The organism is Anabaena sp. UHCC 0399 (assembly GCF_034931465.1).
Lineage (GTDB): Bacteria > Cyanobacteriota > Cyanobacteriia > Cyanobacteriales > Nostocaceae > Trichormus > Trichormus minutissimus.
Window position 1 is genome coordinate 1 of the sequence record NZ_JAYGGZ010000061.1, and the last position, 40,835, is coordinate 40,835.

Sequence of the window (40,835 nt, forward strand, 5' to 3'; positions counted from 1 at the left end):
CCTAATTATTATCTAAGTAAATCCTAAATTATATTGTATATTGATTTGTGTAATTAATTTTGTTAGATTACTTATTCCGGGCATTTGGGCGGCTGGAGATGTTCAAGATCACGTTTATCGTCAAGCAATTACCGCCGCCGGTACTGGTTGTATGGCAGCTTTGGAGGCTGAGAGGTGGTTGTCACAAAGGCGATGGTCTCCGACCGACCGGAGGTCATCGCCTCCAGTGGAAACAACGCCATCACTTGTTTCTTTCACTGCCTAAAGAGTCTTTTTTGTCACAATTATCAGGATATAAATATGCAAGAAACTTTTTCTATTGAGCAAACTTTCTTCACAGGAAAAAAAGCTTTTGACTGGTTGATGCAGAAATCCGAGCAGCTAATCATTGTCCAATTTGTAGCTCCTTATTGTCCTTCCTGTGAAACACTTAAACCTGTACTACATCAAATAGCTAAGGAAAATACAGGTAAATTACATTTAGTTGAACTCGATATGAGTGAAGAACCTGAATTAGCGATTAATTTTGGTGTCAGAAGCGCACCAACAGTAGTATTTTTTAAAAAACAGCAAATCCGCGCACAAATCGCAGGTTTGAAATCTAAACAACAGTACACAGACATGATTCAATCCACGCTTTAGATTAACGCCAAAATCAAAACGAGTTGTAACTATTGTTCAGAAACTTGGGCTGCACGAGCGATTCCAGCTAGAGAAATCCGTTCTAGGAGAATCGGTCAATCACTTTTTTTGTTGGTGCAAGGACGAAATGCCATCTGCAGTTATGGCATTTGAACCGTTGTTTACCGTTATGGATGCGGCCATTCTTGACCGTTTGGCGAAGATGCACAAATGGGGCAGGTAGGTATGAGACGAGACCAGCAAGAAACTCTACTTTTCCATCATTACATCTTGAGCAACTACCCACAGGTTTATCTTTATTCCCATTCACAAAAAGGATGTTTTACTAAATAGCTGTTGTAATATTTGGGATCGCCAGAAACTTCTTCCCCAATCCAATCTGGTAATTCAATCTGTTGTGCTTCATCAGTGAGTTCAACTTCTGCTAATATCAATCCTTGATTAGCTCCGGCAAAGTCATCTACCTCCCAGACTAAACTACCTAAATTTATTTTGTATCTGGTTTTTTCTATTAAAGGACGCACACATAATGTATCGAGCATTTCTTGAGCATCTGCTAAAGGAATTGGATACTCAAATTCAGAACGAGAATAGTTGATAGTCATGCCTTTAATTGTGAGATAGCCTTGATTTCCGACAATGCGGATGCGTACAGTAGCACCTTGGCTAGAAATATATCCTTGGCGATATAAACTACCTTTAGCTAGTTGTCTCCAACTGTCGTCTTTGACTAAAAATTTGCGTTCGATTTCTTTGGCCATAAATTATAAATTTGAGGTATAAATTATCTCAATCATAAATCATTTGTGAGTGCAGAGAACCCCAGTTTATCGAAGAAACCGGGGTTTTGATGTCTGCTCATTCTACAAATAATCTGGTGGTAGAGAGACTTTGCAATTTCAAGTCTCTACTTACAATCGAAAATAGCACCACGAATGCAGGCTTGTAAATGTTCAGCTAGTACCTGAACATGAGGTGGTTGCATCATGGTTAAATGAGTACCGGGAACAATATGGATATCTACTGGTTCATCTGAAAAATTATTCCAACCCAAGGTTAAATCTTGGAGGCGATTAACGTATTCTGCGATCGCCTGTTCTTCTTCATGAACTTCACTAGCACGGAATAAAGTAATAGGAGTGTTGTTTACCAACGACGGGAAGTAATTACTAAAGGCTTGCGTATGGGTTTTGTACACTTGCACAAAGCCTCTGAGTTGAATTTTACTAGCATCAGTCGGCAAAATTTGCGCAATTTTCAACTGTTCCAGTAGGTAATCTAACTGAGTTTCTGCACTCAAGGGCTGTAAAGTTTCGTAGTCAAGTTGCAGGGTTGTATTAAACAACCGTTCCATGACTTTGGCTACTTGCATCAACCACATCGCATCATCTAATTCTATTTTCCGCGATCGCTCAGAACGAACTGGTGCGATAGTATCGAGAATTGCTAACAGTCCAATTTCGTGTCCTTGCTGTTGTAGCTGCTGCGCCATTTCAAACGCTACTAAGCCGCCAAAGGAATGACCACCTAATAAATAAGGCCCTTGGGGTTGGACGGTTTGAATAGCTTTGATGTACTCAGTTGCAATCTCTTCAATGCGGTGTAATGGTTCTGATTCCCCGTCTAAACCTTGGGCTTGCAAACCGTAGAATGGTTGTTCTGCACCCAAACAACGGGCTAAATCATAGAAATACAGCACATTTCCGCCTGCGCCGGGGATGCAGAAGAAAGGGGGATTGATGCCGTTGGTTTGAATGGGAACTAAGCTTGACCATAAAGAAGCATCTGTTGACTGACGCAGCAGATTGGCTAATTCTTCAATGGTTGGGTTTTGGAAGAGGGAGGCTAGGGGTAATTGTTTATGCAGCTTTTGTTGAATTTGCGCCATCAAACGCACTGCTAACAGGGAATGTCCGCCAATTTCAAAGAAGTTATCGCGGATTCCTACCCATTTAACGCCTAAAACCTCAGACCAAATTTGTGTAAGTTGCAATTCTAAAGAGTCGCGGGGGGCTACAGCTAACTGTGATGGATTGATTCCATTGGGTGAAGGTAGCGATCGCCTATCAACTTTACCACTAGGCGTTAAAGGTAAAGCATCCAAGGCCACAAACACTGATGGCATCATATATTCAGGTAACTGTTGCTGTAGAAAATGACGCAACTCTGAAGGTGTGGCTTGTTGTTCCGAGTTGAAGACAACATAAGCTATGAGGCGTTTTTCAGTGGAAGTTTCCCCTTGGACAACCACAATCGCCTGTTTCACGTGGGGATGATGATTCAACGCCGCTTCAACTTCACCTAATTCAATGCGGAAGCCGCGCACCTTCACTTGATTGTCAAGACGACCAAGATATTCAATATTACCATCAGGTAAAAAACGCGCTAAATCCCCTGTTTTATATAATTTAGCCTGATTATGAGTAATGAATTTCTCAGCAGTCAACTCTGGACGGTTCAAATAACCTCTAGCTACACCCACACCACCGATATATAACTCACCCCTAACTCCCATCGGTACTGGTTGTAGATATTTATCTAAAATGTAGGTTTGAGTATTAGCGATCGCCTGACCAATCGGCGGTAACATCGGCCACTCTTCCACATCATCACTTAGAGTAAACGCCGTCACCACATGAGTTTCTGAAGGGCCATACTGGTTATGTAGTGTACAATTTCCCAAACGTTGTAGAAAATTCTTTAAAGCGGGTGTCACTTGTAACTGTTCCCCGGCTGTGATGATTTCCCGTAAAGGTGGCAAAGATTCCACATTAGCTGAGACTTCCGCTAATTGCTGCAAAGCTACAAAAGGCAAGAATAACCTTTCTACACCTTCCTCTGAGAGTAAATTGAATAACGCAATAGTATCTTTGCGTGTGTCTTCTGGTAATAAAACCAATGTTCCCCCAGCACACCAAGTTGCAAAAATTTCTTGGCAGGACACATCAAAACTCACCGGCGCAAATTGTAGAGTTTTAGCGTTAGCGGCTATGGAAGTATGATTAATTTGCCACTGGAGGAGGTTAACTAAAGCACTATGGGGCATAGCTACACCCTTGGGTTTACCAGTAGAACCAGAGGTATAAATTACATAAGCTAAGTTGTCCGAAGTTAGTCCACTGACAGGGATGTGTGAGGGCAGATTATCCCAGGAGACAGCATCTAAACAAACTACCTGCGCTGTGTGTGTTGGGAATATTTCTACTAAGTTTGATGTTGTTAGTAATACAGCCGCTTGGGAATCTTGTAGCATATAAGCCAAGCGATCGCCTGGATAAGTCGAGTCGAGAGGAACATAAGCACCGCCAGCTTTGAGAATCGCCAACAAACCCACAACTAAATCTAGGGAACGTTCAATACAAATACCCACTGCGACTTCTGGCTGCACACCCAAAGTCTGTAAGTAATGCGCCAACTGATTTGCACGAGTATCTAACTCAGCGTAAGTTAGTTGTTTTTCCCCAAACACCACAGCTATATGATCAGGTGTAAGCTGTACCTGAGTTGCCAATAATTCTGGGATAGATTCCTCTATGGCGTAAGTTGTCCCATCCCCTAATAATTGTTGCTGTTCCGCCTCAGTCAGCAACGGTAACTGAGCAATTCTTTCCTCTGGATGAGCGACAATCCCCGCCAGCAGGGTTTGGAAATGGGCAATCATGCGGCTGATCGTCTCTGGCTCAAATAAGTCGCTGTTATATTCCCACCAACCCGCAAGCCCTTGTTTTGTCTCCCAAATTGACAAGGTTAAATCAAACTTGGCGGTGACATTTTCACTCGCCAATGGGACAAAACTCAAGCCAGGTAATTCTAAATTACCCATCGGCGCATTCTGTAAAATGAACATCACCTGAAACAAAGGTGCATGACTCAGTTTGCGTTCCGGCTGCAAAGCTTCTACTATTTGCTCAAAGGGTACATCCTGATGAGCATAGCCATCTAAGGCTACTTGTTTTACCTGATTCAATAATTCTGAGAACTTGGGATTATCTGCAACTTTATTTCTCAGCACCAAAGTATTGACAAAAAAGCCAATTAATGGTTCTAATTCTTTGCGGTTGCGGTTGGCGATGGGAGTACCGACGAGAATATCATCCTGACCAGTGTAGCGGTGCAGCAACGTCACAAACGCCGCTTGCAAGGTCATAAATAAGGTAGCCCCTGCTTGTTGGCTAAGGAGGTTGAGTTGTTCGCTGAAGTCTTTTCTCAATTGGAAAGCCAAGCGATCGCCTCTAAAAGTCTGCACAGCCGGCCGGGGTTTATCGGTGGGTAGTTCTAATACAGGGGGTGCATCTGCTAGTTGTTGCTGCCAATAATTCAGCTTAGTTTCTAATACTTCCCCAGTTAACCATTGTCTCTGCCACACTGCAAAGTCGGCATACTGGATGCTCAAATCTGGTAATGGGGAAAGTTTACCCGCAGCTAAGGCCGGATACATCGCCGAGAGTTCTTGAATGATTACCCCCATTGACCAACCATCAGCGACAATATGATGCAGAGTGAAAAGCAACACATGGGAATTTGCATCTAATTGTAATAGTGTCGCCCTGACTAAAGGTGCTTGGTTGAGGTCGAATGGTTTTTGGGCTTCTTCGTTGCTGAATTTTTCTACGGCTGCTTGTTGTTGGTTGTTTGATAGTTCCCGCAGGTCGATAATTTCTAAACTTAAACTAGCATCAGTGTTAATTACCTGGACAGGATTACCATCGATTAAATGAAAACTGGTTCTTAAAATTTCGTGACGCTGGACAATATCGGAGAGTGTTTGTTTGAGTGCGTTTACTTGCAATTCCCCAGTAATTTGCAAAACGTTGGGCATATTGTAAGTGGAACTCGCCCCTTCTAATTGGTAGAGAAACCACAATCGCTGCTGCGCCCATGACATTGGTAGGGGTTCGCCTGTTCTGGGTATGGGTGTTATAGCAGTTGCGGTTAATCCTGTTCCACCTTGACGCAGATTACTAATAAATTGATCCAGTTCCACAACGCTGGGTGCTTCAAATAAACACCGCAGGGGTAACTCTACGGGAAATGCTTCCTGTAGGCGAGAAATTACCTGAGTTGCTAACAGGGAATGTCCCCCCAACTCAAAGAAGTTATCATAAACGCCGATTTCTTCTAGTCCCAACACCTCAGCAATAATTGCAGCGATGATTTCTTCCTCTGCGGTACGGGGAGGAACAAAACTCACAGTCCGACTCAGTTCTAGATTGGGTACAGGTAACGCCACCCGGTCAACTTTACCATTAGGAGTTAAAGGTAAGACGGGTAATAACATGAAAGCGTTAGGTATCATGTAGCCTGGAAGTTTATCTTTCAGAAAACTCCGCAGTTGTGGGATTAACTTACGCGCTAGTTGTCCCTGTAGTAAGTTATTGCCGTAATTACTCCAAGGTTCAATTGTCTGTGAATGCTCAAAAATCGGGAGAACATTCTGATTACCTTTAACAAACACCACATCATAATTACCCTTCTCTGTCTGTGACCAACTGATGTGTACCTGTAATGATAATTCTTTTTCCCAACGCCAAAACTCTTCCGGATCAATCAACGAGTCCCCAGTCCCCAATCCCCTCTGTAGTTCGCCGACTGTTGCGTTTTCGGGAAGACTTGCTAATAAATCTAGCAGTCTCATCTCTGTTTTTAACCGCGCATTGGGGATGTTTTTCACACCTAAAATCTCTACATCTGCTTTGGTTAGCAAGTCTTGCAGCAAAGGTAATGTTAACTGATCTTGCTGCCAATCCAACCATTGCGGAACAACTTTTGGTGTGACTGCATTACCTAGATGTAAGGTGACATCATAACGAAACTGGGTCAGTTCATTATGATATTCACCGCGTTTGATTTGAATCTGCACATGACTAATTTGGGGGAAGCGTTGCTGTAGTGCAGTGAAAAAAGCGGGGTCAATTACAAGTTCTGAGTCTTGGTTAAGATTGCGTTGGATGCGTTGCTGTAAATCTCCTGTAGAGAGAGATGGGAGAGATTGCGCCAACTGCACCGAGGCGTGGAAAGCTTCTAGTAAGGGTAAACTGCGGACATCGCCTATAAAAATAAACCCTGCCGATGCGATCGCCTGCATGGCATTTTCTAGCACTTGCATCAGATAATCAATGCTAGGGAAATACTGGACTACGGAATTAAGAACAACCGCATCAAAACCCCCTTGTTCGACTCCATGAAAATTCTCGGCGGAACGTTGCGCCAATTTAACTTGTGACCAATCCCTCCCCATCTGGGTAATTTGCTGCTGTACATACCGCAAAGCCTGGGGCGAAATATCAGTCCCATAGTAACAATCACACTGGGGCGCAATCCTAAATAGCAGCATCCCTGTACCACAACCAATCTCTAACACCTGTTTTGGTTGCCAGTCAAGAATCCTATCTACTGTAGATTCCACCCATTCCCGCATTTCAGCTTTGGGGATAAGTAACCCAGTACGGCTATCGTTCCAGCCAATAATATTGAAGGTGGGATCTGAGTCGGTTGCAGATTGACTGTAACTATCGTTAAATACTTGTTGCCATTGGGAAAGTTGTTCTGATTCAAATTCATTAGCTAGACTGGAGTCAGTGCGATCGCTATCTTGGGAATTAGGCACAACATAAGCAACTAAACGCTTATCTCCAGGGATATCTTCTCTAGTAATGACAACTGTTTCCCGCACTTCGGGATGTTGATTGACAGCTGTCTCAATTTCTCCCAACTCAATCCGAAAGCCTCGTAGTTTCACCTGGTGATCTGTCCGTCCGAGGTATTCAATATTGCCATCTGGTTGATAACGCGCCAAATCTCCCGTCTTATACAGCCGTGCGCCTGGTTCATGAATAAAGGGATGCGAAATGAATTTCTCTTTTGTCAACTCAGGACGATTCAAATAGCCCCGCGCCACACCAGCCCCACCAATATATAGTTCACCTCTGACACCAATGGGGACTGGTTGCAGGTATTCATCCAAAATATAAAGTTGGGTATTAGCAATGGGACGACCAATTAAAATACCCTCTGTTAACGAAGTGTCATCTGTCACTTCATAAATACAACAACCCACAACAGTTTCTGTCGGGCCATATTCATTAATTAGTCGAGTTTGCGGGGCGTTTTCTCGCCAAAATTGCAAAGTCTTACCTAAGAGGGCTTCACCACCGATGACAAAAGCGTTGGTTTGTCCGGCGGCTTCTGCTGGGGGAATAATTTGATTGAGTAGTTCCAAATGAGCAGGCGTAAGTTTCACTAAACTAAACTGACTCTTAGACTGCAAAACGCTACACAAAGCCTCAATCTCCTGCTTTTCCGGTAACAGCACCACTTGCCTACCCACCATTAAAGGTGAAAACAAGCTAGTAATAGTTGCATCAAAAGCAAAAGAAGACTGTACAGGTGCGCCGTATCCATCGGCTACAGCATAAGCTTCAATACACCAACTGAGATAATTCACTACCCCTCGGTGAATTATCATTGTCCCCTTGGGTTTGCCAGTTGAACCGGAGGTATAAATTATATAAGCTAAGTTAGTAGATTTTACCTGGGAAACGGGATTGGCTTGACTCTGTTGGGAAATCGCTTGCCAATCTGTATCCAGACAAATCACCTGCTGATGCTCTGGTAGAATGTTTAGTAAGTGCGACTGGGTAAGTAATACAGGCACTTGAGAATCTTCCAGTAAGTATTGTAGGCGATCGCGTGGATAAGCTGGGTCAAGAGGTACAAAAGCCCCGCCAGCTTTCAAAATCCCCAACAAACCCACCACCATTTCTAAAGAACGTTCTGCACAAATCCCCACTAATACCTCAGCCTCCACTCCCAAGCTTTGCAAATAATGCGCCACCTGATTAGCACGAGCATTCAACTCACCATAAGTTAACTCTTCCCCATTCCCCAAAACTGCTACAGCATCCGGTGTTAGTTCTACCTGAGCCTCAAACATCTGATGCAAACATAACTTCGTCGGATACTCTTTTTGAGTATCGTTCCATTCGACAAGTAACTGTTGCTGTTCTGCTTGTGTCAGTATCGGTAAATAGGCAATCTGCTGATGAGGATTAGCCACCACTGCTGCTAACAAAGTCTGCAAATGTTCCGCTATCCGGATGATTGTAGACTCATCGAATAAGTCGCGGTTATATTCCCAAACACCCCCCAGTCCCTCGTCTGTCTCTACGAATGTGAGAGTTAAGTCACGCTTGGCTGTGGCAAAATTAATATCGATGGATGTCAACTCCAAATCCAATAGTTTCAGTGTGCCTTGAGGTGCATTCTGCAACACCAACATCACCTGAAACAGTGGATTATGATCTAAGTTGCGTTCTGGTTGTAGGGCTTCCACTACCTGCTCAAAGGGTACATCCTGATGTTCGTAGGCTTCTAGGGCTACTTGTTGTACTTGTTTGAGTAGTTCGCTAAATTTGGGATTACCATTAAGCTTGGTTCGCAACACCAAAGTATTGACAAAAAAGCCAATTAATGATTCTATGTCTTGACGGTTGCGATTAGCGATGGGCGTACCGACGAGGATATCATCCTGACTAGTATAACGATGTAGTAATGTGACGAATGCCGCCTGTAGAGTCATAAACAGAGTTACCCCTGACTTTTGACTTAGGCTCAAAATTTGCTGTGTTAGCTGGCTGCTGAGTGTAAATGTATAGCTACCTCCCCGAAAAGTCTCTATCGGTGGGCGTGGTCTATCTGTTGGTAATTCCAATAAAGGTGGCGCACCTGCTAACTTTTGTCGCCAATAGTTGAGTTTAGTTTCTAGCACTTCCCCACTTAACCATTGTCTTTGCCACACAGCAAAATCAGCATATTGAATAGGTAACTCTGCTAGTGGGGAAGGTTTAGCCGTGGCAAAGGCGGGATAGAGGGCGGATAGTTCTTGAATAAAGATCCCCATTGACCAACCATCAACAACAATATGATGCACAGTCAATAGCAATACATGGGAAGTTTCATCCAAGCGTAGAATTTGACCGCGAATTAAGGGCGGTTGTTGGAGGTTAAAAGGTTTGTGTGCTTCTTGGTGGACTAATTGTTGAACTTGAGAGGCTTTCTCTATATCTGATAAATCTTGCAAGTCCACCACTGGTAAATTTACCATCACAGTAGGATGAACAACTTGCCGGGGAGTATTATTAATTTCTTGAAAGGTTGTTCTTAAAACTTCGTGACGGCGAACAATTTCGATTATGGCTTGCTCTAAGGCATTAATATTTAACTTCCCAGTAATTTGTAAAGCAGTTGGTGTATTATATGTCGCACTGAGGCCAACTAGTTGGTCGAGAAACCAGAGTCTTTGTTGAGCAAATGATAAAGGAATTGCTTGGTTTCTATCTACAGGAACAAGTGGTAAGCTTTGAGATTTATTATTATCTGTTGCAGAATTCGTCTTCTGCATTTGCAGTTTTTTTAAAACTAATTCACGCTGTTCTGGTGATAAATAATCAAGCCTTTTTAATAAATCGCTCATAAATTTTAAAAATTGTTTGTAGTGAGGACTTTAGTCCTTTTCTTACTGTGAAATTAAAACGCAGACTTGAATCTAGTAGTCTATCAAGTTAGTTTTGAGGGTTCGTAGTATTCGCATAGCGTCTGTCTACGACACGCTCCGCGAACGTAGAGAGGACTAAAGTCCTTACTACGAAATTGCTTATGCCTCAATTCACATTTGATGACCTACTAGTAGTGGCTTGACCAGGCTAAAATAGTCCATTAGACGTAGCTTGGGTTAAGCGCAGCGCAACATTGTCTTAGTGTTGGGTTTCCTTACGTCAAACGCCACTCGTCCCAAGCCGGGAAACCCGTCCAAGGCGGTGGCTTCCCAACCTACTACCAATTATTCTTAACTAAACCGTATTGTACTAGCAATTGACTTTTAATTCACTAATTTATTGCACAATTCATCTATTTCTTCTGTTCTCTCTGCAATCATTTGCTTGGCTACTTGAATCAGCATCCGAATATTGTTAAACTTCGCATTATCCATTGCTTCTAAGCTTTCATCTAAGTATGCTTGTAAGCGGTAATACTGTTGTTGGGATTTATCTTCAGATTGGGGGATGAGTTCTTCTATTTGACTAGAAATAGCTTGATTTACACCGTCTAAAACAATATTTAACATTGGTCTAGCCCAGCCTAATAATCCCCAATTTTTCGCTTCTTGGTAAGGGTATGGTTTGGTGAGTGAACCTGTTCCCAAAGAAACTACTAACGTATTATCAAGAGTCCAAGGTTCTTCACCTTTCTTGATAGCTTCTTTAGCACCAATAATAGATTCTATTACGGCTAACCCAGTGGGATTATTAGCGAAAACTCCCCCATCTACTAATGTATAGAAACCATTTTCGTTATGTGATGTAGGAATGCGATATGGGGCAAAATATGTTGGAGCAGCACTAGTTGCCATTGCTGCTTCTTTCATGGTAAAGCCCTCACCTATCTTGCGCAATTTTCTAGATGTATTATTTTCTTTGTTAAGATTACTGCTAAACAAAACTGGTACTCGCTGTTCAATATCATAGCTAGGAATGAGAATTTCTGTAATAGCTTCCACTATTGTTGTAGAGCCAAAATATTGGGTGAGGATGTCGTTTCTTCCCTCGGATGTATATTTTGGTTTGAGAATTTCGTCGAATTCTCCTAATAGTTCTGCGTATAGTGGCTCATAAAATATTACATTACCATGCTCGGCAAAGATATTAACTAAGTCTTTAGCAGTGTATGAAGGTTTTTTTGTGGCATTTAATTGAGGTTTAGTTAACCCTAGGGCGATGATTCCTCCCGTTGAAGTTCCCGCAATGAGATCAAACAAACTGGCGATTGGTTTTTGAGTGCGTGTTTCAATTTCTTCGAGAATCATCGCTGGGATAATTCCCCGAATACCACCACCATCAATTGACAAAATCTTGTATGGATACTTGCTTGTTTTATTTTTTGTGCTTTCCTGTTTAGTTTTAGTGGCTTTAGGCGTTTCTGGAATGATAACTTGTGTTTGTTCTAGCATAGATGTAGGTGGTTGAGTTGTTTTTGGTATAACTTCTTGAGATTCTGATTGGGGTGGTGTTGGCTGTTGGTTTTCTCTAGAAATTTCCGTTTTCACCCCAACAGTTTTATCAATAATATTGCCGTGGTTGGCGTGATTAGTTTTATCTTGTATTATTATTGTTCCCGGTGCATCGCTTAGTGGCCAGTAGCCTACTAATCCCGGTTCATTCCCAACAAGAATATGAGTCATATCAGCTTGAATTTCTGCTTCAGAACGAGCCTTGTTCCAGATGCGAACTTCTGCAATTTTTCCTTGAAACGGATAAGATTCGTTATTATCTTGGTAAATTCCAATTACTAAGTCATTTTCGGGATTGTAATCAATGTTGCTATCAGCTGTGGCTTTAGTGGCTTTTTCTACACCATCAACGTATACTCTCATGCGTTTACCGTCATAAGTGCCGGCGATGTGATGCCAGTGATTTAGTTGGATGGAATTTTCCTTACTACTAAGATATTGAATGCCTTTGGATGGAGTTTTTAAGGCGAAGAATATCCCACTTTTACCATCTAAGAGTAGACCATATCCACTTTCAATTTGACCAGTGTCAAAAACGTTCGTGATAATTCCGGTTCTTCTTCTTTGCGCTTGACAATTAATCCAAGCTTCTAAGGTGATTTGCTGTGCAATTTTAAATTCGGCTTTTTTACCTAAATCGATATAAATATCTTTGCCATCAAACACCAAACCTGATGGAGTAAACTGGTTTGGCTGTAGTGCTACTGCTGCTTCTGACTGGTTTTGTTCGTTATCTTTAACCATTATTTCAGGTGCTAAATCCTTTTTAGCTTGCTTCTGTTGTGGGGAGACGGAAGAATTGACTGTACAACTCTTCTATGGCATCAAAATAGTTGTTAACTTATCTAGTACAGTACGGCTTAAATCAAGCTACGATTTCCAACAAGTAAAAGCCTCGATATACGAGACTTTTGACTTTCGTATAGGGGTACTAGTATGTAATATGAGCGATCGCCTTTTCTATAAGTCTCTATATATTTCCCTATTTGCCATCTGACGGTTTGACTCTCATCATTGAGTCTGCCGACACGATGCGATAGGCGATCGCATCCTTAATGAGCCTCTAGACCATTTACTCTGTTAAGGCATGAATTAATGAAAGGTTTGTAGTGAGTGTCTCTAACCTTTTTATGTGTCCGCTATGGTAACAGAGTAGGGTTAAAGCCCTCACTACGAACCATGCTTAGAATTGCATCAGAAAATTATGCAGATAGTGACTATTGAATTTCCGCAACTTGGGAACCAACAACTACTAAATCGGCTTCCGTTTTGGGTGGATTAGAAATATTATCTTTGAGTTTAATTTTCAGTTCATCGGAAATAGGCAAACTGTTAATTTCTCTCAAAATACCTCCCAGTGCTTCATTTTTGCTGCGTTCTGTGTAAACAGCACTCAGCACTTTTTCAATCCCATACCCTGCTAAGGATTCAGTTACCAGAGTCACAATTCCTAAAACTGCCAAGCCTCCCATCATCCCAAATGGGCCACCAAGGGTAGCCAGAACCATAGGAACAACAACATTACCTTCTAGACCTGTTGTTGCAATTACGATTACCAGCATTGCACCAGGTAACCCCAGCGATGCCAGCTTTTTCACCACTTCATCCATACAAATCACCTAAAGATTTAATTAAAGGACTATGTTCGCTCGATTCTGTTTTCTGACTAAACCTGCGATCGCACTTGGTTAAGTATTAAACCAGTCATTTGCAGGTTAACCCCAAGTCTACTGAGATAGATTGTAACTTCAAGAATTTTTAATGCGACGCTATTACCTAAGCTATATTAAGGTTTTACGAACTAGGTGATGATCGCAATACTAGTATACTTGGTTTGATCTCAAAACTACTGTATCATTCCTCAAGATATTTCTTCACAATCATTTACATACGTCCTATGTCACCCCCTATAGTAGAATTAAACACGTTACATTTCTATTACTTAGGGCTAAGTGCCTCAAAGCTTTAAATTTTTTGTCCCATTGAGGCCACAGGGGAGCAGGGAGCAAGGGTGAGGGTTTGCAGCTTTGATGACCATGAAAATGGTGCAATTTAAATGATGATTAGCTTATTACCATTTCTTATACAGCGTTTTGCTATCAAAGATGTTTTGAAAATGGTGTATGACTTCTTTCAAGTCCGCGTATTTCATAAATATTTTTTTAAATATTGACTTTTTACTCTTTTAATAGTATGGATCACACAATTCAAGCTGAAAGTTTTATTGATAATTTAGATAAAGTCGCCGGAGTTCGTCAAGAAATTTCTGTATGTTTAGCGCAGATGGGTGACATCCTTAGTCAAGCGGAATTAGCTGGAAAAAAGACTTCGGGCGCACTAGGTTTGAGTTCAGATATTGAAAACATCAATTTAGCCAGTCAAAATCTGCATCAAGGTATATTTCGCTTACTCGTTTTAGGCGATATGAAGCGAGGGAAAAGCACTTTTATTAATGCCTTAATTGGGGAAAATATCCTGCCGAATGCAGTTAATCCCTGTACTGCTCTTTTGACGATTTTGCGTTATGGAGAAGAGAAAAAGGTAACTGTTCATTTTAATGATCAAAAAACTCCAGAACAGCTTGAATTTAAAGAATTTAAGCAGAAGTACACGATTGATCCAAAAGAAGCTAAACAGCTAGGCAAAGGCAAAAAAATGGTATTTGCTGAAGTCAGTCATGCCATTGTAGAATACCCATTACCGCTTTTATCCAAAGGGCTAGAAATTATCGATAGCCCAGGACTAAACGACACCGAAGACAGAAATGAAACATCATTAGGATACATCAATAATTGTCATGCAATTCTGTTTTTGATGAGGGCATCTCAGCCTTACACTTTAGCCGAGCGACGCTACCTAGAAAATTATATTAAAGGTCGTGGTTTGACGGTATTTTTTATTATTAATGGTTGGGATCAAATTCAAGAAGGCATTCTAGATCCAGATGACGAAGAAGAATTGCAAACAGCAGAGATGCAATTGCGAGAATTATTTGAGGTGAATTTAGCACAATACTGTCAAATTAACGGAAAAGATATTTATTCTGAGCGCGTCTTTGAGATTTCTGCCATTAATGCCCTGAGAAGAAGAATTAAGAATCAATCAGCCTCCTTAGAAGGTACAGGATTTCCAGAATTGCTGCGATCGCTCAATACATTTTTAACCCAAGATCGAGCGATCGCTCAACTACAACCAGCGATTATCCTGGCTCACCAAACCTACACTAACATCCAAGCTGCTATTCAACGCCGCCTTTCCTTACTCAAGCAAGATGTGAGTGAAATGAAACAGCGCATTAGTTCCGTAGAACCAGAATTTGAGCAGTTAGGCATAATTCGTGATCAATTTCAGCAAGAAATTATCACCACAAGAGATATTCAAGCCAAGACTATTGCGGAATCTTTGCGGTCTTACATTCTCAATTTGGGTAATACCTTTGAAACTGATTTTTTACCCTACCAACCAGACTTAGAACTATTCGATTTTTTAAACAAAGATAAACGTGAAGCCTTTAATGAGTTGCTACAACAAGCTTTCGAGCAATACACAGCCGATAAAATTGCGACTTGGACGTTGACAGTAGAACAAGACATGAATGCAGCCTTTGCCAAACTTTCCACCAGTGCAGCAACCTATGGTGCTTCATACAGCCAAGTTACAGACCAAATCGCCAATAAATTATCGGGACAAGAACTAAAACGTAAACCCCAAAATACTACCGCAGAAGATTCACCTACTTGGACAAAATGGGCGATGGGATTATTATCTTTGTCTAGGGGTAACATTGCTGGCGTGGCGATGGCACAAGCAGGCTTTGACTGGAAAAATATTTTACTCAATTACATCGCAGCAATTGGTGTGAACAGTGTTACCAGCAGCATCACTGGTATTTTTTTAGGGCCTGTGGGGTTGGCGTTTTTAGGTATGGGTATTGGCTTTGTCCAAGCCGACCAAGCTAGGCAAAAATTAGTCCAGACGACTCAAAAAGAACTAACGAAATATCTCCCACAGGCGGCTGAAGAATATCTTCCCCAAATCCGTACAGGGGTAGAAGAATGCTTCAACACCTACGAACGGGAAGTGATTGAGCAAATCAACAAAGATATTACTCAAAGAAGAGCAGAATTAGATAACTTGCTCCAGCAAAAAGCAGCACATGAAATTAACCTGCAAACTGAATCTCAGCGTCTCCAATCAGTAGCCGCAGAAGTTTACCAACAGCTACAGCAGGTTGACAAAGTTTATAGTGTTGTTAACACCGAAACAGCGAAGAGTGCTGATTAGTGTTAGTCGGTAGGAGATGGTAAGTAGCATTGGTCAAATTTCCATGCCTTATCATCCCCTAGGCTTCACTGCCTTTATATACGAAGAATCTTTGCAGTAAAATGTAATACCTGTACTGATTATATCAATTTATAGCGGTACACAGTATATAAAAGAGTTACTGATTTTATCTCTCTGAATATAAAGTGATTTGCTCAAATCTCTTGATTTAAAGAAAGTTTAATGCTCTTTTAATAATCTGTACAGGGGTTGTATGCCAATATATTTGTGTCAATTTTGACTGAGAAAAAAAAGTATTTTATTAAAATCAAGCTATTAAGCGTTTAATTTGTGCTATTTTTATGGTATTAAAGATACTATGTGGGCTTAAATAAAGTTTTACGAAGTATCAAATAGGACTCCTGTTTGATTGCTAGACAAGACTCAGAGTCTATATATCCCTTCTTTCCAGTTCCCTATTAAGAGTTACCTGTTTTCTGCCGACGCAAGTAAATTCAGGAATCAAACCGAATTTCTGTATACACTTTCGTTTGTGCGTGTAAAAAATTGAAATCAATTATTTTGCAAGAAACTACAACGCTAGTAGACCTCCTGCAACTTAGAGCTTTGCAGCATCCGCACAAAGCAGCTTTTACGTTTTTGCAGGATGGCGAAACAGCAGCCTACAGCTTGACCTATCAAGCATTAGAACAAAAGGCTCGCTCAATCGCTGCTAAGTTACAAACTCTCGTAACCAGAGGTGACAATGCTTCGCCCGCCATAGGTGTTCGCGCTCTGTTACTTTATCCACCAGGGTTAGAATTTATCAGTGCCTTTTTTGGTTGTTTGTATGCCCAAGTAGTAGCTGTTCCAGCATATCCGCCGCGACGTAACCAGAATCTAGCAAGACTCCAGGCGATCGTGGCAGATACGCAGGCAACAGTAGTCCTCACCACCACCGCGTTACTATCCAACCGGGAAGCGTGGTTGAACCAAGCACCAGAACTAGCCCAAGTACAATGGCTAGCCACTGATGACATTGACGTGAACTTGGCAGCCGATTGGCAACAACCTCGAATCAGTAGTGATACCCTAGCCTTTCTCCAATACACATCTGGTTCTACTGGCAAGCCAAAAGGGGTAATGGTTAGTCATGAAAATGTGCTGTACAACCAACGCATGATTCAGCTTGCCTACCAACACACCCAGGAAACTATCTTTGTGGGTTGGTTGCCCTTATTCCACGACATGGGACTGATTGGAAACGTATTACAGCCATTATATTTGGGGATATCATGCTATCTGATGTCTCCAGTGGCTTTTCTCCAGAAACCTATTCGTTGGTTGCAAGCCATTTCACGTTATCAAGCTACTACCAGTGGTGGCCCAAACTTTGCTTATGACTTGTGTGTGAGCAAAATTACCCCCGAACAGATAGCTAGCCTTGACCTCAGCAGTTGGGAATTGGCCTTTAACGGTGCAGAACCAGTACAAGCGGAAACCCTAGAAAAATTTGCTGCCAAGTTTAAATCTTGCGGCTTTCGTGCTGAAGCTTTTTATCCCTGCTATGGCATGGCTGAGACTACCTTGTTCGTTTCTGGAGGGATGAAAACATCTGCACCTGTAGTGTTATCTGTTGATGAAGCAGCCATTGAAGAGAATCGAGTTGTAGTAACTAGTGGAGAACAACCGCAGGGCAAACAAATAGTCAGTTGTGGACAGACTTGGTTAGAGCAGAAAATTGCGATCGCCAACCCAGAAACTCTGACCCAGTGTAGCCCAGAAGAAGTCGGAGAAATCTGGGTATCAGGTGCAAACGTCGCGGCTGGTTACTGGCAAAATTCAGAAGCAACCAAAGAGACATTTCAAGCGTATTTAGCTGACACTGGAGAGGGTGAATTTCTCCGCACCGGAGACTTAGGATTTATCCGCGACGGCGAGTTATTCGTCACAGGTCGCATCAAAGACTTAATCATTATTCGCGGACAAAACCACTATCCCCAAGACATCGAACTCACCACCCAAAAGAGCCATTCAGCCTTACGTCTTGGTTGTGGTGCAGCCTTTTCTATTACCGTTGCAGGTGAAGAAAGGTTAGTCATTACTCAAGAAGTCGAACGGAGTTATTTACGCCAGTTAGATGTAGATGAAGTAGTCGGAGCAATCCGCCAAGCAGTATCACAACAACATGAACTCCAAGTTTATGCAGTCGTCTTACTCAAAACAGCCAGTATTCCGAAAACCTCCAGTGGGAAGATTCAACGTCAAGCCTGTAGGACTGGGTTTTTAGCCAGAAACCTAGATATTGTCGGAGAGTGGCAAGTCAACTTCCAAGAACTGGAATTAGCAGCACTGCAAACCTCTCTAGCAACCTTATTGGAACACGTCCAACAAGGCGCACAAAATCATTCTGCAAGTGAACAAACTGCCTTGAATTCTGAAAAGATTCAAAACTGGTTAGTCACACATTTAGCTTTATCTCTAAAACTGCCGCCAGATGAGATAGACACTCAAGAGTCTTTTGCTCATTATGGTTTAGATTCATCAGTGGCAGTTAGCATGACGAGTGAATTAGGTGAGTGGCTAGGGTGGGAACTAGACCCCACCCTATTTTGGGAATTTCCCAGTATTGCCGCATTGGCTCAACACCTAGATGCAGAATGTCGATTATTAAAATCAACGAATCAAGTCAAGCTTTCAGGGAAAATTTAACAATGGAGTCAATTGCTGAGAGCAGCCAAGAGATGATTAACTCTGGGCAGAACCAACCAGCAAGGACAGTTAAACCTTTTAGGTTTAATCCCCTACTTGCTAATTTGCATCAAGATCCATATCCCACCTACCATCACCTGCGTGAGAAAGATCCTGTACATCAGAACTTATTAAATGCTTGGGTACTTACCCGCTATGAAGATGTCAGAACAGTTTTGCGCGATCCCCGCTTTTGTGTAGATAAATTAGCCACCCGCGTAAGAAATAAAAGCAATTACCTCACCCAGCAAAAGGATCTGGATACATTAGCTGATGTTACTGGTAAATGGTTAATCTACCTCGATCCACCTGACCATACTAGACTCCGCAAACTTGTTGGTAAAGCCTTTTCTCCATCAGTCATCGATCCTCTGCGTCCCTACATTCAAGGAATTGTGGATCAGTTACTTGACAAAGTGCAACACCAGGGAAACATGGAAGTGATTGCCGATTTAGCTGCTCCCTTACCCGTCAAAGTGATTGCCAAAATGTTGGGTGTACCTGATCAGGATTGCCCCCAGCTACATCAGTGGTCTAATGACCTATCTCGGATATTAGATCCGCTTTTACCACTACAAACCTATGAACATTTAAATCAGATAGTTCTGGAATTTGCAGAATACTTCCGTGCAATATTTGCAGAACGCCGAAAAAGCCCACAAGAAGATTTAATCAGCGCACTAATTGAGGCTAGAGACCAAGGCGACAAATTGAGCGAAGTAGAAATGTTGTCTACCTGTATATTATTGTTTATTGCTGGGGAAGAAACTACAGTCAATACAATCGGTAATGGGATTCTGGCTTTACTCCGTCACCCTGAACAGCTAGAAAAACTGAGACAAGAACCTACTATAATTCAAAGTGCTGTTGAAGAAATACTACGTTACGACAGTCCTGTACAATATGCCCAAAGGATTGCTACAGAAGATGTAGAGATTGGTGGCAAACTGATTAAAGTAGGTGATAAAGTTGTCGCCTGTCTAGGTGCTGCTAACCGAGATCCGGCACAATTTATTGATCCAGATCGCCTCGATCTTACCCGTAGCGATAACCGCCACATGGCTTTTATCGATGGCACACACACTTGTTTGGGAGGAGCATTAGCTCGCCTCAATAGTCAAATTGCTATTAATACATTTGCACAAAGATTTTCCCATATAGAACTACAAACCGATCAATTAGATTGGCGTAAAAATATTGCTTTGCGAGGATTAAAGTCCTTATCAGTAAGTTTTAAAAGTAATTAGAAATTCTCAATTCATAATTAAAAATTTTAGAGGAACAAAATGGACAAAGAACCCATCGCCATTATTGGAATAGGATGTCGTTTTCCTGGGGCTAAAAACCCGGAAGCCTTTTGGCATTTGCTGCGCGATGGGATAGATGCCATTACCGAAGTGCCGAAGACACGCTGGGATATAGATGATTTTTATGATGCTGACCCAGCGACACCAGATAAAATGACTACGCGATGGGGTGGTTTTTTAGAGCAAATAGATCAATTTGACCCTCAATTTTTCAATATTGCCCCTAGAGAAGCCGCCAGTGTAGATCCTCAACATCGGTTGTTACTAGAGACCACCTGGGAAGCCTTAGAAGATGCTGGACAAAATCCTACAGCCTTAGCGGGTAAACCTGCGGGCGTGTTTATGGGGATTTCTAGCTTCGACTACGATAAGCTACGCTTCCAAAATCCCGTTAACTTAGATAGCTATGCAGGTACAGGTACAGCTTTATCCTTGGCTGCTAACCGGATTTCCTATGCTTTAAATTTCACAGGCCCAAGTATTGCTATTGATACTGCTTGCTCCTCATCTCTGGTAGCAGTTCATCTAGCTTGCCAAAGCTTGCGGAATGGGGAATCTACCTTAGCTTTAGCTGGGGGTGTGAATGTGATGGCTTCCCCTTGGGTGACAGTCACCTTTTCTAAAGGTGGCTTCATGGCCACTGATGGTAGATGTAAAGCTTTTGATAGTCGGGCTAATGGCTATGTTCGCAGTGAAGGGGCTGGGGTTGTAGTATTAAAACTACTATCTCAAGCTGAGGCAGATGGCGATCGCATTTATGCCATTATTCGTGGTAGTGCAGTTAATCAAGATGGTCGCAGTAACGGTATCACCGCACCCAATTCTTTAGCGCAAGAAGCCGTACTCAGAGAAGCCTACCGTCAGGCGGGAGTATCTCCTGGTAAGGTGCAGTATATAGAAGCCCACGGTACAGGCACAAAATTAGGCGACCCCATAGAAGTCAAAGCCTTGGGGAAGGTACTCAATGAAGGTCGCATTCCTGGAGAATATTGTGCTTTAGGTTCAGTCAAAACTAACATTGGTCACGCCGAAGCCGCCGCCGGTATTGCTGGATTAATTAAAGTTGCACTCTCCCTAAAACATGGGCAAATCCCGGCGAGTCTGCATTTCCAAGAAGCCAATCCTTATATTCCCTTTGATAAATTACCCCTACGAGTCCAGCAAAAACTAGAATCTTGGCCAGAAATTGGAGAAACTACTATAGCTGGGGTGAGTTCCTTCGGTTTTGGTGGGACTAATGCTCATGTTGTCTTGGGAAGGCAGGGAGCAGGGAGCAGGGGGCAGGGAGCAGGGAGCAGGAGGCAGAAAGATGTCTTTTCTCCTACACCCTTACACCCTTACACCCCTATACCCCTACACTTGCTGACTTTATCGGCTAAGAGTGAAAAAGCACTGCAAGAACTAGTGCAGAGTTATCAGGACTATCTCAAGAATCATCCTCAAGTATCATTGACGGATGTTTGTTTTACAGCTAACGTTGGACGCAACCATTTCGATTATCGGTTAGGAATTGCTTCTAACTCTACAATCAAACTACAAGAGCAATTAGCCGCATTTTTATTAAAACAAGACACTCCCGGAGTCTTCCAGGGACAAATCAATAGTCGCAAACATCCTAAAGTAGTCTTTTTATTTACAGGTCAAGGTTCGCAGTATGTCGATATGGGGCGGAAACTCTACGAAACCCACCCCACATTCCGCCAAATCCTCGATGACTGCAACCAAATCCTCCTACCCTACCTAGAAACACCCCTCCTAGAAATCCTTTATCCCCAGTTACCAGTCCTCAGTCCCCAGTCCCCAATCAACGAAACTGCCTATACCCAACCCGCCCTCTTCGCCTTAGAATATGCCCTAGCTAAACTCTGGCAATCTTGGGGGATAGAAGCCTCGGCAGTCATGGGTCATAGCGTTGGGGAATATGTCGCCGCTTGTCTGGCGGGGGTGTTCAGCTTAGAAGATGGCTTAAAACTCATCGCTGAACGGGGTAGGTTAATGCAGGCATTACCCTCAAATGGAACAATGGCAGCGATTATGGCAGATGAACAGACAGTGTTATCTGCTATTCAACCCTACGGTGAGCAAATCGCCATAGCAGCCTATAACGGCGCAGAAAGTCTCGTCATCTCTGGACAACGCCAAGCTATAGAAGCCGTTTGTCAGCAACTGACAAATCAAGGTATCCAAACCAAGCCTCTACAGGTTTCCCACCCTTTCCATTCTCCCTTGATGGAGGCGATGCTGGGGGATTTCGAGCAGGTAGCCAAGACAGTACAATACTCGTCTCCTAAAATTCCCCTAATTTCCAACCTGACAGGACAAATTGCGACAACAGACATCGCCACACCTGAGTATTGGGTGCATCATATCCGCCAACCGGTGCAATTTGCCTCCAGTATGAAGTTGCTGCACCAGCAAGGTTATCAGATATTTGTAGAAATTGGCGCGAAACCCACATTAATTGGCATGGGTCGCCAATGTTTACCTGATGGTGTAGGGGTTTGGTTGCCGAGTTTGCATCCCAAGCAAGGCGAATGGGAGCAAATTTTAGCAAGTTTGGCGGCGTTGTATGTCCGGGGTGTTCCCATCAACTGGGGCGAATTTTATCGACATTCTGACTGTGAGCCAGTTTCTTTACCTACCTATCCTTTCCAACGACAACGCTATTGGATAGAGACAGTATCACCTCTGCATCAGCCAAGTTTCAATTTAGTTCAGGGTCAACAGCACCCCTTACTTGGTCAAAGGCTGAATTTAGCAGGTGTGAAGGAAATTTGTTTCCAGTCCGAGATTAGCCAAAATCAACCCGCTTATCTGCCAGATCATCGCGTTTTTGGTGAGGTCATTGTACCAGCTACCGCTTATCTCGAAATGGCATTGGCTGCGGGATTTAAAATATATAAATCTGTACAATTAGTATTAGAAGATATTAGTATTTTACAGCCATTGATTTTGGGAGAAATAGGCATAACCTTACAAATTAGCCTATCTCCAGGTGATGGTAGTTATCCATTCCGAATTTTTAGTAGTGAAAATATTACAGATACTGAATCAGTATGGAGACTCCACGCCACAGGTAAATTACTGCGGGGTGAAAATCAAGCTGAACCGATCCAAACTGACTTAACAAAATTGCGATCGCCATGTTATGAAAATATAGCACCTCTGAATTACTATCAGCAATGTCAAAATAGAGGTATTGATTATGGCTCTAGTTTCCAAGCTATCCAACAACTCTGGTATGCTCCAGGTTTGGCGATGGGACAGGTGCAGTTAGCAGAAACTTGGGCAGATCAAAATTATCACCTGCATCCGATTATTTTAGATGCAAGCTTCCAAGTATTAGGTGCGGCTTTACTCCATGAAAATCAACTAGATACGTATTTACCCGTAGAAATTAAGCGGTTACAGATTCATAGTAGTCCGGGAAATCTGGTTTGGAGTCACGCAGAGATTAACCCAGACACAAATCAAGAACTTATTAGTGGCAATGTTAGCCTTTATACGGAGGATGGAGTAAAAATAGTTCATGTACAGGGTTTAGAGTTGAAGCGGTCGCGCCTACTTCCCACAACCCAAGACAATTGGCATAACTGGCTTTATCAAGTGGCGTGGCGGCAAAAAGTCCACTTTGCCAGTTCACAACTCAGCCCTGATTACTTGGTATCTCCTGAGCAAGTAAGTATGAAAATTTCTGCTAAATTGCCTGATATACTGACTGATTTTAATTGGTCAGAGTATCAGCAAGTCTTCACCCAAATGGAAGCCTTAAGCATCGCCTACATCATTCATGCTTTTGCACAAATGGGGAGAAAATTCCAACTTGGGCAACGTTTTGCTACAGCAGACATCATCACCCAACTGGGCATAGTCAACCGCCATCACAGGTTGCTACATCGGCTATTAGAGATTGTGGCAGATGCGGGTTACTTACAGGAAAGTAACTCACAATGGCAGGTAATACATATACCCCAGGATTCCAACCCAGACACCAAATTAAATCTCCTGTTGGCAAAATACCCTAGTGCAGTTGCCGAGTTAACATTATTGGGGCGTTGTGCGAGTAAACTGGCATCAGTCCTGCAAGGTGACAGTGACCCCTTGCAATTGCTGTTTCCTGAAGGCGACATGACCACCGCTACCCAAGTTTATCAGGATTCTCCAGGGTCGCAGGTACTGAATAGTTTAGTGCAGCAGGCTATTTCCTCAGCTTTAGCACAGTTACCTCAAGACAGAGGTGTGCGGATTCTCGAAATTGGGGCGGGTACGGGAGGAACTACCGCTTACATTCTGCCAACCCTACCAGCAAAGCAAACAGAATACATCTTTACTGATTTATCCCCCCGCTTTACTACTCAAGCCCAAGAGAAATTTCGCGATTATCCCTTTGTACAGTATCAAGTATTAGATATTGAACAGGAATTAAAGCCACAGGGATTCGAGTTTCACCAATATGATGTCGTGGTAGCGGCTAACGTCCTCCACGCCACCCAGGATTTAGCACAAACCTTGCAAAATATCCGCCAGTTATTAGCACCGCAAGGGTTACTTATACTATTAGAGGGAACTATTCCCCAAGCTTGGCTAGATTTAACCTTTGGCTTAACTGAAGGTTGGTGGCGATTTAGTGATACTGAGTTACGTCCCAATTATCCCCTGCTAACGAGTGAACAATGGCAGCAAGTCTTATTGCAAGAGGGATATCAAGCAGCCGTCACCCTACCTTTAGCCGCAGCAACCCAAGGTAGTTTAAATCAGCAATCTGTAATTGTGGCACAAGCCGCCCCCACGCAGAAAACTGTAGCGGCTGCTACGTCCAAACATTGGCTTGTATTGGCTGACTCTCAAGGACTTGGTGAAAAATTAGCGACTCAATTACGAGAAAAAGGTGATATTTGCACCTTAGTTTTCTCAGGCGAGGACTATAAATTACTGGATAGGGAAACTTTGACGCTCAATCCCACTCAGCCAGAGCATTTTCAGCAACTACTAACTAGAATTAGCAATAGTGAAACTGCTTTACATGGTGTTATTAATTGCTGGAGTTTAGATACATCTGATGCTTTAACGAGTCTTAACCTGAAGTTAACGAGTAAAGATTTAAAAGCCGCATCCAGACAAAGTTGTGGTAGTACCTTACATCTATTGCAAGCATTAACTAAGACAGATTTTACCTCACAGCCTCGGTTATGGTTAGTCACCAGAGGGGCGCAATCTGTGGAGGGTAATGTTTCTGGTGTAACCCAATCTGCACTCTGGGGAATGGGTAAGGTAATTGCTTTAGAACATCCAGAACTTAAATGTGTGCGGGTAGATTTAGATTCTCATCCGGTTGAGGATGAAGTCAACGCACTTTTAGCTGAGATTTTAGCAAGTGATGAAGAAGATCAAGTTGCTTTCCGCCATCAGCAGCGTTATGTGGCGCGGTTAATTAGGACGGGGGAAAATCAGCTAGAAATTCCTGAAAATCAGCCTTTTACCTTAACTATTTCCCAAAAAGGAACTTTAGAAAATTTAACCTTTGAACCGACTGTACGCCGTTCACCTGATGCGGGGGAAGTAGAAATTAGAGTCAGGGCGACGGGGTTAAACTTCCGGGATTTGCTCAACGCTTTAGACTTGTATCCTGGTGATGCGGGGACGTTGGGTGGTGAGTGTGCTGGTGAAATTGTCGCCGTGGGTGCGGGGGTATCAGGTTTAGCGGTGGGTGATGCTGTCGTAGCGATCGCACCCGCAAGTTTCAGTCAATATGTGACAGTGAATGCTCAAATGGTAGCACCAAAGCCAGCCAATTTGACCTTTGCCGAAGCCGCAACTATTCCCATTACCTTCCTGACAGCGTATTATTCACTACATCATTTAGGAAAAATTGCCCCTGGAGAACGGGTATTAATTCATGCGGCGGCTGGTGGTGTGGGACAAGCCGCCATTCAGTTAGCCCAACAGATAGGTGCAGAAGTATTCGCTACTGCTAGTCCTGGAAAATGGGATTTCTTGAAATCTCTGGGAGTCGAACAAATTATGAATTCCCGTAGCTTAGACTTCGCCGAGCAAATAAAAGAAATTACTGAAAAACAAGGTGTAAATATTGTCCTCAATTCCCTAACCTCAGACGAATTTATCAGCAAAAGTTTATCTGTGTTACAACCCCAAGGGCGGTTTGTGGAAATTGCCAAGCGGGGAGTATTACAGACTGACGAAGTATTAAAAGTGCGGTCAGATATCGCTTACTTTTTAGTGGATTTAGTAGAAGTTTGCCAACAGCAACCCACCTTAATTCAATCAATGCTGGCGAAATTAATGCCGCAATTTGCTACAGGACAACTCAAACCCTTACCCCAAACCCAATTTCCTATAACAGATGTAGTAGATGCTTTCCGCTATATGCAGCAAGCCAAGCATATCGGTAAGATTGTCGTCACTCAAACAGAACTTACCTTCCGTGCAGACAGCACCTATTTAATTACTGGTGGGATGGGTGGCTTAGGCTTACTCGTGGCTGAGTGGATGGTAGAGAAAGGGGCGAGACATTTAGTATTGCTGGGACGCAGTGGTGCAAATGGCGAGGTGAAACAATCTATCAAAACACTGCAACAAAAGGGCGCACAGGTGATGGTGACACAAGCGGATGTCGTCAACCTAGAACAGATGACCAAAGTTATAGAAGATATAGAGCGATCGCTTCCTCCATTGCGCGGTATTATTCATGCTGTCGGGGTATTAGATGATGGCGTACTCCAACAACAAACCTGGGAACGCTTCACCAAAGTTATGTCTCCCAAAGTAGAAGGTGCTTGGAACTTACATCAACTTACCCAACATCTACCCCTAGATTTCTTCGTCTTATTCTCCTCCGTCGCCTCCCTCTTTGGTTCACCAGGACAAGCCAACCACGCCGCCGCTAACGCCTTCCTTGATACCTTTGCTCATTACCGACAACAGCAAGGACTTCCAGGCTTGAGTATTAACTGGGGTGTAGTAACTGACATTGGTGCAGCCGCCAAACGCCAAGCAGATTCCTGGGTAAAAGCTAAGGGTATCGGTACGATTGCGCCACATCAAGTATTAGCAGTATTAGAACAGCAAATGTTAGCCCCCGCATCTCCCCAAGTCGGGGTAGTTCCCGTTGATTGGTCGAAGTTTAACATCTCGCCGTTCTTCCAAGATTTGCAACCTCAAGCCAAATCCACAGAACCATCCAGCCAAGCTGGGGAATTTCTCCAGCAATTGGATACTATCCCCAAAGGTGAACATCGTGCTTACTTAATGAATCATGTCTGTAGCCAAGTCGCCACAGTTTTGGGTGGGAATCCCGCAACAGCCATTGATATTCAGCAAGGCTTCTTTGATTTAGGTATGGATTCCCTCACCTCTGTAGAGTTGAGAAACCGCTTGCAGACAAGTTTAGGCTGTAGTTTACCTTCCACCCTCACCTTTAAATATCCGACAGTAACGGCACTGGTGGATTATTTAGCAATGGAAGTGCTGAATTTGGCGACACCGCCACCAGAGACAAACGTAAAAAATCAGGATTGGGAAGCCGTCAAACAACTCTCTGACGATGAAGTTGATGCTTCCATCGCCAAAGAAATTGCCGAACTAGAAGCATTACTGAGGGGGAAATCATGATTTCTACAGAAATTAAACAATCACTACAGCTAGAAAATCAGTTCTCCACCTTAGTAGAACTGCTGCAATATCGAGCCAAAATCCAACCTGAGAAAACTGCTTTTACCTTCCTCCAGGATGGAGAAATAGAGACTGGTAGTTTAACTTATCAAAGTTTAGCGCAACAAGCAAAAGCGATCGCCTCTCAACTTCATCTGAGAGGGAAAATAGGTGATGGCGTTCCGCCCATCATAGGTGATCGCGCTCTGTTACTATATCCCCCAGGGTTAGAATTTATTGCCGCCTTTTTTGGCTGTTCGTATGGGGGCGTTGTGGCTGTACCCGCCTATCCACCGCGACGTAATCAGAATTTATCCAGACTTCAGGCAATTGTCGCCGATGCTCAAGCCACGGTGATTCTGACTACCAAATCCCTATTACCTCAACTTCAAGAGTGGTTTAGTCAGAATGCAGAATTAGCCGCTATCAAACTCCTCGCCACTGATGACTTAAACAGTAACTTAGCGGCAAACTGGCAAGCACCACAACTGAGTCAAGACAGCCTAGCCTTTTTGCAATACACCTCTGGTTCTACAGGTAAACCAAAGGGTGTCATGGTGAGTCATGGTAACTTATTACATAATTCCGAGTACCTCAAGCAAGCTTTTGGACTCTCATCTGAGAGCATTTCTGTTTCTTGGTTGCCCAGTTTTCATGATATGGGGTTAATTGAAGGAATTTTGCAACCCTTGTACACAGGGTTTCTTGGGGTATTAATGCCGCCTGTCTCCTTTGTCCAGCAACCAATTCGTTGGCTGAAAGCTATTACCCGCTATAGAGGTACACATGGCGGTAGCCCCAACTTTGGCTATGATCTCTGCACCAGAAAAATCACTCCCGCACAAATACAACAGCTTGATTTAAGTAGTTGGAATAATGCTTACTGTGGTGCTGAACCAGTGAGTAAAGCCACCCTAGAGAAATTTACGGAAATTTTCCAAGCTTGTGGTTTCCGTAGTAATGCCTTTGACCCTTGTTATGGATTAGCTGAAGCTACCTTAATGGTTTCTGGAGGACTAGTAGAAGATGAGCCGGTGTATTGTGCGGTGGAAACTGAAGCACTAGAAAACAACCAGGTGGTGATTAGTCAAGGAGAACAGCAAAACGTTAAGCAACTTGTGGGGTGTGGACGTGCATGGCTAGATACCAAAATTGCGATCGCACATCCAGAAAACTTAACTCAGTGTAAACCCGATGAAATTGGTGAAATCTGGGTATCTGGTGCTACTGTAGCTTGTGGTTATTGGCAACGCCCTGAAGAGACAAAGCAAACTTTTCACGCCTATCTAGCAGATACAAAACAAGGGCCATTTCTGCGGACTGGCGACTTAGGATTTTTGCGTGATGGTGAGTTATTCGTCACCGGACGCATCAAAGACGTACTAATCATCCGGGGACGGAATCATTACCCCCAAGACATTGAACTCACAGTAGAACAAAGTCACCCAGCTTTAAGGCCAAGTTGTGGTGCAGCTTTTACGGTGACAGTCAAGGGAGAAGAGAAGCTGATTGTTGTTCAGGAAGTAGAAAGAAGTTGGTTGAGAAAGCTAGATGGAGAAGCCGTAATTATTGCCATTCGCAAAGCCATTGCTCAACAACATGAACTGCAAATTTATGCCACATTCTTAATTAAAACTAACACTATCCCGAAGACATCCAGTGGCAAAATTCAGCGTCGATTATGTCGAGAAAAATTACTTACAGGCAAATTGGAGGTATTAGCTTCAGACAATAAAAATCTCATAAGTTAGTAGTCAGGGCTTTAGCCCTTTCTTCGAGAAAATCCGTTAACAAAAAACTAAAATCCTTAGTATAAAAAATAAAGAAATGACAACAGCTAACACAAAAACTATTCCTTCCACTGAACAAATTCAAGATTGGCTAATTTCCTATATGGCCGATATGCTAGAGATTACAACCAATGAAGTTGATATCAGAATGCTGTTTGATGAATATGGTCTAGATTCTTCTATGACTATAGGGATGATAGGTGATTTAGAAACTTGGTTGGGCTGTAATTTAGATCCAACATTAGTTTATGATTACTCAACTATTGAAGATTTAGCCAAACACTTAGGCTCTAATTTAATATCAGATAATTTGCTCTAACTTTTTATTAGTGAGATACAGGTGATGATTTCTGCATCTGTTGCAGCTTAAAGCAGAGATTAAGACATACCAGGTAGAAGGGTTATTAGGGGTAAATTGTAATGAGTTCCGAAACCACCGAGCAAATGACTGCATCCCAACGGATGTTATTAGCACTCAAAGAAGCCCGCGCCAAACTAGAAGCCTTTGACCGTGCTAAAACTGAACCCATCGCTATTATTGGCATAGGTTGTAGATTTCCGGGGGGAGCTAACAACCCGGAGACATTTTGGCAGTTATTGCGTGATGGTGTAGATGCCATTACAGAAGTGCCTAGAAGTCGTTGGAATATCGATGAATACTACGACCCCAACCCAGAGACACCAGGGAAAGTTTACACCCGCTATGGCGGATTTTTAGAGAATGTAGACCAATTTGACCCCCAATTTTTCGGCATTTCCCCCAGAGAAGCTGTTAGCATGAATCCCCAGCAACGCCTTTTATTAGAGGTAGCTTGGGAAGCGTTAGAAGAAGCTGGGATTAATCCTAAACAACTAGTTAATAGTTTGACAGGCGTTTTTTTGGGTGTCGGCCCCAATGACTACGCCAAGTTACGGATGAATGCAGACAAAGCCGAGAATATCACTGCCCACGATGGCACAGGTAACGGTTTGTGCTTTGCTTCTGGTCGGTTGTCTTATGTTTTGGGGTTGCAGGGGCCAAATTTAGCAATGGATACCTCCTGCTCATCTTCTTTGGTGGCAGTGCATCTAGCTAGCCAGAGTTTACGGGCTGGAGAATGTAACTTAGCGATCGCAGGTGGTGTTAACCTAAACTTATTCCCCGAAACTACCCTATTTCTCTCCCGCACCCACGCCTTAGCCCCTGATGGACGCTGCAAAACCTTCGATGCGGCCGCCGATGGTTTTGGCAGAAGCGAAGGCTGTGGGGTGATTATCCTCAAAAGATTATCTGATGCTTTGGCTGATGGCGATTGCATTTGGGCAACTATTCGCGGTTCGGCTGTCAACCACGACGGGCCAAGTAGCGGTTTAACAGTACCCAATCAACTCGCCCAAGAGCAACTAATTCAGCAAGCCCTCGATAATGCTAAAGTCACCCCAGCACAAGTCACCTACATCGAAGCCCACGGGACAGGAACTTCCCTCGGCGACCCCATCGAAGTTGGTGCATTAGCATCAGTATTTTGTCGCCAACGTTCCCCAGAAGAACCATTAGTTATAGGTTCAGTCAAAACCAACCTCGGTCACTTAGAAGCAGCAGCAGGAATTGCCGGACTAATCAAAACAGTCCTAGCACTACATCACGGCGAAATTCCACCGCACTTGCACTTCCATCAACCCAGTCCCCATATACCTTGGGAAAACTTGCCTGTTATTGTCCCTACTCAACCTACACCTTGGCAACCCAAAGATAAATCACGCATCGCTGGGGTAAGTTCCTTTGGGATGAGTGGGACTAATGTGCATATTGTTTTAGAGAGTCCCGTAGAGACGTTGCACGCAACCTCTGTCAATAGTCAACAGAAAAATGAGTGTCCAGTGCATCTGTTGGCTTTGTCCGCTAAGACTGGGGAAGCATTAAAAGAATTAGCAAGAAATTATACAAAATATTTACAAATTCACCCACAAATATCCTTAGCTGATTTGTGCTTTACAGCTAATACAGGACGCAGCCATTTTGAGCATCGGTTAGCTGTGGTAACTGATTCTGTGGCAAAGTTGCAAACACAACTGAGTGCATTTGCTGAGAATAACCCAGCAGAGGGATTATTACACCATCACCTTACCCAAAGAAAAACTTCTAAAATAGCTTTTCTGTTCACAGGTCAAGGTTCACAATACCTCGGCATGGGCAAACAACTCTACGACACCCAACCAGTATTCCGCGAAACTTTAGACCACTGCGACAAAATTTTACAGCCGTATTTAGAAAAACCCCTATTAGAAATCCTCTATCCCCAATCTCCAGTTCCCCAATCCCCAGTCAACGAAACTGCCTATACCCAACCCGCCCTATTTGCCTTAGAATACTCACTCTATAAATTATGGCAATCTTGGGGGATTAAACCGACTGCGGTCATTGGTCATAGTGTCGGGGAATATGTCGCGGCTTGTGTTGCTGGCGTGTTCAGCTTGGAAGATGGGTTAAAACTTATTGCCCAGCGTGCCAAATTAATGCAATCTCTACCTCCAGGGGGGAGTATGGTTGCAGTCTTAGCAGATGAAAGCACAGTTCGTCTAGCTATACAAAATTATGCCCAAGATGTAACCATTGCAGCAATTAATGCCCCTGAAAATATAGTCATTGCCGGTAAACAAGAATCGGTGCAGGCTGTAGTTGCCATCTTAGAACAAGAAAGCATCAAAACCCGCAACCTGACAGTTTCCCATGCCTTTCATTCGCCCTTGGTAGAGCCAATTTTAGAAGAATTTGCCGCCACACTCCAGCAAATTACCTTTCACGCACCGCAAATTCCCTTAATTTCCAACGTCACCGGCAAAGTCTTCTCACCAGGAGAAATTCCCGATGTCGCCTACTGGCAACGCCACACCCGCGCCCCAGTCAGATTTATGGACGGGGTAAAAACCTTATTTGAACTTGGCTGCGAAATATTTTTAGAACTAGGGCCAAAACCAGTTTTGGTTAACTTGGGCAAACAGTGCCAAACAGAAAACAGTGCAATTTGGCTAGCTTCCCTCATGCCCGAAAAGAGTGATTTTCAGGTACTACCGAAGAGTAACCACACAGGCAGCACAACACCCAAGAAGAATGAAAAAAACACCTCCTCTCCTCCTAACCTGTCACCTGTCACCTGTCACCTGTCACCTGTGTCTCTTCACAGCCTATCTACCTTATACATCCAAGGTGTAGCAATTAACTGGCAAGGATTACAGCCAGACTATCCACGCCAACGCCTCTCACTTCCCACCTACCCCTTTCAGCGACAACGTTACTGGATTGAACACAACAACATCCCCATGAATCCCACACACGAAAATATTCCATCTGTCAATACCCAACGCCAGGAAGAAATATTAGCACAACTGCGTTCTTTAGTCGGGCAAGTGCTGCAAGTTCCTCCAGATAAAATAGATGTAAACACACCATTCTTAGAAATGGGTGCAGACTCTATTTTTTTGATGGAAGGGGTACGCAGCATCGAAAACTCTTTTGGCGTTAAAATTGCCATTCGCCAGTTTTTTGAAGAATTAGCCACCATCAACGCTTTAGCTACCTATATTGAGCAGCATATTGCAGTTAGTGTAGTTAGTGAAGGACATCGGCAAGAGTTAGCAATACCTAAGTTGGTCAATGATTATTCTTCTGAGTCTACGACGGGACAAAATTTTCCGTCGAATTTGGAGGAAGTATCTACTCAAACTGTTGCCACAATTGTCCGAGTTGCACCCAGTAACAGCGCAAGTAACGGCAATGGTGCAGCTTCTTCCCACTCAGACACAGCCATAGAAAGGATTATGGCGCAACAACTGCAAATGATGACACAAATCATGTCAGAGCAATTGCAGGTGTTACGCGGTACTCCCGCATCAACCCAGCCAAACTTCACACCCACCAATGGTAACGGTAACAGCAACGGCAAAAGTAAAACCACCAACGGTAACGGTAACGGTAACGGTAACGGTAACAGCAAAGGACACCACCCCCCACTCCCAACTCCCAACTCCCAACTCCCAACTCCCAACTCAGCACTTCTCAATCCCCACTCCCAAAAACACCTAGAAGACCTCATCCAACGTTATACCCAACGCACCCAAAAATCCAAACAAAGGGCGCAAGCTTCCCGCCATCACTTAGGTGATAACCGTGCTGTAGCTGGATTCCGCATGGGAATTAAAGAAATGCTCTATCCCATTGTCGGGACACGTTACCAAGGCGCACATTTTTGGGACTTAGATGGCAACGAGTATGTAGATTTAGCAATGGGTTTCGGCACACATTTATTTGGACATGGTGCGCCGTTCCTGATTGCAGCTATTAACGAACAACTGCAAAAAGGTGTAGCTGTCGGCCCCCAACCAGAACTAGCCTTAGAAACTGCCGAATTACTGTGTGAACTGACGGGTGCAGAACGGGCTACATTTTGTCAATCAGGTTCAGAATCAGTGATGGTAGCCTTGAGATTAGCACGGACTGCCACCAAACGCGATCGCATTGCTATCTTTACAGGTTCTTATCATGGGCATTTTGACGGGGTATTGGCTCAACCAGAAGGAATGTCCAGCGTCCCCCTTGGCAACGGCATCGCCGCTAATACCGTCAAAGATGTTTTAGTCTTAAACTACGGCGACCCCAAAGCTTTGGAAATTCTCCAAGCGCAAATGCACACCCTCGCGGCGGTAATGGTCGAACCTGTGCAGAGTCGCTTTCCTAACTTGCAACCACGAGAATTTTTACAGGAATTGCGTCACCTCACCGAAGCAGCAGGGACAGCCTTAATCTTTGACGAAATTATGACAGGCTTCCGCATCCATCCAGGGGGAGCGCAAGCCCATTTTGGGGTCAAGGCAGATTTAGCCACTTACAGCAAAATATTTGGCGGTGGTCTACCCCTAGCCGCAGTCGCAGGTAAAGCCAAGTTCATGGACGGTATAGACGGCGGATATTGGCAATTTGGCGACCAATCATATCCCCAAGCCGACCGGACATTTTTTGCTGGGACATTTAATAAACATCCCCTAGCAATGGCAACTTGTCGAGCCGCTTTGAAATATTTAAAAGAACAGGGTGTACAGTTACAAACTAATTTAAATGCTCGGACTGCCTATCTAGTCGAACAACTCAATCATATTTTCACAGAGCAACAAATAGACATCCGGGTGGTAAATTTCGGCTCACTGTTCCGGTTTGTCTTCACCGCTAACATGGATGTGTTCTTCTACCACCTCCTAGAAAAAGGTGTGTACATTTGGGAAGGACGCACCTGTTTTCTCTCCACAGCCCACACCGACTCAGATATTGAGTGGATTATTCAGGCGGTGCGAGACAGTATTACAGAAATGCGCTCAGGTGGTTTTTTTCCCCACACCCAACAGGAGAATGTCACCGTAAAAAAGTCTCCAGCGTCGCTGCCAACAGCTAACTTAAATCAGCCAGTAAATAAAGCTGGCTTTTGGGAACGACGCAAACAAAAAACTACCCCTAGGGAAAAAACTAACTATATTCCCAGCCAAAAAGTACAATTTAGCTTGTACTATTTCGGCAACTACGAATCAGAATTTAGCCATGATAAATATGACCTATTATTTACCGGGGCTAAATTTGGCGACAAAAATGGATTTAGTGCCGTTTGGATTCCTGAGCGTCATTTTCATGCCTTTGGCGGGTTTTCTCCCAACCCCTCAGTCATTGCCGCCGCCATCGCCAGAGAAACCCAAAACATTCAAATTCGCTCCGGTAGCGTTGTCCTCCCCATACACCATCCCATCCGAGTAGTAGAAGAATGGTCAGTAGTAGATAACCTTTCCCAAGGACGCGTCGGTATTTCCTTCGCTTCCGGCTGGAATCCCAACGACTTTGTATTGGCCCCCCAATCCTTCGGGAAACATCGAGAACTGATGTTTCAACAGATGGAAACAGTCCGTAAATTGTGGCGGGGGGACTCAATTCAAGTGCAGAACGGAGTCGGTCAAACCGTTAGCGTGGAAGTATTTCCCAAACCCATGCAAGCCGAACTGCAAGACTGGATTACCATCGTCAATAATCCAGACACATATATCAAAGCTGGAGAAATGGGTGCAGGCGTATTAACCAACCTGATGGGACAGAGTGTGGAAGACTTGGCAGAAAATATTGCCCTGTACCGCGAATCTCTAGCACAGCATGGTTATGATCCCTCAGTAGGCAGAGTTACAGTATTACTACATACATTTGTCGGTAAAGACTTAGAACAAACCCGCCAACAAGCCAGAGAACCACTCTGTAAATATTTTAAATCTTCCCTAGCTTTATTCCAAAATCTCGTGAAAACTCAAGGCTTAGGGATAGATTTTGATAGCCTGAGCGAAGATGATCAAGATTATATTTTATCCTCTGCTTGCGATCGCTATATTCAATCTAGTGCATTAATCGGCACACCTGAAACTTGCGCTCAAGTCGTCGCCAAACTGCAAGCCATCGGCGTTGACGAAATCGCCTGTTTAATAGACTTTGGCGTAAACCCCACCGCAGTAGTCGCCAGCCTCCCAGAATTAAACGACCTCAGAGAACTCTATCAAAACCGCCCATTTTTCATCACAGCCCCCCTCAGCACCGCCCAAAAACAACTATGGGTACTAGCGCAACTGAGTAAGGAAGCTTCCACCGCCTACAACGAATCAGTCAGCCTCAAACTCCAAGGTAAACTCAACCTACCAGCCTTAACCCAGGCGATGCAGCAAATAGTCAATCGCCACGAAGCACTCAGAACCAGCATCAGCCCCGAAGGCGACGTGCAGCAAATTTTCCCCTTTGATTTGTCCTCAGAAACTCCTCCTCTCCGCGCCTCTGCGCCTCTGCGTGAATTAACCCCAGAACCCTTCGACCTTACCAAAGCACCCCTCTTCCGCCTCCACCTCATCCAACTATCCCCAGAAGAACACAGACTAACCCTGACCGGCCATCACATCATCGTCGATGGTTGGTCAGTAGGAGTCATCCTCCAAGAACTCAGCACCTTATACACAGCCATCTGTCAAGGTAAAAAATGCCAACTCCCTACCCCAATGCAATACCGGGAGTATATCAACTGGCAAATCCAACAAAGCCAGACAGAAGAAATGGCAACCCATGAACAATACTGGCTGCAAAAATTTGCCGACACCATCCCTGCATTAGACCTACCCAGCGATAGAACACGCACCCCCATCAAAACCTATCGCGGCAGCAAGCAAAGTTTACTGCTCCATAGCGAGATAGGACGCGCCATTAAAAAAGTCAGTCTAGAGCAAGGTTGTACCTTATTTATGACCCTGCTTGCGGTATACACCACATTACTGCATAGATTGACAGGACAATCCAATATTATTGTAGGCATTCCCACAGCCGGGCGATCGCTTCCGGGTAGTGATAGTTTAGTCGGTTATTGCGCTCACGTCTTACCAATTAGCAGCGACTACCAAAGTACAACCCCATTCTCAGAATATCTCTTAGCTATCAGGAACGTCTTACTAGAAGCCTACCAACATCAGGACTATCCCTTTGCCGAACTAATTCAAAAATTAAACCTCAACCCAGATGCGAGTAGATCACCTCTAGTTACTGTTACATTCAACTTAGATAGATCAATCACACTGCCCAAGTTAGACGAACTGGAAACCAGTTGGTTCACTCAACCCATCAATTCCACTGACTACGATATTCATTGGAATATCACTCAGATAGAAGATGAACTAATTCTAGATTGCCACTACAACACCGATTTATTTGATGCCACTACCATTGAACGATGGTTGGGACACTTCCAAACCTTACTCACAGCAATTATTGCCAATCCCCGCCAACCTGTAGGGGAATTACCACTGCTAACAGCGACAGAATTACAGCAATTGTTAGTAGATTGGAACGCTACCCAAACTGATTATCCCGCCGATAAGTGCATTCATCAAATCTTTGAAGCGCAAGTAGAAAAAACACCTGATGCGGTAGCAGTTATAGGGGACAGGGAAGAGTTAACTTATGCTGAGTTAAATAACCGTGCTAATCAAGTGGCGCACTACTTGAGAAGACAGGGTGTAGAGTCAGGTGTCCTCGTGGGTATCTGTATGCAGCGTTCCCTTGATTTTATAGTGGGAGTATTGGGTATCCTCAAAGCTGGCGGTGTTTATGTACCCCTTGACCCAGAATATCCCCAAGAAAGATTGGCTTGGATGTTGGAGGATGTACAGCCGCAAGTTTTATTAACTCAGACGGATTTAATTGACAGATTACCGACATTTACAAACATCCTGTCTGTAGATGCAGCAGCCATCAAAAAGGAATCAACAGAAAATCTCGATACAGAGGTGACAGCCGACAACTTAGCGTACATCATGTACACCTCCGGTTCGACTGGCAAACCCAAAGGTGTCAGCATTCCTCATCGGGGAGTCGTGCGATTAGTTAAAGCCACAGATTATCTTAGCTTCACTTCAGAAGAAACCTGGCTACAATTAGCCCCTATCAGCTTCGATGCTGCAACCTTAGAAATTTGGGGTAGTTTGCTCAATGGCAGTAAATTAGTCATCATGCCCATTCCCAAACCCAGTTTAGAAGAGATAGGGCAAATAATCCAACAACACCAAATCACCACCCTATGGCTAACAGCCAGCCTATTCCATCTGATAGTAGATGAACGGATAGAAGACTTAAAAACAGTCCGACAACTCATAGCCGGCGGAGATGTACTATCAATCCCCCACGTCAAGAAAGTATTACAACATCTACCCCAAATTCGCCTAGTTAACGGTTACGGCCCCACCGAAAACACCACCTTCACCTGTTGCTACCCCATAACCAGTGACACCAACTTAGACTCATCAGTCCCCATAGGTCGCCCCATAGCCAACACCCAAGTTTACATCCTCGACCCCAACCTACAACCAGTCCCCATAGGAGTCTGGGGAGAACTCCACACCGGAGGCGCAGGACTAGCCCAAGGCTACTGGAAACGCCCAGACTTAACCCAAGAAAAATTTATTCAATTGGGCGTAGAGAATAGCACTATCACCTATCCCCAGTCCCTCACTCTCTACAAAACCGGCGACCTAACACGCTATCGCCCAGATGGAACAATCGAATTTAGAGGACGCATAGACCAACAAATCAAAATTCGTGGCTTCCGCATCGAACTAGGCGAAATTGAAACCAAACTAGCAACTCATCCCCAAATCAAACAGACAGTTGTTACCACTCAAGCTGATACCTTAATTGCCTACTTCATCCCCGAAGCTGAAGCACCGACAAACAGCGAATTACGTCACTATCTCAAGCAGCAACTACCAGACTATATGCTGCCATCAGCCTTTGTCTGTTTAGATACCTTCCCTCTTACACCTAATGGTAAAGTAGACCGAAAAGCCTTACCAGAAGCAGATTTAGCAAAACAAGCCCATGTACAATATATTGCTCCTCGTACTGAAAAAGAGCAAGCGATCGCCACAATAATTGCCTCAGTTCTCAACTTAGAAAAAGTCGGAATTGCCGATAATTTCTTTGAAATCGGCGGTAATTCGTTGAATGCGATGCAAGTGACTTCTCGCCTGCGGCAAACTTTCGGCGTGGAATTACCTTTGCGCCAGATGTTGGAATCACCCACAGTTATGGAACTGTCCACCTACATCGAGCAAATTTTCTCAACTATCCAAAAATTACAGTCTACACCTGTGGAGTTATCAGAAAATCGGGAGGAAATTGAAGTATGAAACCCATTGAAGAATTTTTGTCTGAATTAGGAAACCTGGACATTAAGCTATGGGTGGAAGACAATCCCAATTCCTCCCAAGGGGTGAAGCTGCGCTGTAATGCGCCCAGTGGTAGATTAACACCAGAAATTCGTGCTAATCTGAGCGATCGCAAGGCTGAAATTATCAGCTTTTTCCAACGGGTAAACTTAACCTCTGAAGTCGAATCAATTCCTACCGTAGCGCGAGACAACGGAAATTTACCTCTATCCTGGTCACAGCAACGCCTTTGGTTTCTCTACCAAATGGAAGGTGCAAGTGCCACTTACAATATGCCGGCGGCGGTGCAAATGACTGGGGTACTGGATATCTCAGCATTGGAACAGGCTTTACAAGAAATCATCCGTCGTCATGAGGTTTTACGCACCAGTTTTGCAAAGGTTGATGGTCATGCTGTACAGGTAATTCATCCTCACGCTAACCTGACACTCCCAATAGTCGATTTACAAGGATGCTCAGATCAAGTCAAACAATTAGCCATCCTCGATGCAGAGAAACCCTTTGACCTCACCCAAGCACCTCTGATGCGGGTGACACTCTTAAAGCTGAGTGAACAATCTCATGTGTTGCTGATGAATATGCACCACATTGTCGCTGATGGGTGGTCAATTGGCATATTAATTCAAGAAATATCTACTTTATATACAGTATTTATACAAAGTAAACCTTCTCCTCTCCCAGCATTACCGATTCAGTATGCAGACTTTGCTGTGTGGCAAAGACAATGGTTACAAGGGGAAGTATTTAGTCAAAAAATCAACTATTGGCAAAAGCAGCTAGCTGATGCACCACCACTATTAGAACTCCCCACCGACAGACCCCGCCCAGCCATTCAAACATTCCGGGGTAGTAGTCGAGATTTTCCCTTACCTCTGGAATTGACCGAACAACTCAATCGCCTCAGTCAGAAGTTTGGGGTGACGCTGTTCATGACCTTAGAAGCAGCCTTTGTCACCTTACTGCATCGTTACAGTGGTCAGACAGATATTCTTATTGGTAGCCCGATAGCTAACCGCGATCGCCCAGAGATAGATACACTAATCGGCTTTTTTATCAATACATTGGTATTGCGATCGCGTTTAGAAAATAATCCCCCATTCATCGAATTACTGCAACAAGTCAAGCAAGTGGCGTTAGATGCCTACGCGCACCAAGAAGTCCCCTTTGAGCAGATAGTAGACATACTACAACTTAAGCGTAATCTCAGCCATACACCTTTATTTCAGGTGATGTTTGCCCTGCAAAATGCGCCGATGGGCAATTTGGAATTACCAGGGTTGCAGTTGTCGCAGTTACCAATAGAGGCTATTACCTCCAAGTTTGATTTAACTCTGTCGATGACGGAGACTCCCCAAGGACTCATCGGGAATTGGGAATATAACACCGACTTGTTTGATTCTGAGACAATTACCCGAATGGCGGGACATTTCCAGAATTTATTGACCGCAATTCTGGCTAATCCCCAGCAAACGGTACAGGAATTAGCGTTACTAAGTAATGCTGAACGGCAACAAATATTAGGAGATGGGTATTCTACTGCTGAGTATATTGTCAATCAATGTCTGCATCAACGGTTTGAGGAGCAAGCAG

15 protein-coding genes are annotated in these 40,835 nt (G+C 43.7%); 9 read left to right on the plus strand and 6 right to left on the minus strand.

All coding sequences use genetic code 11. The features are described from left to right. Positions 1–120: 120 nt before the first annotated feature. Positions 121–258: a hypothetical protein gene (locus VB693_RS29110; protein ID WP_416233424.1), complete on the minus strand. Its 138-nt coding sequence runs from the start codon at positions 256–258 to the stop codon at positions 121–123. Between VB693_RS29110 and VB693_RS24940 the strand changes: the two genes are divergently transcribed. After that, the gene (locus VB693_RS24940) at positions 193–642 is read left to right on the plus strand and encodes a thioredoxin family protein (protein WP_323268604.1); all 450 of its coding nucleotides are present in this window, start codon (positions 193–195) and stop codon (positions 640–642) included. The two genes, VB693_RS29110 and VB693_RS24940, sit on opposite strands and share 66 nt — an antisense overlap. Positions 643–724: 82 nt before the next feature. On the opposite strand, the gene VB693_RS29115 is transcribed toward VB693_RS24940, so the two are convergent. The 5 genes from VB693_RS29115 to VB693_RS24960 all read right to left on the minus strand — a co-directional run bounded on the left by VB693_RS29115 (position 725) and on the right by VB693_RS24960 (position 13,317). Then, positions 725–952 carry a transposase-like zinc-binding domain-containing protein gene (locus tag VB693_RS29115; RefSeq protein WP_416233423.1) on the minus strand — a complete coding sequence of 76 codons (228 nt, stop codon included), beginning with the start codon at positions 950–952 and terminating at the stop codon, positions 725–727. After that, positions 939–1,403 carry a CYTH domain-containing protein gene (locus tag VB693_RS24945; protein WP_323268605.1) on the minus strand — a complete coding sequence of 155 codons (465 nt, stop codon included), beginning with the start codon at positions 1,401–1,403 and terminating at the stop codon, positions 939–941. Before VB693_RS24945 ends, VB693_RS29115 begins: the two co-directional genes overlap by 14 nt. Before the next feature lie 146 nt (positions 1,404–1,549). Beyond that, on the minus strand, positions 1,550–10,114 hold the full coding sequence (locus VB693_RS24950) for an amino acid adenylation domain-containing protein (protein ID WP_323268606.1): 8,565 nt from the start codon (positions 10,112–10,114) through the stop codon (positions 1,550–1,552). A gap of 405 nt (positions 10,115–10,519) precedes the next feature. Beyond that, positions 10,520–12,451 carry a LamG-like jellyroll fold domain-containing protein gene (locus tag VB693_RS24955; RefSeq protein ID WP_323268607.1) on the minus strand — a complete coding sequence of 644 codons (1,932 nt, stop codon included), beginning with the start codon at positions 12,449–12,451 and terminating at the stop codon, positions 10,520–10,522. 473 nt (positions 12,452–12,924) lie between these two features. Then, complete coding sequence (locus VB693_RS24960) at positions 12,925–13,317, minus strand: hypothetical protein (protein ID WP_190709348.1); 393 nt, start codon at positions 13,315–13,317, stop codon at positions 12,925–12,927. A gap of 583 nt (positions 13,318–13,900) precedes the next feature. On the opposite strand from VB693_RS24960, the gene VB693_RS24965 reads away from it, so the two are divergent. From VB693_RS24965 to VB693_RS25000, 8 genes are all read left to right on the plus strand, one after another. Continuing rightward, positions 13,901–15,991, plus strand: a complete 2,091-nt coding sequence (locus VB693_RS24965) for a dynamin family protein (RefSeq protein ID WP_323268608.1) — start codon at positions 13,901–13,903, stop codon at positions 15,989–15,991. 546 nt (positions 15,992–16,537) lie between these two features. Beyond that, positions 16,538–18,682 carry an AMP-binding protein gene (locus tag VB693_RS24970; protein WP_323268609.1) on the plus strand — a complete coding sequence of 715 codons (2,145 nt, stop codon included), beginning with the start codon at positions 16,538–16,540 and terminating at the stop codon, positions 18,680–18,682. A 2-nt stretch (positions 18,683–18,684) separates the two neighbouring features. Continuing rightward, positions 18,685–19,968, plus strand: a complete 1,284-nt coding sequence (locus VB693_RS24975) for a cytochrome P450 (protein ID WP_323268610.1) — start codon at positions 18,685–18,687, stop codon at positions 19,966–19,968. Positions 19,969–20,007: 39 nt separating this feature from the next. Beyond that, complete coding sequence (locus tag VB693_RS24980; protein ID WP_323268611.1) at positions 20,008–27,657, plus strand: SDR family NAD(P)-dependent oxidoreductase; 7,650 nt, start codon at positions 20,008–20,010, stop codon at positions 27,655–27,657. Beyond that, entirely contained in the window at positions 27,654–29,447 is a 1,794-nt protein-coding gene (locus VB693_RS24985; RefSeq protein WP_323268612.1) for a fatty acyl-AMP ligase, read from the plus strand. Before VB693_RS24980 ends, VB693_RS24985 begins: the two co-directional genes overlap by 4 nt. Positions 29,448–29,523: 76 nt before the next feature. Then, positions 29,524–29,805, plus strand: a complete 282-nt coding sequence (locus VB693_RS24990; protein ID WP_323268613.1) for an acyl carrier protein — start codon at positions 29,524–29,526, stop codon at positions 29,803–29,805. Positions 29,806–29,906: 101 nt separating this feature from the next. Next, complete coding sequence (locus VB693_RS24995) at positions 29,907–39,206, plus strand: non-ribosomal peptide synthetase/type I polyketide synthase (protein WP_323268614.1); 9,300 nt, start codon at positions 29,907–29,909, stop codon at positions 39,204–39,206. Continuing rightward, positions 39,203–40,835, plus strand: a 1,633-nt coding sequence (locus VB693_RS25000) for a condensation domain-containing protein (RefSeq protein ID WP_323268615.1), incomplete at its 3' end; no start/stop codon positions are given. The genes VB693_RS24995 and VB693_RS25000, both read left to right, overlap by 4 nt.

Bases quoted from the DNA above. Each gene is read 5' to 3' on its own strand.
- VB693_RS24995 (WP_323268614.1), top strand. From the start codon at position 29,907: ATGAGTTCCGAAACCACCGAGCAAATGACTGCATCCCAACGGATGTTA.
- VB693_RS24980 (WP_323268611.1), top strand. From the start codon at position 20,008: ATGGACAAAGAACCCATCGCCATTATTGGAATAGGATGTCGTTTTCCT.
- VB693_RS24955 (WP_323268607.1), bottom strand. From the start codon at position 12,451: ATGGTTAAAGATAACGAACAAAACCAGTCAGAAGCAGCAGTAGCACTA.
- VB693_RS24975 (WP_323268610.1), top strand. From the start codon at position 18,685: ATGGAGTCAATTGCTGAGAGCAGCCAAGAGATGATTAACTCTGGGCAG.
- VB693_RS24965 (WP_323268608.1), top strand. From the start codon at position 13,901: ATGGATCACACAATTCAAGCTGAAAGTTTTATTGATAATTTAGATAAA.
- VB693_RS24950 (WP_323268606.1), bottom strand. From the start codon at position 10,114: ATGAGCGATTTATTAAAAAGGCTTGATTATTTATCACCAGAACAGCGT.
- VB693_RS24940 (WP_323268604.1), top strand. From the start codon at position 193: ATGGTCTCCGACCGACCGGAGGTCATCGCCTCCAGTGGAAACAACGCC.
- VB693_RS24990 (WP_323268613.1), top strand. From the start codon at position 29,524: ATGACAACAGCTAACACAAAAACTATTCCTTCCACTGAACAAATTCAA.
- VB693_RS24960 (WP_190709348.1), bottom strand. From the start codon at position 13,317: ATGGATGAAGTGGTGAAAAAGCTGGCATCGCTGGGGTTACCTGGTGCA.
- VB693_RS24945 (WP_323268605.1), bottom strand. From the start codon at position 1,403: ATGGCCAAAGAAATCGAACGCAAATTTTTAGTCAAAGACGACAGTTGG.
- VB693_RS24985 (WP_323268612.1), top strand. From the start codon at position 27,654: ATGATTTCTACAGAAATTAAACAATCACTACAGCTAGAAAATCAGTTC.